This window comes from Lentzea sp. NPDC020367 (assembly GCF_044387305.1).
Lineage (GTDB): Bacteria > Actinomycetota > Actinomycetes > Mycobacteriales > Pseudonocardiaceae > Lentzea.
The window spans coordinates 231,581-282,089 of the sequence record NZ_JBIRVV010000012.1 but is presented as its reverse complement, the minus strand read 5'-3'; the positions used below and the strand labels follow the sequence as shown (position 1 = coordinate 282,089).

Below are 50,509 nucleotides of genomic sequence, written 5' to 3'. Positions count from 1 at the left end.
GCGTTGGGGAAACACCCGGTCCCATTCCGAACCCGGTAGTTAAGCCCTTCTGCGCCGATGGTACTGCACTGGTTACGGTGTGGGAGAGTAGGTCGTCGCCGAACATTATTTCCAGAAGACCCCTGAGGGTCGAGCACTCAAGTGCTCCCCTCAGGGGTTTTTTGCGTGCTGATTTTCGCTTGCGCACTCTGGTCTGATGGACGCATGGACGCGGTCGTGCACGCCACCCTGGAATCGTTCGACGCCGCCACCCACGATCGGCTGGCAGCCGATCCGGTGCGGAACACGGTGGCGCTAACCTCGCTCGACCGCATCCGCCGCTCGCCGGCCACCGACCTCCTGCCGACCCTGATCACCTTCCACGACAACGGCGAAGTGATCGGCTCCCTGATCCGCACCCCGCCGTGGCCGTTCCAGGCAGCCGACCTCCCACTCTCCGCGGCGGAACTGGCAGCCGACCTCGCCGCGAGAATCGACCCGGAAGCCCCAGGAGTGACGGGCCCGCGAACCAGATCCGAGGCCTTCGCCACAGCGACCGGCAAGGACTACGCGGAAACCCTAGCCACCAGGCAATACCGCCTAGGCACCCTGACCCCGCCCACGACCGCAGGCGCCGGCCGCCTGGCCACCGAAGACGACGTCGAACTCCTGGGCACCTGGCGAGACGCGTTCCTCAGCGAAGCCGTCCCAGAAGCACCGAACGAACCAGCGACCGAAGCCATGCGAGGCTCCCTGCGCCTGGGCAACGGCCACGCCCTCTGGGTGATCAACGGCACACCGGTCGCCTGGGCAGTCGCGAGCCGCCCGCAAGCCGGCATGACGAGAGTCGGCCCGGTCTACACCCCACCCGAGCACCGCAAGCACGGCTACGGCGCCGCGGTCAGCGCCTTCGTGAGCCAATGGGCACTCGACCAGGGCGCCACCGACGTCCTGCTCTTCGCGGACCTGACCAACCCGGTCTCAAACTCGATCTACCAACGCATCGGCTACCAACCACTCGACGACTGGGCGGAACTCTGGTGGAAGCACTGAGCCACAACGACATCAGGGACTTCCCCGCGGCCGCAGGCAACTTCCTCGACGCCGATCCCGCGAACACAGCCAGCGCCTGAAGATCGCGGCCACACCCGGTGGACGAGCGGCACCCGGCCATCCGCATCTCGTTGCGCGACAGAGGGTCTTCGCAGGCGCACACCGGCTCAAGTGGACGGTCGCCCCGAGCATCGCCCCGAGCATCGCCGCGCCACCGCCAACCGCGCCACCGCCAACCGCGCCACCGCCAACCGCGTTCCGCGATCGTCGATGCCCCTAGGCGACGGGTGAACCCCGCGAGATCACCGGCCCGAGCGAAAGGGCTGAGGCGCTTCCACACGCTGAGGTGTCACGCCGAACCGAGTTCTGGTCCCAGGACTGAGCCGGCTGGAAGAGTCGGCGGCTCCCGACGTGCCGGAAAAGTCGTGCCCGTCAGGAGCGGCGGGCGGCCAACTGATCATCGGCTGATGGACCGACCTCGTGGAGGAGCCGGCCGCGTCCGCGCACCAACGCCGGGAAGCCCGCGATCGACGCCCGACGGGTCCCGCCGGGCGCTGCTCTCGCTGGCTGGCGAGAGTCCGTGCGCCCCAAGCTTCGGTGCGCCCCAAGCTCCGTGCGTCGCGACCACCGTGGCGTCGCGACCACCGTGCACACCCCGGTCAGCAGAGTCTCAAGACGACTGACGCCGCCGCAGTTCCCTGTCGCATCCCCCCGCGCTTCCGCATATGCGGGAGAAAGAAAACGCTGTTTCAGGACAATCGCCACCCGATCAGGTTGTGGACAACTCGTGGGCCCTCGTCCTGCCCACTGAACGAGACGAAGCAGCGGCTGGATCAGGACCGTCACCACCCGATCTGACGACTCGCCCGCCGACTGTTCGAAGAGCCCTGCGGACTGTCGAAGAGCCCAGCGGACCAGCCGAAGAGCCCAGCGGAACTAGTCGAAGAGCTCGGGAGACAGCGGGCGGTTGCGGACGTGGGAGGAGAACACGAGCGACGTCGTCGTGTCGCCGTAGCGCTGCATCACCTCGACGAGCTCCTCCAGCTCCACCATCGACCGGCAGACAACCCGCAGCAGCCAGCAGTCGTCGCCGGTCACGTGGTCGGCGTCGAGGATCTGCGGCAGCACCAGCACCTGCGTGCGGAACCGCGGCGTGTCCAGCGATCGCACCCGCACGCGCACGATCGACTCGATCGGCAGGCCGAGCCGGGCGGGGGAGACGACCGCGGTGAAGCCCGTGATCACGCCGAGAGACTCCAGGCGCCGGACCCGTTCGGTCACCGCCGGCGCGGACAGCGACACCTCGCGGCCCAGCGAGGTGAACGACATTCGCCCGTCCTGCTGCAGCAACGACAGGATCTTCCAGTCCACCGCGTCGAGTTCCACCTGGAAATCATAAGGAGATCGCGCTGAACGCCTGGACTTCCGCATGTTCGTGGGTCGGCGAAGCCAAGCAGGATCGAAGGCATGACGAACGCACTGCGCTTCCCCGCCGCCGACCCGCAGGCCGCGGCCGCCCACTTCGCCGCCGAGCTCGCGTTCGAGGCCGACCCCGACGACGTGTACCGCGACCTCCAGGAAGGCAACATCCAGAAAGGCAGCATCCAAGAAGGCGACCTCCAGGAAGGCAACACCCAGGAAGGCAACACCCGCGGCTACGTCCTCGTGGAGACGCGCGCTCCGGAGGCGTTCGCGCAGGCCCGCATCCCCGGCGCGATCAACCTGCCCTACCGCGACCTCCCCGAGCAGCTCGACCTCGATCCGGGCCTCGTCTACATCTGCTACTGCGAGAGCTTCCAGTGCAACGCCGCCACCAAGGGAGCCCTCGCGCTCGCGCAAAGGGGCTATCGGGTGAAGCGGCTGTCCGGCGGCATCACGGCCTGGCGGGAGGCGGGCTATCCGGTCGAGTCGGATCAGCTCGTCGGAGCAGGTGTATCCAAGGTCGCGTGTCACTGCTGACCTGGGCCCACCTAGGCTCAGATGCGTGAACGCACCGCGCCTGCTCGTTCTGCAGCCCTCGCAGTCGGACCCGTTGGCCAAGCTCGGGGACTGGCTGGAGGCCGAGGGCATCGAGCTCGACCTCGTGCCGCTCAAGGAGATGCCCGCGCCGACGAACCTCGACGGCTACCAGGGCGTCGTCTGCCTCGGCGGTGAGATGGGCGCGCTCGACGACCTTGAGTACCCGTGGCTCGCCGACGCGAGGAAGCTGCTGTCCAGCGCCGTGTCGAAGCGGCTGCCCACCCTGGCGATCTGTCTCGGTGCGCAGCTGCTCGCGGCCGCCACGGGTGGCCAGGTGCGCAAGGGTCCGCAGGGGCCGGAGGTCGGTGTGCTGCTGGTGGCGAAGCGCGACGCGGCGGCCAGCGACCCGTTGTTCGCCGACCTGCCGTTCACGCCCGACGTGCTGCAGTTCCACAACGACGAGGTGCACCTGCTGCCGCCCGGCGCGGAACACCTCGCGGCGTCCCCGAAATATCCGAATCAGGCGTTTCGGGTGGGGGAGAGCGCTTACGGCCTTCAGTTCCACATCGAGACGACCCCGGAAATCGTCTTGAACTGGGCGTCGAAGGATCCCGATTCGGCGTCGTGTGCGCGAGCTCACCACTTCGACCAGGAGTTCCTCGAAGAGGCCCACCGCGACTTCGAAGAGGTGTGGCAGCCGTTCGTCGGCAGATTCGCGAAACTCGTTCGGGGAGAACTGTTGCCCGCACTGGGTTCGGGCACACAACTTCCGTTGGTGTGACGTTACTTTCGTAGGTTTTAAGACATCCTCCGTTGGCGGTACCGTAATCTCCTGGACAGCTTGTTCGATCCAGCCGGAGGATCAGTGTGGATCCCGCACTTGTAGTGATCATCGTCGTTGTCACTGCTCTCATCTTCGACTTCACCAACGGGTTCCACGACACGGCCAACGCCATGGCCACCTCCATCGCCACGGGTGCCCTGAAGCCCCGCACGGCGGTCGCGCTGTCGGCGGTTCTCAACCTCGTGGGCGCGTTCCTGTCCGTTGAGGTGGCCAAGACCATCTCCGGCGGCATCGTCGACGACGCCCAGATCACCCCCGCCGTCATCTTCGGCGGCCTGGTCGGGGCGATCATGTGGAACCTCGTCACCTGGTACGTCGGCCTGCCGTCGAGTTCGTCGCACGCCTTGTTCGGCGGCCTGATCGGCGCGGCCTGGGTCGCGTCCGGTGTGGACGCCATCCACTTCGCCAAGGTCGTCGACAAGGTCCTGGTGCCCGCGATCGTCGCGCCGCTGGTCGCCGGCCTGGTCGCGGCCATCGCCACGATCGTCGTCTACCGGCTCAAGAAGGCGGCGGACCCGCGCGTCGCGCACACCGGCTTCAAGGTCGGTCAGGTCGCGTCCGCCTCGCTGGTCTCCCTCGCGCACGGCACGAACGACGCGCAGAAGACCATGGGCATCATCACGCTCGCGCTGATCACGTCCGGTTCGCTCGCCCCCGGTTCCGGCCCGCCCACCTGGGTGATCATCAGCGCCGGCCTCGCGATCGCGGCGGGCACGTACCTCGGCGGCTGGCGCATCACGCACACGCTGGGCCGCGGCCTGACGACCATCGAGCCCGCGCAGGGCTTCGCGGCGCAGACCTCGACCGCCACGGCGATCCTCGCGTCGTCGCACCTCGGCTTCGCCCTGTCCACCACGCACGTCGCGTCCGGCGGCATCATGGGCTCCGGCCTGGGCCGCGACCGCCGCGGCGTCAACTGGGGCACCATGGGCAAGATGGCCGCCGGCTGGCTGTTCACCCTTCCCGCCGCCGGCATCGTTGGCGCCCTAGCGGGCAAGTGGGCCTCGACCGGCACGGTCGGGATCATCGGTGTCGCCGTCATCGGTCTCGCCGTCTCGATCTTCATCTGGATCCTGGCGCGGCGTGAGCCGGTCAAGCCGGAGCACATCGTCGACGAGGTCGCCGCTCAGGCCGAACTGCACAAGGTGGCGGCATGAAGGTCGACTGGACGGCGCTGCTCCAGGTCTTCGGTGCCACGCTGCTGGCCACGATTCTGGTCGTGACGCTCTTCGTGCTCGGCATCCGCGCTCTGTCGGGTGACAAGAAGGTTCCCGCGTACGCGAGCTTCGCCGGTTGCGTGGCTGTCGTGCTCTACGGACTCTCACTGATCGTCTTCTGACGCTGTGAGGGGATTAGGGTTGGCTCACGATGAGCGAACCAGTCCGCCACGCGTCCCCAGCAAGATTCGGGCTCACCGAGCCGCGCAGCGAGGAAGTGCTGCGCGGTCTGGGCCTGTGGGCTGATCGCAGGCCCACCGACGGCTCCGAGCCGGTCCTGGCGGCGCTCTCCCGTTCACCTGATCCAGACCTCGCGTTGCGCGGCTTGGAGCGTCTCCAAGCGGTCGCCGACTGGGACGCCCTGTCGGCCGCGCTGCACAAGGACGTCGTCGTGCGCGGGCGTCTGCTCGCCGCGCTCGGGTCCTCCACCGCGCTGTCGGACTTCCTCGTCGTGAACCCCGACCGGTGGCGTTCGCTGACCGAGGAGGTCGACGTGTCGCTGGACCTCGCGGACGACGACGTGCTGCGCACCGAGTACCGGGCGAAGCTGCTGCTCGTCGCCGCGAACGACCTGGCGCACGTCGTCGAGCCCGATCTGCCGTTCGTCCCATACGACACCGTGGCCGCGCAACTGTCCGATCTGGCCGTGTCGGCTCTTCGGGCGTCGTTGAAGCTTGCCTCGGAGAAGGTGAACGGCGCCGCCGACCGCTGCCGGCTCGCGGTGATCGCGATGGGCAAGTGCGGTGCGAACGAGCTGAACTACGTGAGCGACGTCGACGTCGTGTTCGTCGCCGAGGGCGATCTGGGCGTGGCGACCCGGCTGGCCAGCACGATGATGCAGATCGCGGGCCAGTCGTGCTTCGAGGTCGACGCGGCGCTGCGGCCGGAGGGCAAGGCGGGTGCGCTGGTCCGCACCCTGGACGGGCACGCGTCGTACTACAAGAAGTGGGCGCGGACCTGGGAGTTCCAGGCGCTTCTGAAAGCGCGGCCGGTCGCTGGAGACGCCGAACTGGGACAGGCGTACCTCGACGTCGTGCGCCCGTACGTGTGGACGGCGGCGGAGCGCGAGAACTTCGTCGAGGACGTGCAGGCGATGCGGCGTCGGGTCGAGGACCACGTGCCTTCGGGGCTGGCCGACCGCGAGCTGAAGCTCGGCCGCGGTGGTCTGCGCGACGTCGAGTTCGCGGTGCAGCTGCTGCAACTCGTGCACGGGCGTTCTGACGAGGACCTCCGCATCCAGGCGACGACGGCCGCGTTGGCCGCGTTGGGCCAGGGCGGGTACGTCGGGCGTGAGGACGCGGCGGAGTTCGGGCGCTCGTACCGGTTCCTGCGCACGTTGGAGCACCGGCTGCAGCTGCAGCGTTTGCTGCGTACGCACCTCTTCCCGGCCGACGACGACGTGACGGCGTTGCGGTGGCTGGCGCGCTCGGCGGGGCTGGCGGCGGACGGGCGGAAGTCCGAGGGGCAGGTGCTGCTCGCGGAGTTCCGCAAGCACGCCAACCAGGTCCGGCGGCTGCACGAGAAGCTGTTCTACCGGCCGCTGCTGCAGTCCGTGGCGGGAGTGCCGACCGAGGCGTTGCGGCTCACCACCAAGGAGGCCGTGGCCCGGCTGGCGGCGTTGGGCTACACGTCGCCGGACGGCGCGTTGCGGCACATTCAGGCTTTGACGCACGGGATGTCCCGGCGGGCTCGCATCCAGGGTGCCCTGCTGCCGGTGCTGCTCGACCTCTTCGCTGGCACGCCCGATCCGGACGGTGGCCTGCTCGCGTACCGGAAGGTGTCCGAGGCGCTCGCGGAAACCCCCTGGTACCTGAGGCTTCTGCGCGACGAGGGCGCCGTGGTCGAACGGCTCGCGGTGCTGCTGGGCACCTCGCGCTTCGTGCCGGACCTGCTCGTGCGGGCGCCGGAGGTGATGCGGCTGCTCGCCGACACCGAGGCGTTGGTCGGCGGTGATCCGCACTCGATCGGGAAACCCTTGCGCAGCGCCGTTTCCCGGTACGGCGAGGCGGCGCGGGCGATCGCGGCCGCACGATCGTTGCGGCGCCACGAGTTGCTGCGGATCGCCGCCGCGGACCTGCTGGGGTTCATGCCGCTGGAAACGGTGTGCATCTCGTTGTCCGAGGTGTGGGGATCGGTGCTGCGCAGCGCGCTGGACGCGGCGGTGCGCTCGTCCGGTGAAGCCGTGGCCGCGATCTCGGTGATCGGCATGGGCCGGCTCGGCGGGTACGAGCTCGGGTACAGCTCGGACGCCGACGTGCTGTTCGTGTGCCGGCCGTTCGAGGGTGTGACCGACGCCGAGGCGGTGAAGTGGGCGAGCGGGGTCGTGGAGAAGATCCGGCGGCTGCTCGGCGCCCCGTCGCAGGACCCGCCGTTGCTGGTCGACGCAGACCTGCGGCCGGAGGGCCGGCAGGGACCGCTGGTGCGGACGCTGGACTCCTACCGCGCGTACTACCGGCAGTGGGCGGAGCTGTGGGAGAAGCAGGCGCTGCTGCGGGCCAGGTTCATCGCGGGCGACGCTGATCTGGGAGCCGAGTTCGAGGCGTTGATCGAGCCGCTGCGCTATCCGCCGGACGGCCTGGACGCGGCGTCCGTGCGGGAGATCCGGCGGATCAAGGCCAGGGTCGACGCGGAACGGCTGCCGCGGGGCGCCGACCCGAGCACGCACACCAAGCTCGGCCGGGGCGGGCTCGCGGACGTCGAGTGGACCGTGCAGTTGTTGCAGCTGCAGCATTCCGGCGCGGTACCCGGTCTGCGCACACCGTCCACAATGGCCGCGATGGAGGCCGCCGTGGGCGCGGGCCTGCTGGCCGCGGAGGACGCTGCCGCGCTGACCACCGCGTGGAACCTCGCGACGCAGGCGCGCAACGCCCTGATGCTGGTGCGCGGCAAGGCATCTGATCAGCTGCCGACGTCGGGGCGCGATCTCGTGGCGGTCGCGTCCGTCATGGGATACGAGCCAGGGGGCGATCCGGGGGAGTTCCTGGAGGAATATCGCAGGACCACTCGTCGTGCACGTGCGGTGGCGGAGCGTGTCTTCTACGGTGAGGGACTGTGAAAGCCATCGCGTTTACCCGGTTCGGCGACGCCGACGTCATGTCGCTGCAGGAGCTGCCCGACCCGCTGCTGGGGCCTGACCAGGTCCTGGTGGAGGTGCGCGCGGCCGGCGTGAACCCGGTGGACTACAAGATCAGAGCCGGGTACCTGCAGGGGCTGATGCCGCACCACCTGCCGTTGATCCCCGGCTGGGACGTGTCGGGTGTCGTGCGGGCCGTCGGCATCGGCGTGCAGGACTGGAAGCCGGGCGACGAGGTGCTCGCCTACGCCCGCAAGGACCACGTCCAGTTCGGTTCCTACGCCGAGTTGATCTCGCTGCCGGACCGGATGGTCGCGCGCAAACCGTCCACCGTGGACTTCGTGACCGCGGCCGCGTTGCCGCTGGCAGGGCTGACGGCGTTGCAGGCCTTGAAGGCAGTTGGTACCGGTTCCGGCGACGTCGTCCTGGTGCACGCCGCCGCCGGTGGTGTCGGACATCTTCAGGTGCAGATCGCGCGGGAACTGGGTGCGTCGCGGGTGATCGGCACCGCGTCGCCGCGCAACCACGAGTTCGTGCGATCGCTGGGGGCCGAACCGGTCGCTTACGGTGACGCGCTGGTCGACGCGGTGGCGGAGCTGGTCGGCGGCGACGGCCTGGTCGACGTGGTGGTCGACAACGCGGGCGGACTGGCGTTCGACCAGTCGTTGCAGCTGGTGCGCGACCGGGCACGGATGACGTCCATTGTGGACGGACCGCGGGCGCTGGAGAACGGCGTCGTCAACACCTGGGCGCGGCCGAACGCGGAGCAGACGCAGTGGCTCGTGGATCTGGTCGCTGACGGAAAGCTGCGCGTCGAGGTGCAGCAGACTTTTCCGTTGGAGGAGGCCGTGAAGGCGCACCGGCTGCTCGAAGGTGGCCATGTACGAGGAAAAGTTGTACTGACGGCCTGAAACCTTCATATATTTCTTCAGGTTCGGGGGCACGCCTCGCGGAGTGCCCCCACTTCTGGAACTGCTCAGTCCTCGTCGGAATCCGGGTCCACCGCCGGGGCGCTGGTGTAAATTTCGACGACCCACTCCTCCTCCAACGCTTCCGCGTCGTCGGCGTCGGGCACGAGCCGGTTGTAGACCCGGACACCGAGGTCGAGCACGTCAGCGGCCTGAACCGCTTCGAGGGCATCGGGTGCCGAGTCGAAGATGTGGGTGGTGAGCAGCTGCGGAGCCGTGAATTCGGCGACATCTTGAGACACGGGCGGACCCTAGCGCATTGACGTTTCACCCAATCGAGATGAGACTAGGCGCGCTCAGTGGGGGAGCTGTGGTTCGTCACGGGGGTCTAGCAGAGGAAGTCATGCAGCATCGCAGGGTCACGCGCCGAGGAAAGACCGTGATCGCCATCGCGGGCGTGGCGGCTGGTGTGCTGGCACTACTCGGTGTGATCGAATATGCACTGAACGGCAGCAACTCCGCCGCGCAGCCCAACGTCACCGCCACGACGACTACGTCGAACGTCGTCGAAACGCCTGATGGCGCACTGGAAACCACCGAGCCGTCCGCGGACGTGAAGGTGCAGACGGGTTCGTTCAAGCAGCAACGCGGCATGCTGACGATAGAGGTCACTCGCGTCGAAGCGGCGAACAACCGCGTGAAGCTGTTCGTGACGGCCACCAACGCCTCCCAGGCCAGAATGACCCTCCCCGTGGTCGGCATCGCCGTCCTGGACGATCTGAACCGCACCTACGCGGCGTCGAGCAGCAAGTGGGACGGCCCCGTCACGCAGGGCACCACCGCCTCGGGCACCGTCATCCTCGACGAGAAGCTCGGCACCGGTGTGAACTCGCTCACCCTGACGTTCTCGTCGATCTCCGGCCAGTTCGCGCCGACCGGCGCCGCGATCACCGTCACCGGGATCCCGCTGCCGAAATGACCGTGAAGTACCTGTTCTTCTGGGGCCATCAGCCCGAACGTGACGGCAGTGTCGGCAAAGGCTGTCTCTCGCAGTGGTGGCCGTGCACGTTCTCCGTCGAGGGCCAGGACTTCTCGTCCGCCGAGCACTACATGATGTGGCGCAAGGCGTTGCTGTTCGGCGACGACTCCGTGGCTTCGCGCGTGCTCGCCGCCCGCACACCGGGCGAGGCCAAGGCACTGGGCCGTGAGGTGTCGGGTTTTTCCGACGCCACGTGGGAATCCGCGCGTCTGGAGATCGTCGTCGAGGGAAACCTGGCGAAGTTCGGCCAGGACCCCGCACTGCGTTCCTACTTGCTGGGCACGAACTCCCGCGTCCTGGTCGAGGCCAGCCCGCAGGACCGCGTGTGGGGCATCGGTCTCGTGGCGTCCGACCCGCGCGCTCAGGACCCGTCCTCGTGGCTTGGCCTGAATCTCCTCGGCGAGGCCTTGATGGAGGTCAGGGCGAGGCTTTCAGCGTGAGGTAGGTGGTGAGTGCCGCCAGCGTGATCCCGCACGGAACGAGTCCTTTTCGGATCAACGCGGGAATCTCGTTGAGCGGTACCCACTCCACCCGCGCGGCCTCGGCGGGATCGTGCTCGCCGACCTTGACCGCGCCGGTGCCGACGAAGACGTGCGTGGTGTGAGAACTGAGGCCGTTCAACGGGTTGATCGTCACCAACGGCTCGACACCGACCCGGTACCCGGTCTCTTCCTCTGTCTCCCGCACCGCGGCGGTCTCGGCCGTCTCACCCGCCTCGAGCCGGCCCGCGGGAATCTCCCAGCCCCACACGTCAGTCGTGAACCGATGACGCCACATCAGCAACACGTGCTCATCCCGCACCACGACCACCGCCGTGGAGGCGAACGGCAACCGCAACACGTGATGCTCGAACCGCTCGCCTTCAGGGATCTCGACGTCGTCGAGGTCGACGCTCATCCACTCCGACTCGTAGATCCTGCGGGTGCCGTGCACCGTCCACTGCGTCACGCCGCAACCTCTATCACGCGGCCGTCGCTTCCTGCTCGATGAACCCCGCCGCCTCCCCGCCCGTGTGTCAGGGAGTCGGGGAGACCTCGAAGAGGAGAAGTGATGTTCAGCTACTCAGGACCGGCCCGGCTCGTCTACGCGGACGGCAACGCGGTCGAGCTGGACCGGGTGGACCTGATCGAGACGGTGAACGACGGCGGGCTCTGGCAGCTGTCCGGCGCCGGCACCGCCATGGAGGAGCTGACCGGTGGTGAGGCCCGGATCAAGCTGCCGACCGGCGGCGAGGCCGAGGTCCTGGTCTCCAACGTCCGGGTCAGCGAGGGGATGAACGGGGTGTCGTCCACCGTGACGCTGCTCGGCACCTAGAAAGGCCGAAGGCCCGGCGGGAGTTCCCGCCGGGCCTTCAACGCAAAGCTCAACCGATCACACGTCGTAGTAGAGCGCGAACTCGTAGGGGTTCGGGCGCAGACGCAGCGGGTCGATCTCCTGCTCACGCTTGAACGAGATCCAGGTGTCGATCACGTCCGGGGTGAACACGCCGCCCTCGAGCAGGAACTCGTGGTCGGCCTCCAGGTTGTCCAGCACCGCGTCGAGGGTGGCCGGGACCTGCTTGACGTCGCGGGCCTCCTCGGGCGGGAGCTCGTAGAGGTCCTTGTCGATCGGGGCCGGCGGCTCGATCTTGTTCTTCACGCCGTCGAGGCCCGCCATGACCATCGCCGAGAAGGCGAGGTACGGGTTGCCCGAGGAGTCGGGGCAGCGGAACTCGATGCGCTTGGCCTTCGGGTTGTTGCCCGTGATCGGGATGCGGACGCACGCCGAGCGGTTGCGCTGGGAGTAGACCAGGCTGACCGGGGCCTCGTAGCCGGGGACCAGGCGGTGGTAGGAGTTCACCGTCGGGTTGGTGAAGGCCAGCAGCGACGGCGCGTGGTGCAGGATGCCGCCGATGTAGTGGCGGGCGGTGTCGGACAGGCCCGCGTAGCCGCTCTCGTCGTGGAACAGCGGCGAGCCGTCCTTCCACAGCGACTGGTGGGTGTGCATGCCCGAGCCGTTGTCGCCGAACAGCGGCTTCGGCATGAAGGTGACGGTCTTGCCGGCCTGCCAGGCGGTGTTCTTGATGATGTACTTGAACAGCATCAGGTCGTCCGCGGCGTGCAGCAGCGTGTTGAACTTGTAGTTGATCTCGGCCTGGCCGCCGGTGCCGACCTCGTGGTGGGCGCGCTCGACGGTGAAGCCCTGGGCCTCCATGTTGAGGACCATCTGGTCGCGCAGGTCGGCGTAGTGGTCGTTCGGGGTGACGGGGAAGTAGCCACCCTTGTACTTGACCTTGTAGCCGAGGTTGCCGCCCTCTTCCTCACGGCCGGTGTTCCACCAGCCGGAGACCGCGTCGACCTTGTGGAAGGAGCCGTTCGCGGTGGTGTCGAACTGGACCGAGTCGAAGATGTAGAACTCGGCCTCGGCGCCGAAGTACGCGGTGTCCGCGATGCCCGAGTCGGTGATGTACTGCTCGGCCTTGCGCGCGATGTTGCGCGGGTCGCGGCTGTACGCCTCACGCGTGAACGGGTCGTGCACGAAGAAGTTGACGATCAGCGTCTTCTCGATGCGGAACGGGTCGAGACGCGCGGTGTACAGGTCGGGCAGCAGCAGCATGTCCGACTCGTGGATGGACTGGAAGCCGCGCACGGAGGAGCCGTCGAAGGCGAGTCCCTCTTCGATCGCGTCGGCGTCGAACGCCTTGGCGGGCAGCGTGAAGTGCTGCATCACGCCCGGCAGGTCGCTGAACCGCACGTCGACGAACTTGACGCCCTCGTCGGTGATGAACTTCAGCACCTCGTCGGAATTCTTGAACACCCTCGTCGACTCCTTGGCTATGGAATACGGCTGGCCATCGCGTGCGACCGTATGCGGGCGGTGTTGCCCGTCCGTCACTCCGATGTTTCGCCAGTGTTAACGGGACCGCTCAACCAGGCAAGGCGACCTGCCCGTGCTCACCCGTTGAGCACGGCTTTACTCTGGTGGGGTGAGCAGGTGGACCGGTTCGTGGCTGTCTGGACCCAATTCGGTGCTGTCGCCGGGTGACGACTCGAACGACGGCACGCAACAACGCTGGCGAGGCGAGCGGCACGGCTTCCCCGAGAAGGGGCCGGGCTCCATCGCCTCGATCGGGCGGCGCACGGCCGCCATCTTCGTCGACTTCCTGCTGGCCGCCGGCGTCGCGGCCGTGTTCACCCAGCCCGACCTGCCGAAGAACTGGAGCCTGCTGGCCTGGTTCGTGATCACCGTGGTCGCGGTGGCGTTCTTCGGGTTCACGCCGGGGCACGCGCTGCTCGGGCTGCGGGTGGCGCGGATCGACGGCAAGACGTTCGTGCACCTGCCGCGCGCACTGCTGCGCACCGTGCTCATCTTCCCGCTGATCCCGGCGCTGGTCTGGGACGCGGACGGCCGCTGCCTGCACGACAAGGCCGCGGGCACCGTCGTCATCAAGGTCCGCTAGCTTCCCGAGAACGTGAAGAGGCCCGCCGCACTTGATGTGCGGCGGGCCTCTTCGTGCTGGTGGGAGCGGGTTCGGTCAGCCCCGGCGGCGCATGGCGCGCTGGACGTTGCGCATCTTGGCGCCGGCCGGCATCGGGCCCTTGGGCAGTGCGGCGCCACGGCTGGCCAGCGCGGCGAGGCGGGTCTCCAGCGTGTCGACCTGGGCCGCCGTGATGTTGCGCGGCAGCTTCATCAGCTTCGACTGGAGCTTCTTCAGCGGGACCTGGCCCTCTTCGGTGCCGATGATGAAGTCGTAGATCGGGGTCTCGCCGACGACGCGGGAGATGCGCTTCTTCTCCTGCGCGAGCAGCGGCTTCACCCGCTGCGGGGCGCCCTCGGCGACCAGGACGACGCCCGGCCGGCCCAGCACGCGGTGCACGGCGTCGAGCTGCGTGGTGCCCGCGACGGCGGGGGTGACGCGCCAACGGCCGCGCAGGTTCTCCAGGGCCCAGGCGCCCGCGCCCGGCTGGCCGTCCGCCTTGCGGAAGACGTTGCTCTGCACGCGGCGGCCGAAGATGATCACGGCCAGCAGCGCGCCGATCGCGACGCCCAGCGGCACGAACATCCAGACCGCGTTGAAGACGATGCCCAGGACCACGGCGATCGCGGTGACGCCCAGCAGGGCGCCCAGCATCATCGGAATGAGCGCCTTGTCCTCGCGGCGCTGCATCTTGAACGCCTCGAAGATCTGCTTGCGCCGTTCGCGTGAGGCCGCGCGGCGAACCTTCGCCGCTTCCTTTGCCGCCGCCTTGTCCTGCTTACCAGCCATGTGGACAGGATACGGCGCGGTGGTATCAGTCTCGCATCGGCCGTCTGCGAGACTGCCGGGATGGACGCGTTGCTGGAGGGTCTTGATCCTGAACAGCGCGCCGCGGTCGAGGCCCCACGCGGCCCCGTGTGCGTGCTCGCGGGTGCCGGTACCGGCAAAACGCGCACCATCACGCACCGCATCGCCTACCTGTGCCAACGCGGCCACGTCGCTCCGTCGCAGGTCCTGGCGGTCACGTTCACCAAGCGCGCCGCGGGGGAGATGCGCACACGTTTGCGCTCTCTGGACGTGAACGGCGCACAGGCCGTGACGTTCCACGCCGCCGCTTCACGCCAGCTCCGCTACTTCTGGCCGCGCGTCATCGGCGGTCCGCGCTGGGAACTGGTCGACCAGAAGATCCGCGTCGTCGCCCGCGCCGCGACCAGGCTGGGACTGCCGACGGAGCCGGACGCGCTGCGCGACCTCACCAGTGAGATCGAGTGGGCGAAGGCGTCGCTGCTGACGCCGGAGGACTACCCGGTCGCCGCCGCTCGCGCCGCGCGGGACATCCCGGCGCCCGCCGAGCAGATCATGAAGCTCTACACGACCTACGAGCAGCTCAAGAACGAGGCGCAGCTGCTCGACTTCGACGACCTGCTGCTCTACACGGCCGGTGCGCTGGAGGACAACGCGGAGGTCGCGCAGGAGTTCCGCGACCGCTACCGCTGCTTCGTCGTGGACGAGTACCAGGACGTGACGCCGCTGCAGCAGCGCGTGCTCGACTCGTGGCTGGGCAACCGCGACGACGTGACCGTGGTCGGCGACGCGAACCAGACCATCTACTCGTTCGCGGGTGCCTCGCCGCAGCCGCTGCTCAACTTCGGGCGGAGGTTCCCCGAGGCGGTCGTCGTGCGGCTGGAGCGGGACTACCGGTCGACGCCGCAGGTCGTGGAACTGGCCAACGACGTGATCAAGTGGGCGCGCGGACGTCCCGCCGGCTCGCGGCTGCAGCTGATCGGGCAGCGGCCGGAGGGGCCGAAGCCGCGGTTCCACGAGTTCGACGACGAGCCGAGTGAGGCCGACGCCGTCGCCGGTCGCATCAAGACGCTGCTCGACGAGGGCGTCGCGGCGTCCGAGATCGCGATCCTCTACCGCGTCAACGCGCAGTCCGAGGCGTACGAGCAGGCGCTCGCCGGGCTCGGCATCCCGTACCTGGTGCGCGGCGGCGAACGCTTCTTCGAGCGCGCCGAGATCCGCCAGGCGATGATCACGCTGCGCTCGTCGGGCGAGGTCTCGGGGAGCCTGCCCGAGGTCGTCCGCTCGGTGCTGCACCGCGTCGGGCTGACCGACGAGCCGCCGACCGGTGGCACCGCCCGCGAACGCTGGGAGTCGTTGCTCGCGCTGGTCGAACTCGCCGAGGAGTTCGCCGTCACCACGCCCGACGCCGACCTGCCGCGGTTCTGCGTGGAACTGGACGTGCGGGCCGAGGCTCAGCACCCGCCGACGGTCGAAGGCGTGACGCTGGCGTCGCTGCACGCGTCGAAGGGCCTCGAATGGGACGCCGTGTTCCTCGTCGGACTGGTCGAGGGCACGATGCCGATCCAGTACGCCGACGGCGACGACGCGAAGATCGAGGAAGAACGCCGCCTTCTGTATGTAGGTGTCACGCGCGCGCGTGAGCACATCTGGCTGTCGTGGGCCTTGGCGCGCGCGGCCGGTGGGCGCAAGTACCGCCGCCGGTCGCGGTTCCTCTACAACCTCGTTCCCGAGAACCACCCCGCCGCACGCGTATCCGGTGGCGCGCAGCGTCCTCCTCTCATGAAGAAGGAGAAGCCGACCTGCCGGGTGTGCGCGTCGACGCTGGTCGAGGCGCAGGCCGTCAAGCTCGGCCGATGCAGGTCCTGCCCGTCCGATGTGGACGAAGAGCTGCTCGAGTCGCTGCGCCGATGGCGTGCGGGACGGGCGCGGGAGCTCAAGGTGCCCGCGTACGTCGTCTTCACCGACGCGACCCTGGTGGCGATCGCGGAGCAGCGACCCACGGATTCGGCCGGACTCGTCGCGATCTCGGGCATCGGCGCCTCCAAGCTTGATAAGTTCGGTGACGACGTGTTGGGCCTGGTCCGAGCCGGTGTCGGGTACTCCGCCACCTGATCGGGACAAGTTTCGTTAAATAGGTTGCGAGCCCCAGGTACGGGGTCATAACCTGCTCATGCCGGGTCCGGAGGACCCGTCTGGGGAAGAAGAACTACTACTAGCTCTCGATGCAGAGCTCTCTCGTTCGGAGGAGGTGGCCCGTTGTGAAGATCTTCAGCATCTCTCGCGCGCTCGGCCTCCCGTTGACCGAGGGCATCTGCACGTCCGCATCCGCTCAGGCCATGTGGCACACCTCTGCCCACAAGCCAGTGGCACTGCTGGGCCGTGAGCGGGGCACCGCTCTGCGCGGCACCGCTCTGACTGTCTCGGAACTGGGCAGCGAGCAGCCGATCGCGCTGCCGGTCATCGATGACGTCGACAACTACACGAATGCGCTGTCCGCGCATCAAGTGAGAAGGCTCCTGCCGACCCCATAGAGGGTCGAAGGACCACCAGGCTCACGAAAGCCGCGGACTCGCCAAGAGTCCGCGGCTTTCGTGTTTTTTGCTGTACCCCACACAAGGAGAAAACCCTGATGTTGACCGCGACTGTCCCGCTCACGGGCGAGACACTTCCGGACCTCGCGGAGGGGCTGGACATCCCCTGCCGCACCCACAACCCCGACCTCTGGTTCGCCGACGCGCCTGCTGACCTCGAGAAGGCGAAGTCCTTCTGCGGGACCTGCCCGGTTCTCGCGGAGTGCCTCGCCGGCGCGATCGCACGTCACGAGCCTTGGGGCGTCTGGGGTGGAGAGATCTTCGAGCGCGGTGTCGTCATCGCGCGGAAGCGCCCTCGTGGCCGTCCGCGCAAGGACGCGACCGTTGTCACTGCCAGCAAGACGGAGGCGGCGGCGTGAACACCGACCAGCTCAGCAACAGCGCGTTCCCCACCTACCTGAACGAGGGCCTGACACCCATGTCTCTGAATGAAGAACTCGTGCGAATACGAATACAAGAAGCCCAGAGGTTCGCGGAAGAGCAACGCCTGGCGAACCGCCTCGCGTCAGCGCAACGTTGGCGCAGGTTGTCGCGATGGGCGGGACGCAGAGCGGCTCGCTTCGACCTCTGACAGTCTCGAGCTGAGGCCGTCATCCACGAGAAGGTGGATGGCGGCCTCGGCCGTTCCTCCGTACCGTTCCCTTTGTGCCGCACCACACTCACGACGGAATCGACTGGTCCGCCCGCCTCCACGCGATGAGGCGCTACGGCTCGCTGCAGGCGGAGGCCTTGTCCTCGGTCGCGCGCAGGCTCGTCGCCCCACTGCCGGACTCGCCGGTGGTGATGGACGTCGGCTGCGGCGCCGGTTCGATGAGCGTGCCGCTCGTTTCGGCCCTGCGCGAGCACGGCGGAGGCGTTCTCGTGCTGGTCGACGCCACGCCCGAACTGCTGGACGCCGCCTGCGCCGCGGCCCGCACCGAAGGCGACGGCGTCGTCACGGTGAAGCCCGTGCTGGCAGACCTCGCCGCGGAAGACCCGCTGTCGTTCGCCGGCCCGGTCGAGCTCATCTGGGGATCGCGGGTGATCCACCACCTCCCTGATCAGTTGCGCGGGGTGAAACGCCTGGTAGAAGCCTTGGCTCCCGGCGGCTGGCTGGCACTCGCGGAAGGCGGCCTCGAAACCCGCTTCCTCCCGTGGGACCTCGGCGTCGGCGCACCCGGCCTCCAGGACCGCATGGCCGCGGCCCGCGCGTCGTGGTTCACGGCGATGCGCGAGAACATGAAGGGCTCCGTCCGCCTCCCGGTCGGCTGGAACGTGGCCCTGGCCGACGCGGGCCTCGGCGAGATCAGCGCCTTCAGCTTCGTCGTCGACCACCCGGCCCCGGCCAAGCAACTCGTCCGCGACTGGGCGGTCGACCGCCTGACCTGGCTGTCCGAGATCACCGGCCCGCACCTGCACCCGGCAGACCGCGACGCACTGCGCCGCCTGCTCAACCCCTCCGACTCGGAGTACGCGGGCGCCCGCGAGGACGTGTTCCTGCTGGAGACCGACACCGTGCACGTGGGACGGCGCCGGTGACCGCCTGCCACAGATGCGGGCGGCTGCGTTCCTCCGTTTCCGACCTGGAGTTCCTGGCCTGGTCGTCCGAGCGGACCGGTGGCTCGATCCGGTGGTTGTGTCAGGTGTGCTCGAAGACCCACGTGCGGGACATCGAGGGCAAGCTGCCGGACGAGTACTGGCGCTGACTCACCTGGTCCGCGGGTCGCGCGGCGGGTGAGGTGACGCGGGCCCGTGGGTGTGGGCCGCGTTGGTGAACGTCGTCCGCTGGGTGTGGGGCTGAGGCCTGCCTCCGTTGTCTGAAGGTGGCGCTGGCGCGGCGCTCGGCATGTGGCGCCGGTGGTCAGGGCCGTGCTGGCTGACCTGCGGTGTCTTGGGTGTGGTGGGGGTCGGCGGCCCGCTGAGGTGGGGTTGGCGAGCGGGGTCGCGCGGCGCCCGGCGTGTCTCCGGTGGCCAGGAATGTGCTGACCTGCGACGTCCCGGATGTGGTGGCGGTCCGCTCGGGTGGGGTTGATGAGCGGGGTCGTGCGACGCCTGGCATGCCTTCGGTGGTCAGGACCGCGTTGGTGGACCTGTGTTGTCTCGGATGTGGTGAAGGTCGGCGGTCTGCTCGGGTGGGTCGACGAGAGGAATCGCGCGGCGCTAGGCATGCTGCCGGTGGTCAGGACCGTGGTGGCTGACCTGTGGTGTCTTGGGTGTGGTGGAGGTCGGCGGTCCGCTTGGGTGGGTCGACGAGAGGAATCGCGCGGCGCTAGGCATGCTGCCGGTGGTCAGGACCGTGGTGGCTGACCTGTGGTGTCTCGGGTGTGGTGAGGGTCGGCGGTCCGATCGGGTGGAGTTGACGAGCGGGATCGCGCGGCGCTCGGCACGCTGCCGGTGATCAGGACCGTGGCAGCTGACCTGCGGTGTCTCGGATGTGATGAGGGTCGGCGGTCCGATCGGGTGGAGTCGGCGAGCGGGATCGCGCGTCGGTTGAAGCGACGCGAAGCCCGTCGGTGTGGGCTGTCTCCCGAACGAGGGGCCGCCTCCGAGGCCGGGCGGCAGTGCCCGCGCGACGCTGAACATGACCACACCGATCTGCGGCGGCGCCTACCGCAGGCGTTGGGTCGTCAGGTCGGGTAGAGGTGGCTTAAGGCCTGCCTGACCAGCGCCGTTCCCCTCCGGCTGCTCACCCGCAACTCCTCCGCGAGATCCGCCGGCGAGCACAGCCGCGCCCCCACCACGGCGTCGAGGATCTCCACGACGGCCCGCGGGTTCAGCTCTCGCCGAGCGAGGTCCAGAGCAGCCCGCGCGGGACCGGCCAGCCGCAGCCCGTGCCGCTCCACCACGTCCGGCGGACGGCTGGTGCGTTCGAGCAGAATCCACGGGTGTGCTCTTCGCGCATTGCTTCCCGCGAGCACGTGAATGTGCCGTGGAAGGGGAAGTGCTGCGCCTTGGCGAACCAGTGCGTCGGCTCCCGTGATCACCGAGGAAGGGCCGGCAAAGGAAAGGACGGCGCGCAGCCGATCAAGCCTGGTCGCCGGTGACGGCTTGGTCAGAACTACGCCGGGCAGCAGCTGCTGCCACGACCCGGCGGGGGTGCAGTGACGCAGGATCTCCCGCGAGGAGATACCGGATTTGCGCAGCTCAGCGGTGGTCGCGATGTGTGTCATGCGTTCATCGTGGCGCAGGGGAAGGCAGGTAAACCCGGGCTGAAGCCAACCTGTGGACAACTTCGGCCAGGTTCACTCGGACGAGTTAGTCGTCGAATCCCGGCTGCCAGCGCGCGACGATTTCGCGTGCGGTCACATGGGCGTCCAACTGGCAGAGAATGCCCGTCGCTCCCATTGTCACGCGGTGAATCAGCAGGTATTGCGGCGGCAGGTTCAACGAACGGCCCGTCTGCGAGTCCGGGCTGCGCAGATCACCCACCCGTTCGGCCTGCGACTGCAGCCAGCGGCGGGTGAAGTGGAACGACTCGGCGCGCAGCGGCTCCACGAACGGTGCCAGGTAGCCGAGCACGTCCTCGCCGTGCAGTTCCATGCCCTCGCGGATGAAGTTCTCGGTGCGCAGCAGCTCGACCAGGTCGGCGGAGCGGCCGTCCAGCGCCAGCCTGGTCATCAGGCCGAGCGTCTTCGGCAGGCCGTCCGGGAGGCGGGCGACGGCGCCGAAGTCGAGCACGCGCAGGCGGCCGTCGTCGCCCAGCATGAAGTTGCCGGGGTGCGGGTCGGCGTGCAGCAGGCCAGAGCGCGACGGGGCCGAGAAGTGGAACTCGGCGAGCAGCTGGCCCGCCAGGTCGCGGTCCTCCGCGGTGCCCTCGCGGATGATGTGGGCCAGGCCCACACCCGACGTCCACTCGGTCACCATGACCTTGGGCGACGAGGCGATGACGCGGGGGACCAGGACGTGCGGGTCGTTCTCGAAGGCCTTCGCGAACGTGCGCTGGTTCGCGGCCTCGTCGCGGTAGTCGAGCTCCTCCAGGTACCGGTCGCGCAGCTCCTCCAGCAGGGGGCGCACGTCGGTGCCGGGCATGATCGCCTGCAGCAGCCGGCTGAACCGCAGCAGCTGCTTCAGGTCGGCGCGCAGGGCCTCGTCCGCGCCGGGGTACTGGACCTTCACCGCCACGTCGCGGCCGTCGTGCCACACGGCGCGGTGCACCTGGCCGATGGACGCCGACGCGGCCGGGTTGTCGTCGAACTCCTGGAAGCGCTTCGCCCAGGACGCGCCGAGCTGTTCGGCGAGCACGCGGTGCGTGGTGCGGGCGGGCATCGGCGGGGCGGCGGTCTGCAGCTTCGTCAGCGCCTCGCGGTACGGCGCCGCCAACTCGTCAGGAACCGCGGCCTCGAACACGCTCAGGGCCTGGCCGAACTTCATCGCGCCGCCCTTGAGCTGGCCCAGCACCGCGAAGACCTGTTCCGCCGTCTTGGCCGTCACCTCGGCGTTGACCTCGTCGGCCGCGCGTCCGGTCAGTCGCTTTCCCCAGCCGCCGACAACCCGGCCGGCCACCCCGAGCGGGAGGCTCGCCAGCTTGGCGGTGCGCTGCACGGCCTTGCGCGGAATCTCGGTCACTCGGCCATGTTATGTGCGGAGCACTGACAGTCAGGGTGCGGATACCAGCTTCGCCTCTCAGCGACGCCCGCCGCGAGGTCGAGTTCGAGAGTGGCGTTCAGCACGGGCGGCGGAGCCAGGTCGCGGCCGCGGACGTAGATCAACGACTCCAGGATCTGCGCCACCGCCAGCGCCGCCGTTCCCGACGCGAACAGCACGTCGGTGGAGGCCGGTCGGTTCGCGAGCTGGGCGGCGATGACGGGCCACGCCGGATCCTGGTCGGCGCGGTGCAGGTCCGCGCAGTTCAGGCAGGAAGAACGGCCAGGCAGCACCAGCGGTCCGACGATGCCCACGCCCTCACGCACGCGCACGGCCAGATGCGGCGTCCGGAACGCCATCAGCGTGCTCACGAGGTTCGGATCGGGGACCTGCGTCGCCGCCAGCACCGTCAGATCGGCGTTGTGCGCGAGCTGAACGCTGGATTCAGCCAGAAGCGAAGTGATGGAGAGGGCGAGGTGCCCGGACCCGTGGACCGCGGCCGTCCCGCCCCTAGAAGGCGGGCCGTCGTCGAGCAGGCCGGCTTCTTCGAGTGAGACGAGAACTTCACTCAGCTGGGTGGGGTCCTCGCCCCGGGATTTCAGCCTCTCACCCAGTTCAGCGACGGTGTGGCGGCCGTCGAGGGTGATCAGTTCGTCGACCACCGCCTCGGGCAGCGAGTCGATGACGACGGCGTGTTTCGGGTCGGTGCCGACCTGGACGACGCCGGGGGCTCTGCGCACCACGGCCAGTCCTGCACGCACACGGGGTCTTGTGTCCACGAGGGTAGAGACTGGCAGGGGGCGGGGCCCCCTGCCAGCGCAAACGTCAGACCTTGGCCTTGCCGAGGATCCGCGTCATCTTCGTACCGCAGACAGGGCAGGTGCCCTTCGCCATGCGCCGCCCATTGGTCTCCTCGACGTTTCCGTCGAAGTCGCGCTTCTCGCGACACTTGACGCAGTAGCCGTTGTAGGTGTCGGCCACAGCCCCTCCCTTGCAGTTGTGAGTGCGGACACACTCGGGGACCTTGGCGCGACGGTACCTCCGCAGGCGTGCGAAACCGCGCATGTCGATCCCGCGCGTGTCCAGCCGCCGTTCGGTGGAACTTCACCCGCCGGGTGCGCGCCTGCCGCCGGTTGGGGGCCGAAAATTGTCGGTGACGACGTTTACGGTGACTGCATGGCCGAACCGCGGGTGGAAGTGCGGCGGAGCCCCCGGCGCCGCCGCATGGTCAGCGCGTACCGGGAGGGCGACACCGTCGTCGTCCTTCTGCCGGCACGGATGACCAAGGGGGAAGAGAAGCACTGGGTGGCGGAGATGTTGAGCCGCCTCCAGCGCAGTGAGACGCGCAGGAAGTCCCCTGCGCGCACATCGGACGAGGCGCTCATGGCGCGTTGCGCCGAACTGTCGGCGCGTTATCTCGACGCGCTGGCCGAACCGGTGAGCGTGCGCTGGGTGCCGCCCATGCGCACGCGTTGGGCGTCGTGCACGCCGACGGAGGGCACGATCCGCGTGTCCGAACGGCTGCGCGACGTGCCGCCGTGGGTGCTCGACTACGTGCTGGTGCACGAACTCGCGCACCTGCTGGTGCCAGGGCACGGCAAGGACTTCTGGGAGTGGGTCCACCGCTACCAGAAGACCGAGCGGGCCATGGGCTATCTGGAGGGCCTCTCGGCCGCCGCAGGCTGGGGGATCTCGGAAGACTGACGATCGACCACGGAAACCCTCGGCGACGGTGTGCGCCGAGGCCTCGAACGCGAAGCGCCCGGTGAGGGAACTCCTCACCGGGCGCGGCGTTCAGAACTCAGGTCAGGCCTCTTCGGGCTTGCCGCCCTTCTCGCCGTCCTCGCGCATGGTGCGCTCCAGCTCGGCGATCGGGTCCTCAAGAGCCTTGCGGGTGTTGGTCAGGCGCTCGGCGAACTCCAGCGGGTCGTCGAGGTCCTCGGCGGTCGGGACGAGCTCGGCGTGCTCCCACACGCTGTCGCGCACCTCGACGCCGTGCTGGTCGCCGATGAGCTTCCACAGCGCGGAGGCGGCCCGCAGCTTGCGCGGGCGCAGTTCCAGGCCCACGAGCGTCGCGAACGTCTGCTCGGCCGGGCCACCGGAGGCACGGCGGCGGCGCAGCGTCTCGCGCAGGGCGGGAGCACCGGGCAGCCGGTCGGCGACGGCGGCGTCGACCACGACGTCCACCCAGCCCTCGACGAGCGCGAGGAGCGTCTCGAGGCGGTTGAGCGCGGCCTTCTGCTCCGGCGTGGTCTGCGGCTCGAGCAGGCCCGAACTCATGGCCTCCTCGATGGAGGCCGGGTTCGACGGGTCGATCTGGCCCGCGAGCTGCTCCAGCGCCGAGGTGTCGACCTTGATGCCCTTGGCGAACTCCTCGACGGTGTCGAGCAGGCGCTGCCGCAGCCACGGCACGTGCGTGAAGAGCCGCTGGTGGGCTGCCTCGCGGGCGGCCAGGAACACCATCACCTCGGACGCGGGACGCTCGAGGCCCTCGGTGAACTTCTCGATGTTCGCCGGCAGCAGGGCCGACGTGCCCTCGGGCCCGAGCGGCAGGCCGACGTCGGTCGAGGTGAGCACCTCGGAACCGAGCTGCGCGAGCGCGTTGCCCAGCTGCGAGCCGAACGCCATGCCGCCCATCTGCCCGAGCATCGCGAGCAGCGGACCGGCCGCCTGCTTCGCCTCGGCGGGCATCGCCTCGACCCACGCGCCGGACATGCGCTGCGCGACCGGGTCGCACAGGCGCTGCCAGGTGGGGATGGTGCGCTCGATCCAGTCGCGCGCCGTCCACGCCTGCGTCGTGCGGGTGCCCGCGGGCAGTGACGTGACCGGGTCCAGCCACATCTCGGCCAGGTGCACGGCGTCGGTGACCGCGCTCGACTGGTCGGAGGCGAACCCGATGGTGGTCGTCGTCGAGGACAGCTGCTGGAACGCGATCTGCTTCGCGAGGTCGTAGTTGACCGGCCCGCTCGACGACCCCGCGTTGCTCAGCATGGAGCCCAGCTGACTGAGCATGTTGCCCAGCTGGCTGAAGTCGAACGGGTTGTCTCCAGGCTTCCCGCTCTTGTCGTCGGGGTCGTGCGGGCTGAACCCGAACGGCACGTCACTCATGCCTCTACCGTACGCGGATAGACATGGTCGTACGCTGTTCAGCCGTGAGTGAAACCGTCACGACCGCACCCCCACCAGCGCTCCCGCCGAGAGAACGCGGACTGACCCGCCGGACGTGGACGCTGATCGTCAGCTTCCTAGTGGTGGCGGCGCTCGGACTGCTCGGCGGTTTCGCCAGAGTCCCGTACGTCGCGCTGGGCCCCGGCCCCACCTACGACGTGCTCGGCAAGGTCAAGGACACCGACGTCGTCTCGGTGGACGGCCAGGACACGTTCCCCACCAAGGGAACCCTGCGCATGACGACGGTCTCGCTCACCGACGACGTCTCGCTGTTCGGCGCACTGGGCCTGTGGCTGTCGGGCCGCTACGCCCTGGCGCCGCGCGAGGAGTTCTTCAAGCCCGGCGAGTCGGAGGAGGAGGTGCAGAAGAACAACGAGCTCGCGTTCAGCGAGTCGCAGACCTCCGCCGAGGTCGCCGCGCTGCACTACCTCAAGTATCCGGGCATGGTGATCGCGAACCAGGTCACCAAGGGCAGCCCCGCGGAGAACATCATCCCGCTCGGCGCCCGCATCATCTCGGTCAACGGCAAGCAGGTGCAGAGCGCCGCCGACGTCAGCAGCGCCCTGGAGAACACCAAGCCGGGCGACCGCATCGAGGTGGCGTTCGAGAAGGACGGCACCTCCCAGTCGACCCAGCTCACCCTCGGCACGCGTGACGACGGCCGTCCCGCCGGCTTCATCGGCATCTCGCCGGTCGACCGCGCCGACGTGCCGTTCAAAATCAAGATCAGCCTCTCCGACGTCGGCGGCCCCTCGGCCGGCCTGATCTTCGCGCTGGCGATCGTCGACAAGCTGACGCCGGGCGAGCTCAACGGCGGCAAGGCCATCGCGGGCACCGGCGAGATCGCGGGCGACGGCACGGTGAAGCCCATCGGCGGCATCGCGTTCAAGATGGTCGCCGCGAAGGAGGCGGGCGCGCAGGCGTTCCTCGTGCCCGCCGCCAACTGCACGGACGCGAAGCAGCAGGCGCCGGCGGACCTCAAGCTGATCAAGGTCGAGAACCTGTCGGACGCCGTGTCGTCGCTGGAGGCGCTCAACTCCGGCAAGGACACGCCGAGCTGCTGACCTGATCAGGTCAGCACGGCCGGAGGCCACCCGTCCAGGCCGGCGAACTGGCGCAGGTACCGCTCGCACCGCGGCCCGAAGTCGGGGCCGCGGTCGGGCAGCCTCGTCAGCTCGACCACCCGCTGCGGTGAGGGCTCCGGCGGCTCCAGCATGAAGATGGTGATGTCGACGAACTCACCGCCGCCCCGCTCGGCGGCGGTGAGGGCGAGCGCGGTCGCGACCACGACGCCGGCACAGGTTCGCTCAGGACCGAAGGACGGTTCGACGTGGTCGAACGCGACCGCCACCGCACTGCCTCCCGCCGAGGTGGTGAAGCGGAACCAGCGGCGGCTCGACCGGTCGGCGGGCGCGTCCCGGTCGTGCTCCGCGACCACCAGGGAGCGCTGTTCGGCCGAGTCGAGGCGACGGCCGGCGTACACGAGTCCGGCATCGCCCCACTGCGGGTCCGCGAAGACGTGGACGGCGGGCGGGTCGTCGATTCCCAGAAGCCGACCCGTGGTGTCGCGCGCACCCGTGACGAGCTCCTCGAGGGAGATCGGCGTGTGCATCGTTGCCCAGAGGTCGACGGTCATACCGGGACCGTAGGCAGCCGTCTCGTGCCGTCGCCACCGAGAAATCGCTGTCCGCTTGCCGCGAACACCGGGCGACGAGATCAACCCCGGCGCGAGCACGCGCCGGGGTTGTGCCAGCCTGGGGACGTGACGACTAGGGCCGCAGCGTGGCGAGCAGGGCGTCGGTGAGGTTGGGCGCCAGCTCGGGGTGCTCGACGACCTCCTCTGGCACCTCGACCGTGCCGCGCAGCCGCAGCAGGCACGAGACCGAGCCGTCGCGCAGCACCACCGCCACCAGGCGGGCCTCGCGCCGTGCCGGGTGTGCGGCCGCGAACTGGCGGGCCGCCTCGTCGTCCAGGTCGCCGTGGCTCAGTTCCGTCTCCGCCTCCGGGGGCAGCACGACGATCTCCTGGGCCAGGGCGCAGCCGGTGACGGCCGGGGGCCATTCGATGCCCGCGAGCGCGTCGGCCAGGTCGCCGTCCAGGGCGTCCTGGGCGATCGGGGTCAGCGGGCTCGACTCCGGGTCGAGCTGGCTGCGCAGCTCCGGCTGCTGGTCGATCAGGTCTGAGGTGGCCACGAGGGCGAAGAGTTGCGGAGGCTGCTCCCAGCCGCCTGCCGCTACGAACTCCTCAACCTCGCGGGCGACCGTCGGGAGGATGACCGCTGGCGTTTCACTTGCTGACACGCGTGTCATCGTAAGACTGCGGGCTTCACGGGAACCCAGGGCGTCGTCCGTAGAGTTGGACTAAACGTACGTAACGAAATACCGCGATCCAGGAGCGTGCCTCGTGGCCACACGGCCTCCGGTCGGACTGCCGAAACTGTCCCGGCGCAGCCGAATACTGCTCATCGTAGGTGTTGTGCTCCTGTTCGGTCTCATCACGGGATCGCGGCTGCTCGACACCTACGTGAACTGGCTGTGGTTCGGCGAGGTGAAATTCCGCGACGTCTACAGCACAGTGCTCCTCACCCGGCTGGCGCTCTTCGTGGCCGCCGGCGCCGTCGTCGGCGGCATCGTCGCGCTCAACCTCTACCTCGCCTACCGGGCCCGGCCGGTGTTCGTGCCGGTGTCCGGACCGGACGACCCGGTGGCGCGCTACCGGACCGTCGTGATGCGGCGGATGCGTCTGTTCGCGATCGGCATCCCGGTGTTCGTCGGGCTGATCGCGGGCGCGTCGGCGCAGGACGACTGGCAGCAGATCCAGCTGTTCCTGAACTCCCAGCCGTTCGGCGTGACCGACCCCCAGTTCGGGCACGACATCGGCTTCTACGCGTTCCAGCTGCCGTTCTACGAGTGGCTGCTGTCGTGGCTGTTCATCACGGTCGCGGTGTCGTTCATCGGCGCGGTGATCGCGCACTACCTGTTCGGCGGCATCCGGCTGGCCGGTCGCGGCGGTCAGCTCTCCGGCCCCGCGCGGCTGCACCTGGCGCTCGTCGCCGGCACGTTCGTGCTGCTGAAGGCGGTCGCGTACTTCTTCGACCGGTACACGCTGCTGCTGCACGAGAACGAGAAGTTCGTCGGTGCGAGCTACACCGACCTCAACGCGGTGCTGCCCGCCAAGCTGATCCTGCTGTGCATCGCGGTGTTCTGCGCCGTCGCGTTCTTCGCGGGCGCGTTCATGCGCAACGTGCAGCTGCCCGCCATCGCGACCGTCCTGCTGGTGCTGTCGAGCGTGCTCGTCGGTGCGGCGTGGCCCGCGGTGCTGGAGCAGTTCTCGGTCAAGCCGAACGCCATCCAGAAGGAAGCCGAGTCGATCACCCGCAACATCGCGGCGACACGGCAGTCGTTCGGGCTGACCGACGACAAGGTCGAGACGAAGCCCTACGAGGGCAAGCAGAACGTCAGCAACGACCAGGTCAAGACCAACGACGCGGCGACGCTCGGCAACATCCGCCTGCTCGACCCGGCGGTGCTGTCGCGCACCTTCACGCAGTTCCAGCAGCTGCGGCCGTTCTACGGCTTCCCGAACAAGCTCGACGTCGACCGGTACACAGTGGACGGGAAGCTGCGCGACTACATCGTCGCGGTGCGCGAGCTGAAGCTCGACAGCCTGCCGCAGGGCCAGCGCGACTGGATCAACCAGCACCTCATCTACACGCACGGCAACGGCTTCGTCTACGCCGAGGCGAACAAGGTGAACGCGGTCGCCGACGAGTCCAACGGCGGCTACCCGGACTTCAAGACCGGTGAGGTCAAGTCCAACGGCGACGTCGGCAACGTGCAGAACGGCATCAAGGTCGACCAGCCGCGCACCTACTACGGCGAGCTGTTCGGCCAGAACGACTACTCGATCGTCGGCGGCCGCCCGGCCGGTTCGGCGGCGGAGTACGACACGGACGCCAAGTCCTACACCTACACCGGCACCGGTGGCGTCCCGATCGGCGGCCTGTTCGACAAGCTCGCCTTCGCGGCCTACTACGGCGAGCGCAACATCCTCTTCAACCAGTCGATCGCGGACGACTCGAAGATCCTCTTCAAGCGCACCCCGCGCGACCGCGTGCAGGCCGTCGCCCCGTGGCTCACGGTGGACAGCGACCCGTACCCGGCCGTCGTCAACGGCCGCATCACGTGGATCGTCGACGGATACACCACGCTGGAGAACTACCCGTACGCGCAGCGCACCCAGCTCGGTGACGCGACGAACGACTCGCTCACCGCGGACGGCGTCGTCATCTCGCAGGTCAACAAGCCCGTCAACTACATCCGCAACTCGGTCAAGGCCACTGTGGACGCCTACGACGGCTCGGTGAACCTGTACCAGATCGACGACAAGGACCCGGTCCTCAAGGCGTGGATGGGCGTCTTCCCGAACACGGTGAAGCCCGGCAGCGAGATCTCGAACGAGCTGCGCCAGCACTTCCGCTACCCCGAGGACCTGTTCAAGGTGCAGCGGCAGATCCTGTCGAAGTACCACGTCTCGTCGCCGTCGGACTTCTACTCCGGTGTCGCCTACTGGGCACCGCCGCAGGACCCGACGATCGACAACGTGACGACGGCCGACGCCCAGCGCGACGCGGCGAGCAAGCGCAGGGACGCCCAGCCGCCGTTCTACGTCCTCGCCGGTGACCCGAGCGACCCGAGCAAGGTCCGCTTCCAGCTGACCAGCCCGCTCGTGCGGGAGAACCGCGAGTTCATGGCGGCCCACGTCTCGGTCGGATCCGACCCGGACAACTACGGCAAGATCAGCGTGTTGCAGCTCAGTCAGGACGCCAAGGGTCCGCAACAGATCCAGACGCAGTTCCTCACGTCGGACAACGTCAGCCGCGAGCTCAACCTGCTGACCCAGCAGAAGACGACCGTCGTCTACGGCAACCTGCTCACGCTTCCCGTGGGCGGAGCGCTGCTCTACGTCGAACCCGTCTACATCGAGCGCGCGTCCAACAACACGTCGTACCCGCAGCTGTCCAAGGTGCTCGTCTGGTACGGCGACCGGGTCGGCTACGCGTCCACGTTGAACGAGGCGCTGGACCAGGTCCTCAGCGGTGCCGGCGCGGTCGTGCCGCCGCCGAGCGACAACACCGGCAACGGCCAGACCTCCACGCCGCCGTCGACCACGCCGCCGACCAACGGGGCGCTGAGCCCTGAGCTGCAGAAGGCGGTCAACGACATCGACGCGGCGCTGGCCGACATCAAGAGGGCCCAGCAGAACAGCAACTTCACCGAGCTCGGCCAGGCGTACGCGAAGCTGGACGACGCCACGAAGAGGTTCAAGCAGTACAACACCGGTGCAGCGACACCGCCGACGGGCCAGTCGTCGGTTGTGCCGAGCCCCACACCGTCCGGCTGACCTACCGATTTGCTTTTCCTGCTCCGCTCCGCGTAAGGTTCTATTCATACCGACGCGGGGTGGAGCAGCTCGGTAGCTCGCTGGGCTCATAACCCAGAGGTCGCAGGTTCAAATCCTGTCCCCGCTACAAAGGAAGAAGCCCGGAGCCATCAGGTTCCGGGCTTCTTGCTTTAGCGCAACTACCTCGACAACTACATCCACGATCTCGGCCAGCCGCAGGTTTCCTCGACGCAACTGGCACGCACGGCGCCCACACTGCCCCTGAACTGCGAAAACCTCGTTTAGAGGGGGGTGGTAAAAACGGGTTTCCAGAGGGTGTATAGTTCTACTTACAACAGCAAGACAAGCAAGAAGCGGCGCGGGGTGGAGCAGCTCGGTAGCTCGCTGGGCTCATAACCCAGAGGTCGCAGGTTCAAATCCTGTCCCCGCTACAAAGTAGGAAAAGTCCTGTTCGCGGAGATCGCGAACAGGACTTTTTCGCATTTACATTGGGGGCGGAGCCCCCAAACCCCACCCTGGGGGCAAGCCCCCAGACCCCCGTAGGTGGCCAGTCGGGCAAGGCCCCAGGACTCCGTGGGTGGGGTGGGTGGGGTCGTTCAGGTCATGTTCTCCGCCCAGTACTGGGCGCACAGCATGCTGGAGCAGATGCGGCCTTCACCGTTGACGGTGCGGTGCTTGCGGATCTGTTTGCCGCACACCATGCACTCGTCCTTGCCGGCCTGCTCCGGGATGCCCCCCGTCACCCACGCCCTCGTGTGCGCCGCCACCTTCTTGTGGTCCAGCCACTTCAAGTTCAGGTTCTTCATGGGTCCCCGACCTCCGTCGTCTCGCACCGCTGCCTGGCAATGATCATTTTCCCGCAACGGCGGGCGTGGGAAAGGGGTCTGCGCCGACATCACCGGGTCGTGCGACGTTGCACCCCGACCGTCCATTCGGGTGGCTTCGGCCGGTGAGCTCGTACCGCCGATCGAGTGAGAGCGGGGGACTTTCGTTTCTGCGAAAGGACTTTTCCATCCGGGATGGACACGGACGGTCAAGCGGCCAAACGCGTGAGGTCTGAAAACTGCCGCTTACTCAGCGAGACTTTTCGTTGCTCCGCATGGCCCATCAGACTAGCCCGGTGATCAGCCACTGTGGACAGAACGGCTGACCATTGTGGACAGCTTCCCCCAGACGTGGGAACGTTGTCGTTGTGTCAGACCTGAATGCGACCGCAGCCGCCCTGCTCGGGCTGCTGCACGACGGACCCAAGACCGGTGGCCAGTTGGTGGCGGAGGCAGGAGACCGCTTCGGCGCGTTCTTCAGCGTGACCCGCTCCCAGGTGTACCGCGAGCTGCCCGCGCTGGCTGACCAAGGCCTGCTGCGCCTCGGCAAGCAGGGACCGCGGTCCAGTCAGCAGTACGTGCTGACGGCCGCGGGCAAGAAGGCCTTCAAGAACTGGCTGCTGTCCGAGCCTGGCCCGGACCACCTGCGCAGCCCGCTCATCCTTCGTCTGGTGCACGCCGGTTCGCTGACCGCGAAGCAGCGTGAATCCCTGATCACGACCGCGCGTTCGACGTACGGTCAGGAACAGGAGAGCGCGAAGAGCGCCGCCAAGACGGCGGAGGACCCCTACGCCAAGGCGGTGGCCGAGTTCGGTCTCGCTCACGCCAAGGCCGTTCTCAAGCTGCTCGACGCGATCCCCACCGCGTAACAAGAGAGCGCCAGTGAGCACCGGTCGCGTACGGCGGCCGGTGCTGGCGTAATCTTTTTGCGTGAACCCGGACGTCGAAGCAGACATCAAGGACCTCTCCGCCACTCTTTCGAGCATCGAGGCGGTGCTGGACCTCGATGCGTTGCGCGCCGCTGTCGCGGACCTGGAGGCGCAGGCGACCCGCCCCGACCTCTGGGACGACCAGGAGAAGGCGCAGAAGGTCACCAGCGCGCTCTCGCACAAGCAGGGTGAGCTGCGGCGCGTGACCGGCCTGCGTTCGCGTCTCGACGACCTGCCGCTGCTCTACGAACTCGCCGAAGAGGCAGAGGACGCGGACGCGGCGGCCGACGCGGACAACGACCGGGCCAAGCTCCGCGAAGAGATCGCGAGCCTGGAAGTGCGCACGCTGCTGTCCGGCGAGTACGACGAGCGCAACGCGCTGATCACCATCCGCGCCGAGGCCGGTGGCGTCGACGCCGCGGACTTCGCCGAGATGCTGTTGCGCATGTACTCCCGCTGGGCTGAGCGGCACAACTACGGCGTCGACGTGTTCGACACGTCCTACGCCGAAGAAGCGGGCATCAAGTCCGCCACCTTCCGCATCAGCGCCCCGTACGCCTACGGCACGCTGAGCGTCGAGCAGGGCACGCACCGTCTCGTGCGCATTTCGCCGTTCGACAACCAGGGCCGCCGCCAGACGTCGTTCGCCGGCGTCGAGGTCGTGCCCGTCGTCGAGCAGACCGACCACGTCGAGATCGACGAGAAGGACCTGCGCGTCGACGTCTACCGCTCGTCCGGCCCCGGTGGTCAGGGCGTCAACACGACGGACTCGGCGGTGCGCCTCACGCACATCCCGACCGGCATCGTGGTGTCCTGCCAGAACGAGCGCTCGCAGCTGCAGAACAAGGCCACGGCCATGAACGTCCTGCAGGCCAAGCTCCTCGAACGCCGCAGGCAGGAGGAGCAGGCCAAGATGGACGCGCTGAAGGACTCCGGCTCCAGCTGGGGCAACCAGATGCGCTCCTACGTGCTGCACCCGTACCAGATGGTCAAGGACCTGCGGAACAACCACGAGGTCGGCAACCCGTCCGCCGTGCTCGACGGTGAGATCGACGACTTCCTCGAGGCCGGCATCCGGTGGCGCAAGCAGTCCCAGCAGGCGTAAGCGAGTTCAAGAGCCTGGTCCACGAAGCCGCCCGCCGAACCGGTGGGCGGCTGTCGGCGTTCACGCCCGCCGAAGACGTGACTCCGAACTTCCACCAGGCCCTCATCACCTACCGCGACCGCACGGTCGCGATGCTCTGTTCGCGTGACGACGGCTCGGTCGTGGTGACCGAGTCCTTCAGCGTGGGCTCCGACTGGTCGCTGGTCTTCGTCGACGAGCCGGAACTAGCTGCGGTGGTCAGGCGGTTCGAGGGCTTCACCGTGCTGTCCAAGGACGACGCGGAGCGACCGTTCAGTCACCCGGATCACCCGCACGTGTCGGTACGCGATCTGGCCTACTGGAAGCCTGAAAACACCGGTCAGGCCCTGTTCCACTGGTGGGACTGACCGGCCGTTCCGGTGCGGAAGTTAACCGGAACGGGGGCTTTACCCCGGCCATGAGTAGACTCGCGCCTCGTGATTCGTCTCGAACACGTTTCCAAGGTCTACAAGACCTCCACGCGTCCTGCGCTCGACGACGTGTCCGTCGAGATGGAGAAGGGCGAGTTCGTCTTCCTGATCGGGCCTTCCGGGTCCGGCAAGTCGACGTTCCTGCGTCTGCTGCTGCGCGAAGAGGTGCCGACCAGGGGACGCGTCTACGTCTCCAACTTCGACGTCGCCAAGATGTCGCGGCGCAGGGTCCCCCGCCTGCGTCAGTCCATCGGCTGCGTGTTCCAGGACTTCCGCCTTCTGCCCACGAAGACGGTCGCCGAGAACGTCGCGTTCGCGCTCGAGGTCATCGGCAAGCCCCGCAACACCATCGTCAAGGTGGTGCCGGAGGTGCTGCAGCTGGTGGGTCTCGACGGCAAGGAGGACAGGTTCCCGACCGAGCTGTCCGGTGGTGAGCAGCAGCGCGTCGCGATCGCCCGTGCGTTCGTGAACCGCCCGCTGGTGCTGATCGCCGACGAGCCGACCGGAAACCTGGACCCCGACACGAGCCAGGACATCATGTTGCTGCTGGAGCGGATCAACCGCACCGGCACGACCGTCATCATGGCGACCCACGACCACGGCATCGTCGACTCGATGCGCCGCCGAGTGGTGGAGCTCGCGTACGGCAAGGTCGTCCGTGATGACGCGCGCGGCGTTTACGGCGTTGGCCGTTAAGCGTCCCTAAGCCCCCGAACCCCAAGGAACCCCGCCCCCGATGCGTACCAGCTTCGTGTTCAGCGAGGTCATCACCGGACTTCGCCGGAACGTCACGATGACGATCGCGATGATCCTCACGACCGCCATCTCGCTCGGGCTGCTCGGCGGTGGTCTGCTCGTCGTCCGCATGGTCGACAAGATGCAGGCCAACTACGCGGGCAAGCTCGAGGTCTCCGTGCTGCTGACGAACGACGTCAGCGCCAACGACAAGGACTGCACCCAGCAGCCGTGCGCGGGCCTGCGTTCCGCCCTGGACCAGACCTCGGGTGTCGAGTCCGTCGTGTACCAGAACCGCGACGAGGGCTTCGAGCGCTTCAAGAAGATCTTCGAGGCGCAGCCGGAGCTGCTCAAGCTCGCGCGGCCGGAAGCCATCCCGGCGACGTTCCGCGTGAAGCTCGAGGACCCGGAGCGCACCGACGTCATCAAGCAGGCCTTCGAGGGCAAGCCCGGTGTGAAGGGCGTCGACGACCAGGGCAAGTTCCTGGAGCGGTTCTTCGAGGGCCTCAACGGCATGCGCGACGTCGCCCTGATCCTCGCGCTCATCCAGGCGTTCGCCGCGCTGCTGCTGATCTCGAACACCATCCAGGTGTCGGCGTTCACGCGCCGCGTCGAGGTCGGCATCATGCGCCTGGTGGGCGCGACGCGGTGGTACACGCAGCTGCCGTTCCTCATCGAGGCGGTCGTCGCGGGCATCATCGGCTCGGTCACCGCGGTCGGCGGCCTGGTGCTGTTCAAGGCGTTCTTCCTCGACCGGATCACCAGGAACCTCACCGAGTCGGGCATCATCCCGCCGATCGGGTACCTGGACATCCTGATCGTGTCGCCCTGGCTGTTCCTCGTCGCGGTCGTCATCTCGGCGACCACCGGCTACGTGACACTCCGCCTCTACGTGCGGCTTTAAGAATTTTGCCGAGCACCTAAACTGGTCGTCATGGTCAAGGAACGCGGGCAGAAGGTCATCGCGTCGAACCGCAAGGCTCGGCACGACTGGTCCATTCTGGACACCTACGAGGCGGGCATTCAGCTCGTCGGCACCGAGGTGAAGAGCCTGCGCATGGGACGGGCGTCCCTGGTGGACGCCTTCGCCCAGGTCGACGACGGCGAGATCTGGCTGCACGCGCTGCACATCCCGGAGTACGTCGCGGGCACCTGGACGAACCACGAGGTCCGGCGCAAGCGCAAGCTCCTGCTGCACAAGAGCGAGATCGAGCGGCTGATCGGCAAGACCAAGGAGTCCGGTCTGTCGCTCGTGCCGCTGCAGATGTACTTCAAGGACGGCTACGTCAAGGTCGAGATCGCGCTGGCGAAGGGCAAGAAGTCCTACGACAAGCGCCAGGACCTGGCGAAGCGCGACGCGAACCGCGAGATCGCGAAGGCGCACGGACGGGCGTTGAAGGGCCGGTACTGATGGCGTTGGTGGACGTCCACGTCCACTTCATGCCGCAGAACGTCCTCGACAAGGTCTGGGCGTACTTCGACCGCGTCCGCGAGTCCGGTGTCGACTGGAGCATCCGGTACCGCACTGACGAGAACGCCCGGCTCACCGCACTGCGGGAGCTGGGCGTCGTCGCGTTCGCACCCCTGCTCTACCCGCACAAGCCGGGGATGGCGCAGTGGCTGAACGAGTGGGTCGCCGACTTCGCGGCACGGGTTCCCGAGGCGGTGCCGACGGGCACGTTCTACGCGGAACCGGGCGCGGAGGCGTACGTGCGCAAAGCCCTGGAAGCCGGCGCACGGTGCTTCAAGTCGCACGTCCAGGTCGGCGGCTACGACCCGCGTGACGCGCTGCTGGACGGCGTCTGGGGTCAGCTCGCGGAGGCCCGAGTACCGGTCGTGGTGCACTGCGGCGACGGGCCGATGCCGGGCGAGTTCACCGGGCTCGGCGTGTTCGAGGAAGTGCTGAAGAAGCACCCGCGGCTGACGGCGGTCGTCGCGCACGCGGGGATGCCGGACTACTCAGGCGCGTTGGACCTGGTCGAGCGCTATCCGAACGTGCACGTCGACACCACGATGGTGGGCGTTCCGTTCACCGAGCAGATGACGCCGTTGCCGGCCGACTGGCGTTCCCGGATCGCGGGGCTCGTGGACCGGGTGGTGCTGGGCACCGACTTCCCGAACATCCCGTACCCCTACGAGGTGCAGATCGACGCCATCAGGTCGTGGGGCTTGGACGCCGCCGCCGAGCAGGCGATCCTGCACGACAACGGCGCCCGTCTGCTTCAGCTGTCGAGATAGGCGAGCACGGCCCGCACGCGGCGGTGCTCGGAGTTCGACGGCTCCAGGCCGAGCTTCGCGAAGATGTTGCCGACGTGCTTCTCGACGGCGCCGTCGGACACCACGAGCGTGTTGGCGATGGCCGTGTTGGACAGTCCCTGCGCCATCAGCCCGAGCACCTCGCGTTCGCGGGGCGTCAACGAGTCGACGGGGCTCTTCTTGCTGCGCACCATGAGCTGCGTGATCACCTCGTGGTCGATGCTCGTGCCGCCGTCGGCGACCCTCCGCACCGCGTCGACGAACTCCTTCACGTCCGCCACCCGTTCCTTGAGCAGGTATCCGACACCACTGGCACCGCCCGCGAGGAGTTCCACGGCGTAGCGCTCCTCGACGTACTGCGACAGCACCAGCACCGGCAGCCCGGGATAGCGGCGGCGGCACTCGATGGCGGCCCGCAGACCCTCGTCGGTGAACGTCGGCGGCATCCGCACGTCCACCACGCACAGGTCGGGCCTGTGCTCGGTCACGGCGTCGAGCAGCATGTCGCCGTTCTCCACCGCCGCGACGGTCTCGATGCCCTCGTCGGCGAGCAGGCGTTGCACGCCCTCCCTCAGCAGCACCGAGTCCTCGGCGATCACCACGCGCACGGCAACTCCGCTCGAATAACGGTCGGCCCACCAACGGGGCTGACGACGACAACCACACCGTCGATCGTGGCGGCACGGTCCGCGAGCCCGGCGAGTCCGCCGCCCGGCTTCAGCTCCGCGCCACCCTGACCGTTGTCGGTGACCTCGACCAGCACCCCGGTGTCCACCCTGTTGACCCGCACGGTCGCCCTGGTGCCGTTGGAGTGCTTGGTGATGTTCGTGAGCGCCTCGCCGACGGTGAAGTACGCGGCGCTCTCCACCGACGTCGGCGGCCGCGGCTCCACGTCGACCTGCAACTCGACCTCGATCGGCACACGGGCGGCGAGCGCGGACAACGCGGCGTCGAGCCCCCGGTCGCCCAGGACCGACGGGTAGATGCCCCGCGCCAGGTCCCGCAGTTCCTTGATGGCGAGCTTCGCGTCCGCGTGCGCCTCCGCGATGAGCTCCGCGGCACCCTCCGGATCGGAGTCCATTTTGGACTTCGCCCGGCCCAGCCCCATCGCCACGGCCACGAGGCGCTGCTGCGCGCCGTCGTGCAGATCGCGTTCGATGCGCCGGCGCTCCGCCTCGGCCGCCTCCACCCCGCGGGCCCGGCTCGACGACAACCGCTCCGCCTCGATCGCCAGCGCGTCGGCCCGCGTCGGACCGAGCATGCCCCGCGCGAACTTGCCGTGCACCGTGCCGAGCGCCCTGGTGCCGAGAACGGCGAACGGGATCAACGCCAGCCCGATCAGCGAGACCGGCAACGCCGACACGAACGAGTCGATCGTCCAGAACTCGCCGACGATCACCGCGAACGGCGCCTCGCCGATCCAGAACGGCACCGCCAGGAACGCCGCCACCGCGACCCACATCGCGAGCACGGTCGCGAACTCCACGATGCCGATCGGCAGGAGGAGCAACAGGTAGCCGTAGTCGCGCCAGGTCGCCGGATCGGTGAACTGCGCCTTCCAGCGCTGCCACAATGTGCCCGTCGCCGGCTCGCGGTACGGGCTGGGGATGTCAGTGCGCAGCGCCGCCCTGACCCACGACCGCTCCAACGTCGCGCCACCCCGCACGACGTTCATCGCGAGCCACAGCAGCGGGATGCCCACCCAGACGATCGCTGTGGCGAACCCGACCACCGTCAGCACGACCAGGAGGGTGAACCAGAAGATGCCGGTCACCAGGTTGGTCAGCAGGTAGAACCCGGCTGCGAGCGCGTTCGGTTTCCTCATGACGTCCATGGTGTCGTTCCCGCTGGTCAGAGACCATCTGGCTAGCTATCCGGTCGGAGGTGGGGACAGCCCTACCTGCCTCGGGAAGAACTCGTTGGCCCCAGTCGTTATGCTAGGTGCAACCACTACCAGGGGGTGAACGGTTTCGACTGTGGACGTTGATTCAGGGGAAGCGTGTCGGTGCAGGCGAGAGACCACCGTTAAGCGTCATCGCAAACCAATAAGCGCCACGTCTAACGACAAGCGCACCGCGTACGCTCTCGCTGCCTGACAGCGGAGCTAGCGGTTGTCGGCCTAGGAGTGCCTTCGGCCTAGTTCCCGGCATCAGCTAGAGGGCTTACCTGCAGTCTCGGTCGCGGAGACTGTTCGGGAAACTCACAGCGACTGGGCCCGTCACACCTGCTCGTTCGCGTGACAGGTGGGGTCAAGCAGAGACACAGCGGACTGCACACGGAGAAGCCCTGATGAACCGGCACAGGACCCGGGTTCGATTCCCGGCACCTCCACTCGATCGGTGAGTGCTGTTCGTGGACAGCACTCACCGTTTCTCGTTCTCGGGCGTCTTCTGGGGGCCGAGCCCCCAGACCCCCACGCCGGGGGCAAGCCCCCGGACCCCCGGCCGCCTCGTCGCTTCGCGACTTGGCGGCCCATCATGGGGCCGTCGGGTGTTGGTTATGGGCAGTAGGGCTCGTAGTAGTAGCAGTCGACTGTGCGGACGATTTGGTGGTCGATGTCGCGGACTGTGATTCGGACGAACTCGATTCCGCCCGGAGTGGTCGTGGTCAGGGAGAACGTGCCCATTTGTACGACCGCGGAGCTCTTGTTCCGGCGGTCTCCCTGAGCCCACTTCGGCTTGGTGACCGTCTTGTTGCCCTGGTGCCCTGTCAGTTCCACGTCTGCCCACTCGCCGGCTGAGATGCCCAGGGACGGGGTGGTCACGGTCACCGTTCGGCGGGACGTGGACCAGGCCAGGTTGCCGTTGCCGCTGGCGGCCAGCACGCCCGAGCTGTGGAAGACGTTCACCGCGTAGCCGGTGGGCGCCGCCGAGGCCACGCCTGCTGTGGTCGTCGCTAGAGCTGCCATGGCCAGCAGGGTCACGCCTAGCCGGGTGAAGATCCGCATGTGAAGTCGCTCCGTGTTTTCGTTGTCCGAGGGCGGGTGCGTCGTTGGCGTGGGTTTACTGGTTGCCGTCTACGTAGTAGATGTTGGCCACCGTGAAATCGGTGGTGGCTGAGGCCACGCTCGCCGTCGTCGTTGCCAGTGCCGCGATGGCCAGCAGGGCGATGCCCAGCCGGGTGAAGATCCGCATCCGAGGTTCCCTCCGTGCTTTCGTGTACGTGGGGACGCTACGTGGCCGGGCTTGCAGGAGTTCTGGAATCCGCAGGTCAGGGCGTTGGGAGGGGTGGTGGGGCGGGACGTTGTCTTCGTCGTTTTCGACGGGATGAAGATGCTCGACGTCACCGGGCCCGCCGAGGTGTTCGCCGAGGCCAATCTGGCCGGTGCCGACTACTCGATTCGCTACGTGTCGCCGTCCGGGGAGGCGGTCACGACGTCTGTCGGGATTCGGCTGCCGGTGGACGGGGTGGCGGGTGACGTTGCCGAGGCTGACACCGTCATCGTGTCCGGGGGCGAGGCCTTGGGACGGCTTCCCGTGCCCGTTGAGTTGGTTGCCGCGATTCGTGAGTTGGCGCCTCGGGCTCGGCGGCTTGTCTCGATCTGCACCGGGTCGTTCGCGCTGGCTGCGGCCGGGGTGCTGAGCGGGCGGCGGGCCACCACGCACTGGAAGCAGGCTGGGCGGCTGGCTCGCGGGTATCCGGACGTCGAGGTGCTGGCCGACGCGATCTTCGTGGAGGACGGCGGGGTCTTCACGTCTGCCGGGGTGTCCGCGGGGATGGATCTGGCGTTGGCGTTGGTCGAGCGGGATTACGGGGCTGACCTGGCTCGGACGGTCGCTCGCAGCTTGGTGATGTTCATGCAGCGGCCTGGCGGGCAGTCGCAGTTCTCGGCGCCGTTGGAGGTTCGGCGGCCCAGCACACCGGTGTTGCGGGAGGTGGTGGACCTCGTGTCGGCTCAGCCTGCGTTGGACCACAGCGCCGGGAATCTGGCGGCACGGGTCGGTGTGAGTGCCCGGCACCTGGCGCGGATGTTCGTCAGCGAGTTGGACACGACGCCTGCGCGGTTTGTCGAGCAGGTTCGGCTGGATCACGCGAAGGCGCTGTTGGACGCTGGTCTTGGGGTGGCGCAGGCCGCTCGGCAGGCCGGGTTCGGGAGTTCCGAGACGATGCGGCGGGTGTTCGTGGCCAGGCTTGGGGTGTCGCCCAGCGAGTACCGGGCGCGCATGTCCACATCTGTGGGGTGGCGGTCCTGATTGACAGTGGGCGAGTGGGGGCGCCGAGTTGACGATTGGGGCATGTCAGAAGTTGTTGCTGGGGTTGTTGTTCCTGATACGGAACTGGTTCGGGCGGCCACGTCGTTGGTGCGCGAGGCCGCTGACGACACGTTGTTCCACCACTCGCGGCGGGTGTTCCTGTGGGGAGCGTTGAAGGCTGCCGCGCGCGGGTTGGACGTCGATTTGGAGCTGGCCTACGTGGGTGGGCTGTTCCACGATCTTGGGTTGATCCAGAAGTACGCGTCTGAGGATCGGCGCTTTGAGATCGACGGTGCTGAGGTTGCGCGGAGGTTCCTGTTGGAGCACGGGCGGTCTGAGGCGGACGCGCGCAACGTGTGGCTGGCGATTGCGCTGCACACGACTCCCGAGGTGCCGGAGCACCTGTCGCCTGAGGTCTTCGCGGTGGCGCTGGGGGTGAAGACCGACGTGCTCGGGCTTGGGCTCGACGAGTTGAGTGAGGAGCAGCGGGCAGAGGTGGTTGCCTTGCACCCTCGGCCTGACTTCAAGAATCGGATTCTGCGGGCGTTCTACGACGGGATGGCCCATCGGCCCGACACGACGTACGGGACGATGAACGACGACGTGCTCGCGCACTTCGATCCCTCGTTCCGGCGCACGGACTTCGTGGACGTCATCAAGAACAGTCCCTGGTCTGAATGAACTCGGTGAGGGACGCCAGGAAGTCCGGGGCGTTGAACATCGCGCCTGCTGAGGCGACGCCGGTGATGTTGTAGCGGTTGGTCAGCAGGCGTTCTGTTGCTTCTACTGCCAGAGGGGCGCTCACGGCGTAGATGTCCTTGCCGGATGCGGTCAGGCGGCGTTCCTCACCCGATCGATTTACGCGGACGTCCACCTCGAAGGTTTCTGGGGTCTGTCGGGCTTCTGCTGCTTGGAGGCCGGTGGTCGCTTCCGTCGACATGTAGCTGGTCACCGACTGGATTTTCAGGTGGCTGGGGACCGTGACGACGTCGGCCATCGAGAACTCGGCGATGACCTCGCGCTCGCCGTCCGAGAACTGCCAGTTCTGGGGTGGGCGCGGGGCGTCCTGGTGGTACTGGAGTTCGCCGTCGCGGAACCGGACTCGGTGGCCTTCACGTCGGTCTCTGGAGACCTGACCTGCGGTGATGGTGCCTGCGGTGGGCTGCCAGCCGCTCAGGCCGTAGGCGATGTGCGCCTCGTCCGCCGTGGTCCAGCCGGCCATCGCGGTGGTGATCAGGAGGTCGGCCAGGCCGCCGAAGAAGGCCATCGCGGGGACCGCCGGGATCGAGGCGCCTCGGGCGAACGTGTCGGCGTTCGCCTCGATCTCCGCCGCCACGTCGACGTACGGGATGCCGGCGCGTTCCGCCGCGGCGAGCAGGGGGAGGGCGGTCGTCGCGAACGGGCCCGCCGTGTTGATCACGGCGTCGGCACCGGACAGGGCGCGGTCGAGAGCTTCGGGGTTGTCCGCCGTGGCCTGGGCGCGGCCGAACGGGAGTGGGGTGTGGCCGCGCTTTTCCAGTTCTGCCAGGACGAATCGTCCCGTGTGGCCCGACGCGCCGTAGACCGCGATCTTGTGTCCCATGTGGACCATTCAAGTCCTGGGGGTGGGCGGGGGCTAGTGTCTGGAACGACACGATGCGTACAGTTTCGGACATGCTGGCGTTTGCTGTGACGGGCGGGATGCTGCACTTCGAGCTGACCGCCACGTACGAGATCTTCACCGCCCCGCAGCTCGGCTACGAGGTGCGGATCTGCGCGGACGGGCCGGTGCGTCTCGGCAAGTTCACGGTGGAGCCCGACCTGCCGCTCGACCGGTTGCGGAGTGCGGACACGGTGGTCGTGCCTGCGATCGAGGACGTGGATGAGCCGCTGGACGTGGCGCTGGTTCAGGCTGTGAGAGCGGCTCACGACGAAGGGGCGCGGATCGTCTCGTTGTGCACCGGTGCGTTCGTGCTGGCGGAGGCCGGGTTGCTCGACGGGCTTCGGGCCACGACGCACTGGGGGCACACCGACGAGCTGGCCAGGCGGTATCCACGGGTCGAGGTCGATCCGGACGTGCTGTACGTCGACAACGGGCAGGTGCTGACGAGTGCGGGCAAGGCGGCGGCGATCGACCTGAGCCTGCACGTGATCCGCAACGACCACGGCGCCGCGACGGCCAACACGGCGGCGCGCCGGCTGGTCGTGCCGCCGCATCGGGACGGTGGGCAGGCGCAGTTCGTGCTCGCGCCGGTGCCGTCGGGGGAAGGGCATCCGCTCACCGAGTTGTTCGACTGGGTGTCGGCGCGGTTCGACCAGATGATCACCGTCGAGGACATGGCGCGGCAGGCCAGCATGAGTTCGCGGCACCTCGCTCGGCTCTTCCGGGCCGTGACGGGCACCACGCCGTTGCAGTGGCTGCACACCCAGCGGATCCGGCGCGCGCAGGAGTTGCTGGAGATGACGGACGACAGCGTGGACCAGATCGCGGAGGCGTCCGGGATGGGCACCGCCGCGACGTTGCGGCGGCACTTCCACCGGACCGTCGGTGTGCCACCGGACACATATCGCCGCACGTTCCGCCCTGTTGGGGGCCGATAGCCACCTGGCTGGGCGTTACGGTGGCCTGATGAGCAACGAACAGCGCATCGGGGCGCGGGTGTTGCGGCGCAAGCCGATCGACCAGCTGACTCATCCTGGCAGCGAGCTCAAGCGCACCATGGGCGTCGGGCACCTCACGATGATCAGCATCGGGGCCACGCTCGGCACCGGCATCTTCGTCGTGCTGGGAGAGGCGGTGCCGCTCGCCGGGCCCGCCATCGTGTTGTCGTTCGTGCTGGCCGGCATCACCGCGTTGTTCTCCGCGCTGTCGTACGCCGAGCTCGCGGGCCTGATCCCCGCGTCCGGCTCGTCGTACTCCTACACCTACGCGACGCTCGGCGAGATCGTCGCCTGGGTCTGCGGCTGGTGTCTGGTGCTGGAGTACGGGGTCTCGGTCGCGGCGGTCGCGGTCGGGTGGGGGCAGTACGTCAACGAGTTGCTGCACCTCGTGACGGGACTGCGGATTCCGGACGTGCTGAGCCAGCCGCCGGGTGCGGGCGGGGTCGTCAACATCCCGGCCGTGGCGATCGTGGTCATCGCGATGCTGGTGCTGCTCGGTGGCTCCAAGGGCAGTGCGCGCACGAACACGATCCTGGTGTGGGTGAAGATCGGCGCGCTGCTGATGTTCTGCGCCGTCGCGTTCACCGCGTTGAAGGCCGGCAACCTGCAGCCGCTGTTCCCGTTGGGGCTGGCCGGGATGAGCGCCGGCGCGGCCACGTTGTTCTTCTCCTACATCGGGTTCGACGCCGCGTCGACCGCCGGTGAGGAGGCCAAGAACCCGCAGCGCGACCTGCCGCGCGCGATCATCATCTCGCTGGTCGTGATCACCGCGCTGTACTGCGCGGTCGCCCTGGCCGCCGTGGGTGCCATGCCGTGGCAGACGTTCGAGGGCACGGAGGCGGCGCTGAGCCGGGTGCTGACCGACAACGTCGACGGCGCGATCTGGCCGATCCTGCTGTCGATCGGTGCTGTCGTGGCGACCACGTCGGTGGTGCTGACCGTTCTTTATGGACAGACGCGCATCCTGTACGCCATGTCGCGGGACGGGCTGGTGCCGTCGATCTTCGCGAGGCTGAGTCCGAAGACCGGGGTGCCGTTCGTGAACACGGTCGTCGTCGGCCTGTTCATCGGTGTGCTGGCCGCGCTGGTGCCGCTGGGGTCGCTGGCCGACGCGACGAGCATCGGCACGCTGTTCGCGTTCGCGCTGGTCAACATCGCGGTGATCATCCTGCGGCGCACCGAACCGGACCGCAAGCGCACCTTCCGGGTGCCGTTCTCGCCCGTGACGCCGTTGGTGGGCCTGGGGTTCTGCGTCTACATGATGTTCAGCCTCGGGCTGGACACGTGGATCGCGTTCCTCGGCTGGATGGTCCTCGGGTTCGTCATCTACTTCGGGTACAGCGTCAGGAAGGCTCGCCTTGCGGTTCCAGGTGATCAGTGACGTCGCCGGCATCGCCCGCGCCGCCAGGTACTACGCCGAGGTCTGGGACACCACCGAGGACGTGCTGTCCTCGGAGACGCTGCACTGCGTCCGGCACGCGGGCGGCGCGACGATCGGGGCGTTCGACGGTGACGAGCTGATCGGCGCCACGACGGGCCTCTTCTGCCCGGACGGCTCGGTGTACTCGATGATCGCGGCCGCGCGGACCGGCGTCGGGCATCCGTTGAAGCTCGCGCAGAAGGACTGGGCGGTCGGGCTCGGCGCGAAGTCGATGCGCTGGACCTACGACCCGCTGGTGTCGCGCAACGCCCGGTTCAACCTGGTCAAGCTCGGGGCGATCGTCACCGAGTACACAGTGGACTTCTACGGGCCGATGCGCGACGGCGTGAACGACGGCGACGAGACCGATCGGCTGACCGTGCGCTGGGACCTCACCGAGTCCCGCGAGCCGCACGAGTCGGTGCCCGCCGGTGAGGTCGTCGAGACCGCACCCGACGGGGAACCGTTGGCGCGCACGGACGGCGAACGGATCTGGTGCCGGGTGCCGCGCGATGTGGTGCAGGTGCGCAAGGAGTCCGCGGCGTTGGCGCGGCAGTGGCGGGAGGCGGTGCGCGGGGTGTTCGTCGACGCCTTCGAGCAGGGTTACGTCGCCACGTCGATGTCCCGCGAGGGCTGGTACGAGCTGGAGCGCCGATGAAGATCGAACGGATCGAGCTGCTGCACGTCGCGATTCCACTGGTGTCGCCGTTCCGCACGTCGTTCGGGACGATGACGACCAAGGACACGTTCCTGCTGCGGGTCGTCACGGACGCGGCGGAGGGCTGGTCGGAGTTCGCCGCCGACCCGGAACCGCTGTACTGCTCGGAGTTCGTCGGCGCCGCGGAACTGGTGCTGGAGCACCACCTCGTGCCGCGGGTGACACCTGAGATCACGGCCGCGGAGGTCGCGCCCAGGACCGAGGCGATCAAGGGTCACAAGCTCGCCAAAGCCGCGCTGGAGACCGCGATCCTGGACGCCGAGCTCCGGTCGTTCGGGATGTCCATCGGCACCTTCCTCGGTGCCACGGCCACGAAGGTGCCCGCCGGGGTGTCGGTCGGGATCAAGAACTCGATCCCCGAGCTGATCGCCGACGTCGAGGGCTACCTGGCCGAGGGCTACGCGCGGATCAAGCTCAAGATCGAGCCGGGCTGGGACGTCGAACCGGTGCGGGCCGTGCGCGAGCGGTTCGGCGACATCCTGCTGCAGGTCGACGCCAACACCGCGTACGCGCTGGCTGACGCCGAACACCTGCGAAAGCTGGACGCGTTCGGCCTGCTGCTGATGGAACAACCGCTCGACGAGGACGACATCCGCGGGCATTCGCTGCTCGCGCAACGGATCCGCACGCCGATCTGCCTGGACGAGTCGATCACCTCCGCCAGGGACGCGGCGACGGCCATCGCGCTCGACGCGTGCCGGGTGATCAACGTCAAGCCCGCACGGGTCGGCGGCTACCTGGAGGCACGCCGGATCCACGACGTCGCGGTGGCGCACGGGATTCCGGTGTGGTGCGGCGGAATGCTCGAGACCGGCATCGGGCGCGGGCCGAACCTGGCGCTGGCCGCGTTGCCCGGGTTCGTGCTGCCCGGCGACGTGTCCGCGTCCCGCCGGTACTTCGCCGAGGACCTCACCGAACCGTTCGAGCTCCAGGACGGCTTCATGCACGTACCGGCCGGGCCGGGCATCGGCGTCGAACCGATCCCGGAGACGGTGAAGCGCTTCACGACCGCGACGAAGGTCCTCTACCCCAGGGACTGAAGCTCGCGCGCCAGGTTGGTCCGCGCGGCGGCGTCCCAGAGCTGCCGCGCGGGCTCGGTCACGAACAGCACCTCGCGGTCGAGCAACGTCTTCACCACGCGGCTGCGACCGGCGCGCCAGGTCGGTTCGTCGTACTGCGAGTACTCCTGGCGCACGGCCTGGCTGTAGCGCTCGTAGTGCTCCGGTTCCGAGCCGAGGATGGCCAGGTCGGCGTCGAGCAGCACGTGCGCCAGCGGGTCGCTGGACGAGTGCGTGATCGTGGCCAGCACCAACGACTCCACGCGCGCGATGTGCTCTTCCTCCACACCGGCCAGGCGTTCCCGTGCCCAGGCGGCCGACGCGCGTTCGTCCTCGCCGGGCTTGCCGTCGTAGATCACGTCGTGCGCGCAGGCCGCCAGCGCGAGGATCGAGCGCTCCTCCACGGTGAACGCGAACGCGTCGGCCAGCGCCGACGAGTCGCGGACGACGGACATCACGTGGAAGGTGTTGTGGTAGGTCCGATGCGGCTCGGCGTAGCGCTCCATCAGATCGCCCACGTCCGGTGCGCCACCGAGCGTGCGGACCGCGTCGTCCCAGATCCGTCTCACCGCGCCAGTTCCTCCTCGACGACGTCCGCGGCAGCCGCGCTGCCGCCCGCCTGGTGAATCATGCGCCGCATGTCCTTCACCCGCGCGGAGATCGCGGAATCCGACGTCAGTTGACTCACCAACGAGCGCACCCCCTCCACGGTCACCGTGTCGAGCAGCACACCGAGCCCGAGCTCCTCGACGCGCTGGCCGTGCAGCCGCTGGTCGGTCATGTGCGGCACGACGATCATCGGGACGCCGTGGTGCAGCGCCTCCATCACGCCGCCCATGCCGCCACGCGTGATGAACACGTCGGCGTGTTCCAGGACGGCCAGTTGCGGCACTTCCTCGTGCGTTTCGACGTTCATCGCGGGACTGAGAACCTTGCCTTTCGTGACCAGGTGCCACGGCATTCCGCGGGCCGCGTCCGCGCAGATCTGCGTACCGGTCGTCGCGAGCACGACCGGCCTGTCGGGCGGCGGTGTCCACGTGCCCTGGAAAGCGCGTTCGGTCAGGCACGGGCCGGTGAAGGCGAAGCGCTCGTCGAACGTGTGGCCCTGCGGCTGGAACTCCCTCGGGAACAACGCGATCCGCCGGCGCGCGCCCGAGACGAACTCCGGCAGCGAGCTGCCGACGAAGCCGTGCACCCTGGTGAAGAACCTGATCGCGGCCGGGTCGAACCGGCGCGGCGGCACCACCGAGGTGCCGAGCGACCAGTGCTCGTTGCTGGTCAGGAGGACTTCCAGCAGCACGTTCGGCACGTCCAGGCGGTGCGCGATGACCCCGCCGGACCACGCCGCGATGTCCCAGGCGAGGACGTCCGGCCGGTCGTCGCGGAACCTGTCCTCCAGCTGTGGCAACGCCGACTCGGCCTCGGTGAGCGCGAGCTGCGCGGCGTCGTAGAGCGACTCCGGCAGCTCGCCGGGAAGCGTCGACTCGTAGTCGATCGCGGTCGCGCCGCACTCCGCGATGGCGGGGGCGAACCGCGCGGTGACCGGGCAGCTCACCCGATGGCCTCGGCGCACCAGCTCGGCGATCAGCCCGAGCGCGGGCAGGACATGTCCGCGTTCAGGCATGAGGAAGACCGCGATGTGCGCCATAGCCCAGAATAACGTTGTTCGATTCCTAATGGTTCAACGAGATTGTGGTGACTCGGTTCAGCTCTTGTTGTTATTACCTTTGTCGTAAGGGCGTTCCGGCCAGTGGTGCTTGGGATAGCGGCCCTTGAGCTCGCTGCGCACCCGCAGGTAGCCGTTGCGCCAGAACGACCTGAGATCGCTGGTCACGGCGGTGGGACGGCCGGCGGGGGAGAGCAGGTGCACCACCACCGGAACTCCGGCGATGAGCGGCGTGTCGGCCCACTTCATGGCGTCCTGGAGCCGGACGTGCAGGGCGGGCTGGTCCTGCGTGTAGTCGACTTTGCCCTGGCCGATGCGTTCCGGGGCGAGTTTGTCGAACTCCGCCGCCTCCGGCCACGGCAGCAGACTCCGCAGCAACGCCACCGTGTCGATCTTGGCCAGGTCGGAGCGCTTCTTCGCCTTGCCGAGATCGATCGCGCGGATCACGTGCTCGTCGTCGACGCTCGGCCAGTCGCGGGTCCGGTGCAGGAACGCCATGCGTTCGCGCAGGCGTTCGGCGGCGTCGGTCCACTTGAGCAGGCCCAGGCCTTCGGCTTCAAGGCCGAGGCGGAGTGCCTGCTGCGACTTGGCGAGGTCGTTGAGCTTGCGTTCGCCGAGGCTGATGGCGCCGAGCTTGCGGACCTCGTTGGCGATGACGTCGCCGTTCCAGCGGATGTCGTCGACCGTGTGCACGAGGGCTGCCGCGGCGGTGACGGCGAGTTCCTCGTCGGCCGGCGCGGCGAGGCGGACGCGGCCGTGCTTGCTGCCCGGTTCGCGGTCGGCGATCGCGACCGCCAGCCACTGGAACTGCGAGTCGGTGTGCTCGACGGCCGTGCCGTTCGCCATCAGGTAGACGTTGCTGTTCTTGGAGCGGCGTTTCGCCAGCCGTTCCGGGTAGGCGAGGGCGACGACCAGCGCCGGGTCGCCGTTGCCCGCCGGGTTGGAGCCGAGCTTCTCCAGCTTCCTGACCTCCTGGCGCCACTTGCCGGGGGCCTTCAGCGCGGTCGCGAGGTCGGTCGTGGAGGTGTGCGTGCTGTCGTCGAGCAGCGCCACGACCTCGGCGGCGGTCCGGTTGCCCGCGAGCGCGCTGCCGTCGATGAGGGCGCGGCCGAGCCGCGGGTGCAGGCCGACGCTCGCGATGCGGTCACGGCGATCGGGGGCGAGGGCGCCGATGGCGTCGAGGGTCTCCTGCGCCGCCTTGAGCGCGCCCTCCGGCGGGGCGTCCCACCAGTTCAGGCCGCTGCCGTCCGGAGTGCCCCAGACCGCCAGTTCGAGGGCGAGCCTGGTGAGGTCGGCGGTCTTGATCTCCGGTTCCGGGTAGCGGGGGAGCGTCGAGTGCTCGTGTTCCGGCCAGCAGCGGTAGACGCGGCCGGGGGCCTCACGTCCGGCTCGCCCGGCGCGTTGCTCGGCGACGGCCTGGGAGACGCGGATCGTGGCGAGTCCGGCGAGACCCCGGCGGTGGTCGACCCGCGGTACTCGGGCCAGGCCGGCGTCGACGACCGCGCGGACTCCCGGGACCGTGAGGCTGGACTCGGCGATGCTCGTGGCGAGGACGACCCGTTGGTTCGTGCCGCGTTTGAGGGCGGCGTCCTGGGTCTGGGCGTTGAGCTGGCCGTGCAGGATCACGGTTTCCACGTTGAGCAGGCTCGCCGTGCGGTTGATCTCCCGGACGCCTGGCAGGAACGCGAGCACGTCTCCGTCCACTTCGGACAGTGCCTTCCTGATGGCTCGCGCGACCGTGGTCTCGATGTGCTCGTTGCGCGCAGGCGGGACGTAGGTGATCGGTGTCGGGAACATGCGCGACTCGGTGTGCAGGACCGGTGCGTTGAGCAGGTCCGAGAGTCGTTGCGCGGCAACGGTTGCGGACGTGGCCAGGAGTTTGAGGTCCGGGCGCAGGCCCGCCTTGGCGTCCAGGAGGAGCGCGAGCAGGAGGTCGGCGTCGAGGTGGCGTTCGTGGACCTCGTCGAGCAGGACCGTGCCGACGCCCTTCAGTTCCTGGTCGTGCTGGAGCCTGCGGACGAGAAGACCGCTGGTCACGACCTCGATGCGGGTGTGCCTGCTGGTCTTGCGGTCGCCCCTGACCGAGTAGCCCACGGTGTGGCCGACGGGTTCGCCCAGCAGGCTCGCCATGCGCGCGGCGGCGGCTCTGGCGGCGATCCTCCGTGGTTCGGCGACGATGACCCTGCCTTCGAGCGCGAGCGGGACCAGCGTCGTCTTGCCGGTTCCCGGCGGTGCGACCAGCACGGCGGCCCCGTGCTCCTGGAGTTGCTCCAGGAGTTGGGGGAGAACGGATTTCACCGGGAGATCGGGCAGGTCCACGCCGATGAGTGTGTCAGGGTGGTCGGATGGGGATGATCGGCGTGGCTACTGGGGTCCTGTCGGTGTTGCGGTCCGGACGGACCGTGCGGCAGTGGAGGCACGTGCCGGAGGTGTCGACGTCGTCTGTGGACGCGTC

General features: G+C 68.4%; 54 protein-coding genes, 2 tRNA genes, 1 rRNA gene and 1 other RNA gene (1 of these 58 only partly in view). 37 read left to right on the top strand and 21 right to left on the bottom strand.

The window, feature by feature from the left end:
- Together rrf and ACH413_RS37455 are read left to right on the top strand one after the other, a co-directional pair.
- Positions 1-104: ribosomal RNA gene (gene rrf, locus ACH413_RS37460) — 5S ribosomal RNA — on the top strand; the annotation flags it as partial.
- A gap of 100 nt (positions 105-204) precedes the next feature.
- Positions 205-1,032 carry a GNAT family N-acetyltransferase gene (locus ACH413_RS37455; protein ID WP_360039578.1) on the top strand — a complete coding sequence of 276 codons (828 nt, stop codon included), beginning with the start codon at positions 205-207 and terminating at the stop codon, positions 1,030-1,032.
- A 936-nt stretch (positions 1,033-1,968) separates the two neighbouring features.
- On the opposite strand, the gene ACH413_RS37450 is transcribed toward ACH413_RS37455, so the two are convergent.
- Positions 1,969-2,418 carry an Lrp/AsnC family transcriptional regulator gene (locus tag ACH413_RS37450; RefSeq protein ID WP_360039581.1) on the bottom strand — a complete coding sequence of 150 codons (450 nt, stop codon included), beginning with the start codon at positions 2,416-2,418 and terminating at the stop codon, positions 1,969-1,971.
- An 81-nt stretch (positions 2,419-2,499) separates the two neighbouring features.
- Between ACH413_RS37450 and ACH413_RS37445 the strand changes: the two genes are divergently transcribed.
- The 6 genes from ACH413_RS37445 to ACH413_RS37420 all read left to right on the top strand — a co-directional run bounded on the left by ACH413_RS37445 (position 2,500) and on the right by ACH413_RS37420 (position 9,036).
- Entirely contained in the window at positions 2,500-2,991 is a 492-nt protein-coding gene (locus tag ACH413_RS37445) for a rhodanese-like domain-containing protein (protein WP_360039584.1), read from the top strand.
- Positions 2,992-3,016: 25 nt separating this feature from the next.
- Positions 3,017-3,772 carry a type 1 glutamine amidotransferase gene (locus ACH413_RS37440; protein ID WP_360039587.1) on the top strand — a complete coding sequence of 252 codons (756 nt, stop codon included), beginning with the start codon at positions 3,017-3,019 and terminating at the stop codon, positions 3,770-3,772.
- Between the two features lie 86 nt (positions 3,773-3,858).
- Positions 3,859-4,992 (top strand): inorganic phosphate transporter, encoded by a 1,134-nt coding sequence (locus ACH413_RS37435; protein WP_360039589.1) that lies wholly within the window; start codon positions 3,859-3,861, stop codon positions 4,990-4,992.
- Entirely contained in the window at positions 4,989-5,174 is a 186-nt protein-coding gene (locus ACH413_RS37430; RefSeq protein ID WP_360039592.1) for a hypothetical protein, read from the top strand. The genes ACH413_RS37435 and ACH413_RS37430 overlap by 4 nt, the downstream gene beginning before the upstream one ends.
- Before the next feature lie 29 nt (positions 5,175-5,203).
- Complete coding sequence (locus ACH413_RS37425) at positions 5,204-8,107, top strand: bifunctional [glutamine synthetase] adenylyltransferase/[glutamine synthetase]-adenylyl-L-tyrosine phosphorylase (RefSeq protein WP_360039595.1); 2,904 nt, start codon at positions 5,204-5,206, stop codon at positions 8,105-8,107.
- Positions 8,104-9,036, top strand: coding sequence for an NADP-dependent oxidoreductase (locus tag ACH413_RS37420; RefSeq protein WP_360039598.1), 933 nt, complete (start codon positions 8,104-8,106; stop codon positions 9,034-9,036). The genes ACH413_RS37425 and ACH413_RS37420 overlap by 4 nt, the downstream gene beginning before the upstream one ends.
- 65 nt (positions 9,037-9,101) lie before the next feature.
- Here ACH413_RS37420 and ACH413_RS37415 read toward each other — a convergent pair whose 3' ends face one another.
- Positions 9,102-9,335, bottom strand: a complete 234-nt coding sequence (locus ACH413_RS37415) for a hypothetical protein (RefSeq protein ID WP_360039601.1) — start codon at positions 9,333-9,335, stop codon at positions 9,102-9,104.
- Between the two features lie 137 nt (positions 9,336-9,472).
- Between ACH413_RS37415 and ACH413_RS37410 the strand changes: the two genes are divergently transcribed.
- Complete coding sequence (locus ACH413_RS37410) at positions 9,473-10,012, top strand: hypothetical protein (protein ID WP_360039604.1); 540 nt, start codon at positions 9,473-9,475, stop codon at positions 10,010-10,012.
- Positions 10,009-10,512 carry an NADAR family protein gene (locus ACH413_RS37405; protein ID WP_360039607.1) on the top strand — a complete coding sequence of 168 codons (504 nt, stop codon included), beginning with the start codon at positions 10,009-10,011 and terminating at the stop codon, positions 10,510-10,512. The genes ACH413_RS37410 and ACH413_RS37405 overlap by 4 nt, the downstream gene beginning before the upstream one ends.
- On the opposite strand, the gene ACH413_RS37400 is transcribed toward ACH413_RS37405, so the two are convergent.
- The gene (locus ACH413_RS37400; RefSeq protein WP_360039610.1) at positions 10,490-11,020 is read right to left on the bottom strand and encodes an NUDIX hydrolase; all 531 of its coding nucleotides are present in this window, start codon (positions 11,018-11,020) and stop codon (positions 10,490-10,492) included. The two genes, ACH413_RS37405 and ACH413_RS37400, sit on opposite strands and share 23 nt — an antisense overlap.
- Positions 11,021-11,122: 102 nt before the next feature.
- Between ACH413_RS37400 and ACH413_RS37395 the strand changes: the two genes are divergently transcribed.
- Positions 11,123-11,386 carry a hypothetical protein gene (locus ACH413_RS37395; RefSeq protein ID WP_360039613.1) on the top strand — a complete coding sequence of 88 codons (264 nt, stop codon included), beginning with the start codon at positions 11,123-11,125 and terminating at the stop codon, positions 11,384-11,386.
- Positions 11,387-11,443: 57 nt separating this feature from the next.
- Here ACH413_RS37395 and glnA read toward each other — a convergent pair whose 3' ends face one another.
- Positions 11,444-12,868, bottom strand: coding sequence for a type I glutamate--ammonia ligase (glnA, locus tag ACH413_RS37390; protein ID WP_360039616.1), 1,425 nt, complete (start codon positions 12,866-12,868; stop codon positions 11,444-11,446).
- A gap of 169 nt (positions 12,869-13,037) precedes the next feature.
- Here glnA and ACH413_RS37385 point away from each other — a divergent pair, with 169 nt between their 5' ends.
- Positions 13,038-13,511, top strand: a complete 474-nt coding sequence (locus ACH413_RS37385; protein ID WP_360039619.1) for an RDD family protein — start codon at positions 13,038-13,040, stop codon at positions 13,509-13,511.
- Between the two features lie 75 nt (positions 13,512-13,586).
- Here the strand turns inward: ACH413_RS37385 and ACH413_RS37380 are convergent, their stop codons facing one another.
- Entirely contained in the window at positions 13,587-14,318 is a 732-nt protein-coding gene (locus tag ACH413_RS37380; protein ID WP_360039622.1) for a DUF4191 domain-containing protein, read from the bottom strand.
- Positions 14,319-14,378: 60 nt separating this feature from the next.
- On the opposite strand from ACH413_RS37380, the gene ACH413_RS37375 reads away from it, so the two are divergent.
- From ACH413_RS37375 to ACH413_RS37355, 5 genes are all read left to right on the top strand, one after another.
- Positions 14,379-16,448 carry an ATP-dependent DNA helicase UvrD2 gene (locus ACH413_RS37375; protein WP_360039625.1) on the top strand — a complete coding sequence of 690 codons (2,070 nt, stop codon included), beginning with the start codon at positions 14,379-14,381 and terminating at the stop codon, positions 16,446-16,448.
- 146 nt (positions 16,449-16,594) lie between these two features.
- Positions 16,595-16,867, top strand: coding sequence for a hypothetical protein (locus ACH413_RS37370; protein ID WP_319977888.1), 273 nt, complete (start codon positions 16,595-16,597; stop codon positions 16,865-16,867).
- 98 nt (positions 16,868-16,965) lie between these two features.
- Entirely contained in the window at positions 16,966-17,286 is a 321-nt protein-coding gene (locus ACH413_RS37365) for a WhiB family transcriptional regulator (protein ID WP_093598193.1), read from the top strand.
- A gap of 286 nt (positions 17,287-17,572) precedes the next feature.
- The gene (locus tag ACH413_RS37360; protein WP_360039629.1) at positions 17,573-18,445 is read left to right on the top strand and encodes a methyltransferase; all 873 of its coding nucleotides are present in this window, start codon (positions 17,573-17,575) and stop codon (positions 18,443-18,445) included.
- Positions 18,442-18,612, top strand: coding sequence for a hypothetical protein (locus ACH413_RS37355; protein ID WP_330270783.1), 171 nt, complete (start codon positions 18,442-18,444; stop codon positions 18,610-18,612). Before ACH413_RS37360 ends, ACH413_RS37355 begins: the two co-directional genes overlap by 4 nt.
- Positions 18,613-19,533: 921 nt before the next feature.
- On the opposite strand, the gene ACH413_RS37350 is transcribed toward ACH413_RS37355, so the two are convergent.
- The 4 genes from ACH413_RS37350 to ACH413_RS37335 all read right to left on the bottom strand — a co-directional run bounded on the left by ACH413_RS37350 (position 19,534) and on the right by ACH413_RS37335 (position 22,471).
- Positions 19,534-20,076, bottom strand: coding sequence for a hypothetical protein (locus tag ACH413_RS37350; RefSeq protein WP_360039632.1), 543 nt, complete (start codon positions 20,074-20,076; stop codon positions 19,534-19,536).
- An 85-nt stretch (positions 20,077-20,161) separates the two neighbouring features.
- Entirely contained in the window at positions 20,162-21,472 is a 1,311-nt protein-coding gene (locus ACH413_RS37345; RefSeq protein WP_360039635.1) for an AarF/UbiB family protein, read from the bottom strand.
- Positions 21,469-22,233 (bottom strand): TOMM precursor leader peptide-binding protein, encoded by a 765-nt coding sequence (locus tag ACH413_RS37340; protein WP_360039638.1) that lies wholly within the window; start codon positions 22,231-22,233, stop codon positions 21,469-21,471. Before ACH413_RS37340 ends, ACH413_RS37345 begins: the two co-directional genes overlap by 4 nt.
- A gap of 82 nt (positions 22,234-22,315) precedes the next feature.
- Positions 22,316-22,471, bottom strand: coding sequence for a DUF5679 domain-containing protein (locus tag ACH413_RS37335; RefSeq protein ID WP_169746029.1), 156 nt, complete (start codon positions 22,469-22,471; stop codon positions 22,316-22,318).
- A 195-nt stretch (positions 22,472-22,666) separates the two neighbouring features.
- Here ACH413_RS37335 and ACH413_RS37330 point away from each other — a divergent pair, with 195 nt between their 5' ends.
- The gene (locus ACH413_RS37330) at positions 22,667-23,194 is read left to right on the top strand and encodes a M48 family metallopeptidase (RefSeq protein ID WP_360039641.1); all 528 of its coding nucleotides are present in this window, start codon (positions 22,667-22,669) and stop codon (positions 23,192-23,194) included.
- Between the two features lie 102 nt (positions 23,195-23,296).
- On the opposite strand, the gene ACH413_RS37325 is transcribed toward ACH413_RS37330, so the two are convergent.
- On the bottom strand, positions 23,297-24,598 hold the full coding sequence (locus ACH413_RS37325) for a zinc-dependent metalloprotease (protein WP_360039644.1): 1,302 nt from the start codon (positions 24,596-24,598) through the stop codon (positions 23,297-23,299).
- A gap of 44 nt (positions 24,599-24,642) precedes the next feature.
- Between ACH413_RS37325 and ACH413_RS37320 the strand changes: the two genes are divergently transcribed.
- A complete protein-coding gene (locus tag ACH413_RS37320; protein WP_360039647.1) occupies positions 24,643-25,722 on the top strand; it encodes a PDZ domain-containing protein in 1,080 nt (359 codons plus the stop codon).
- A gap of 5 nt (positions 25,723-25,727) precedes the next feature.
- On the opposite strand, the gene ACH413_RS37315 is transcribed toward ACH413_RS37320, so the two are convergent.
- Entirely contained in the window at positions 25,728-26,294 is a 567-nt protein-coding gene (locus tag ACH413_RS37315) for a hypothetical protein (RefSeq protein WP_360039650.1), read from the bottom strand.
- A gap of 133 nt (positions 26,295-26,427) precedes the next feature.
- Positions 26,428-26,967 (bottom strand): PPA1309 family protein, encoded by a 540-nt coding sequence (locus tag ACH413_RS37310; protein ID WP_093598216.1) that lies wholly within the window; start codon positions 26,965-26,967, stop codon positions 26,428-26,430.
- A 94-nt stretch (positions 26,968-27,061) separates the two neighbouring features.
- Between ACH413_RS37310 and ACH413_RS37305 the strand changes: the two genes are divergently transcribed.
- The 3 genes from ACH413_RS37305 (at position 27,062) to ACH413_RS37295 (ending at position 30,492) form a co-directional block, all read left to right on the top strand.
- Complete coding sequence (locus ACH413_RS37305) at positions 27,062-30,061, top strand: UPF0182 family protein (protein WP_360039653.1); 3,000 nt, start codon at positions 27,062-27,064, stop codon at positions 30,059-30,061.
- Between the two features lie 53 nt (positions 30,062-30,114).
- A tRNA-Met gene (locus ACH413_RS37300) sits at positions 30,115-30,188 on the top strand.
- Positions 30,189-30,418: 230 nt separating this feature from the next.
- Positions 30,419-30,492 (top strand) — tRNA-Met (locus tag ACH413_RS37295).
- A 165-nt stretch (positions 30,493-30,657) separates the two neighbouring features.
- Here ACH413_RS37295 and ACH413_RS37290 read toward each other — a convergent pair.
- Positions 30,658-30,867: a hypothetical protein gene (locus ACH413_RS37290; protein ID WP_089922009.1), complete on the bottom strand. Its 210-nt coding sequence runs from the start codon at positions 30,865-30,867 to the stop codon at positions 30,658-30,660.
- Positions 30,868-31,253: 386 nt separating this feature from the next.
- Between ACH413_RS37290 and ACH413_RS37285 the strand changes: the two genes are divergently transcribed.
- The 7 genes from ACH413_RS37285 to ACH413_RS37255 all read left to right on the top strand — a co-directional run bounded on the left by ACH413_RS37285 (position 31,254) and on the right by ACH413_RS37255 (position 36,341).
- The gene (locus ACH413_RS37285) at positions 31,254-31,754 is read left to right on the top strand and encodes a PadR family transcriptional regulator (RefSeq protein WP_030470382.1); all 501 of its coding nucleotides are present in this window, start codon (positions 31,254-31,256) and stop codon (positions 31,752-31,754) included.
- Between the two features lie 61 nt (positions 31,755-31,815).
- Complete coding sequence (gene prfB / locus ACH413_RS37280; protein ID WP_360039657.1) at positions 31,816-32,919, top strand: peptide chain release factor 2; 1,104 nt, start codon at positions 31,816-31,818, stop codon at positions 32,917-32,919.
- On the top strand, positions 32,892-33,305 hold the full coding sequence (locus tag ACH413_RS37275) for a hypothetical protein (RefSeq protein ID WP_360039660.1): 414 nt from the start codon (positions 32,892-32,894) through the stop codon (positions 33,303-33,305). The genes prfB and ACH413_RS37275 overlap by 28 nt, the downstream gene beginning before the upstream one ends.
- A gap of 69 nt (positions 33,306-33,374) precedes the next feature.
- The gene (ftsE, locus tag ACH413_RS37270; protein ID WP_086666930.1) at positions 33,375-34,064 is read left to right on the top strand and encodes a cell division ATP-binding protein FtsE; all 690 of its coding nucleotides are present in this window, start codon (positions 33,375-33,377) and stop codon (positions 34,062-34,064) included.
- A 40-nt stretch (positions 34,065-34,104) separates the two neighbouring features.
- Complete coding sequence (gene ftsX, locus ACH413_RS37265; protein WP_360039663.1) at positions 34,105-35,007, top strand: permease-like cell division protein FtsX; 903 nt, start codon at positions 34,105-34,107, stop codon at positions 35,005-35,007.
- Between the two features lie 30 nt (positions 35,008-35,037).
- Positions 35,038-35,514: an SsrA-binding protein SmpB gene (gene smpB / locus ACH413_RS37260; RefSeq protein WP_093598230.1), complete on the top strand. Its 477-nt coding sequence runs from the start codon at positions 35,038-35,040 to the stop codon at positions 35,512-35,514.
- Positions 35,514-36,341, top strand: a complete 828-nt coding sequence (locus ACH413_RS37255) for an amidohydrolase family protein (RefSeq protein ID WP_360039665.1) — start codon at positions 35,514-35,516, stop codon at positions 36,339-36,341. Before smpB ends, ACH413_RS37255 begins: the two co-directional genes overlap by 1 nt.
- Here the strand turns inward: ACH413_RS37255 and ACH413_RS37250 are convergent.
- Positions 36,326-36,967: a response regulator transcription factor gene (locus ACH413_RS37250; protein ID WP_360039668.1), complete on the bottom strand. Its 642-nt coding sequence runs from the start codon at positions 36,965-36,967 to the stop codon at positions 36,326-36,328. The genes ACH413_RS37255 and ACH413_RS37250 overlap by 16 nt on opposite strands.
- Positions 36,955-38,193, bottom strand: a complete 1,239-nt coding sequence (locus tag ACH413_RS37245) for a sensor histidine kinase (RefSeq protein ID WP_396425454.1) — start codon at positions 38,191-38,193, stop codon at positions 36,955-36,957. The genes ACH413_RS37250 and ACH413_RS37245 overlap by 13 nt, the downstream gene beginning before the upstream one ends.
- Positions 38,194-38,315: 122 nt before the next feature.
- Between ACH413_RS37245 and ssrA the strand changes: the two genes are divergently transcribed.
- Positions 38,316-38,693: a transfer-messenger RNA gene (gene ssrA / locus ACH413_RS37240) on the top strand.
- Positions 38,694-38,856: 163 nt separating this feature from the next.
- Here ssrA and ACH413_RS37235 read toward each other — a convergent pair.
- Positions 38,857-39,306 carry a hypothetical protein gene (locus tag ACH413_RS37235; protein WP_360039673.1) on the bottom strand — a complete coding sequence of 150 codons (450 nt, stop codon included), beginning with the start codon at positions 39,304-39,306 and terminating at the stop codon, positions 38,857-38,859.
- Between the two features lie 55 nt (positions 39,307-39,361).
- Positions 39,362-39,493: a hypothetical protein gene (locus ACH413_RS37230; protein WP_360039676.1), complete on the bottom strand. Its 132-nt coding sequence runs from the start codon at positions 39,491-39,493 to the stop codon at positions 39,362-39,364.
- 96 nt (positions 39,494-39,589) lie between these two features.
- Here ACH413_RS37230 and ACH413_RS37225 point away from each other — a divergent pair, with 96 nt between their 5' ends.
- On the top strand, positions 39,590-40,552 hold the full coding sequence (locus ACH413_RS37225; protein ID WP_360039678.1) for a GlxA family transcriptional regulator: 963 nt from the start codon (positions 39,590-39,592) through the stop codon (positions 40,550-40,552).
- A 6-nt stretch (positions 40,553-40,558) separates the two neighbouring features.
- Positions 40,559-41,233 carry an HD domain-containing protein gene (locus ACH413_RS37220; protein ID WP_360040297.1) on the top strand — a complete coding sequence of 225 codons (675 nt, stop codon included), beginning with the start codon at positions 40,559-40,561 and terminating at the stop codon, positions 41,231-41,233.
- Here the strand turns inward: ACH413_RS37220 and ACH413_RS37215 are convergent.
- Positions 41,208-42,134 carry a saccharopine dehydrogenase NADP-binding domain-containing protein gene (locus tag ACH413_RS37215; protein WP_360039681.1) on the bottom strand — a complete coding sequence of 309 codons (927 nt, stop codon included), beginning with the start codon at positions 42,132-42,134 and terminating at the stop codon, positions 41,208-41,210. The genes ACH413_RS37220 and ACH413_RS37215 overlap by 26 nt on opposite strands.
- Positions 42,135-42,205: 71 nt before the next feature.
- Between ACH413_RS37215 and ACH413_RS37210 the strand changes: the two genes are divergently transcribed.
- Genes ACH413_RS37210 through menC form a run of 4 tightly spaced genes read left to right on the top strand, consistent with a single transcriptional unit; the run spans position 42,206 to position 46,370 of the window.
- Complete coding sequence (locus ACH413_RS37210; protein ID WP_396425450.1) at positions 42,206-43,132, top strand: helix-turn-helix domain-containing protein; 927 nt, start codon at positions 42,206-42,208, stop codon at positions 43,130-43,132.
- 28 nt (positions 43,133-43,160) lie between these two features.
- Positions 43,161-44,573, top strand: a complete 1,413-nt coding sequence (locus ACH413_RS37205) for an amino acid permease (RefSeq protein ID WP_360039687.1) — start codon at positions 43,161-43,163, stop codon at positions 44,571-44,573.
- A complete protein-coding gene (locus ACH413_RS37200; RefSeq protein WP_360039689.1) occupies positions 44,551-45,270 on the top strand; it encodes a hypothetical protein in 720 nt (239 codons plus the stop codon). Before ACH413_RS37205 ends, ACH413_RS37200 begins: the two co-directional genes overlap by 23 nt.
- Complete coding sequence (gene menC, locus ACH413_RS37195; RefSeq protein WP_360039692.1) at positions 45,267-46,370, top strand: o-succinylbenzoate synthase; 1,104 nt, start codon at positions 45,267-45,269, stop codon at positions 46,368-46,370. Before ACH413_RS37200 ends, menC begins: the two co-directional genes overlap by 4 nt.
- Here the strand turns inward: menC and ACH413_RS37190 are convergent.
- The 3 genes from ACH413_RS37190 to hrpB are packed head-to-tail and all read right to left on the bottom strand — an operon-like array spanning position 46,355 to position 50,373.
- Positions 46,355-46,957 carry a hypothetical protein gene (locus tag ACH413_RS37190; RefSeq protein ID WP_360039695.1) on the bottom strand — a complete coding sequence of 201 codons (603 nt, stop codon included), beginning with the start codon at positions 46,955-46,957 and terminating at the stop codon, positions 46,355-46,357. The two genes, menC and ACH413_RS37190, sit on opposite strands and share 16 nt — an antisense overlap.
- Positions 46,954-48,036 carry a macrolide family glycosyltransferase gene (locus tag ACH413_RS37185; protein WP_360039698.1) on the bottom strand — a complete coding sequence of 361 codons (1,083 nt, stop codon included), beginning with the start codon at positions 48,034-48,036 and terminating at the stop codon, positions 46,954-46,956. Before ACH413_RS37185 ends, ACH413_RS37190 begins: the two co-directional genes overlap by 4 nt.
- Before the next feature lie 57 nt (positions 48,037-48,093).
- Complete coding sequence (gene hrpB, locus ACH413_RS37180) at positions 48,094-50,373, bottom strand: ATP-dependent helicase HrpB (protein WP_360039701.1); 2,280 nt, start codon at positions 50,371-50,373, stop codon at positions 48,094-48,096.
- A gap of 26 nt (positions 50,374-50,399) precedes the next feature.
- On the opposite strand from hrpB, the gene ACH413_RS37175 reads away from it, so the two are divergent.
- Positions 50,400-50,509, top strand: the beginning of a protein-coding gene (locus tag ACH413_RS37175) for a glycosyltransferase family 2 protein (RefSeq protein ID WP_360039704.1). The gene runs 940 nt beyond the window's last position; the window shows 110 of its 1,050 coding nt (coding positions 1-110); the start codon lies at positions 50,400-50,402; its stop codon lies beyond the right edge, outside the window.

Coding starts and splice junctions, on each gene's coding strand:
- ACH413_RS37315 (WP_360039650.1), bottom strand. CDS start 26,294: ATGACCGTCGACCTCTGGGCAACGATGCACACGCCGATCTCCCTCGAG.
- ACH413_RS37455 (WP_360039578.1), top strand. CDS start 205: ATGGACGCGGTCGTGCACGCCACCCTGGAATCGTTCGACGCCGCCACC.
- ACH413_RS37405 (WP_360039607.1), top strand. CDS start 10,009: ATGACCGTGAAGTACCTGTTCTTCTGGGGCCATCAGCCCGAACGTGAC.
- ACH413_RS37245 (WP_396425454.1), bottom strand. CDS start 38,193: ATGGACGTCATGAGGAAACCGAACGCGCTCGCAGCCGGGTTCTACCTG.
- ACH413_RS37235 (WP_360039673.1), bottom strand. CDS start 39,306: ATGCGGATCTTCACCCGGCTAGGCGTGACCCTGCTGGCCATGGCAGCT.
- ACH413_RS37290 (WP_089922009.1), bottom strand. CDS start 30,867: ATGAAGAACCTGAACTTGAAGTGGCTGGACCACAAGAAGGTGGCGGCG.
- ACH413_RS37310 (WP_093598216.1), bottom strand. CDS start 26,967: ATGACACGCGTGTCAGCAAGTGAAACGCCAGCGGTCATCCTCCCGACG.
- ACH413_RS37380 (WP_360039622.1), bottom strand. CDS start 14,318: ATGGCTGGTAAGCAGGACAAGGCGGCGGCAAAGGAAGCGGCGAAGGTT.
- ACH413_RS37205 (WP_360039687.1), top strand. CDS start 43,161: ATGAGCAACGAACAGCGCATCGGGGCGCGGGTGTTGCGGCGCAAGCCG.
- ACH413_RS37365 (WP_093598193.1), top strand. CDS start 16,966: ATGTTGACCGCGACTGTCCCGCTCACGGGCGAGACACTTCCGGACCTC.
- ACH413_RS37215 (WP_360039681.1), bottom strand. CDS start 42,134: ATGGGACACAAGATCGCGGTCTACGGCGCGTCGGGCCACACGGGACGA.
- ACH413_RS37350 (WP_360039632.1), bottom strand. CDS start 20,076: ATGACACACATCGCGACCACCGCTGAGCTGCGCAAATCCGGTATCTCC.
- ACH413_RS37430 (WP_360039592.1), top strand. CDS start 4,989: ATGAAGGTCGACTGGACGGCGCTGCTCCAGGTCTTCGGTGCCACGCTG.
- ACH413_RS37325 (WP_360039644.1), bottom strand. CDS start 24,598: ATGAGTGACGTGCCGTTCGGGTTCAGCCCGCACGACCCCGACGACAAG.
- ACH413_RS37425 (WP_360039595.1), top strand. CDS start 5,204: ATGAGCGAACCAGTCCGCCACGCGTCCCCAGCAAGATTCGGGCTCACC.
- ACH413_RS37445 (WP_360039584.1), top strand. CDS start 2,500: ATGACGAACGCACTGCGCTTCCCCGCCGCCGACCCGCAGGCCGCGGCC.
- ACH413_RS37375 (WP_360039625.1), top strand. CDS start 14,379: ATGGACGCGTTGCTGGAGGGTCTTGATCCTGAACAGCGCGCCGCGGTC.
- ACH413_RS37185 (WP_360039698.1), bottom strand. CDS start 48,036: ATGGCGCACATCGCGGTCTTCCTCATGCCTGAACGCGGACATGTCCTG.
- smpB (WP_093598230.1), top strand. CDS start 35,038: ATGGTCAAGGAACGCGGGCAGAAGGTCATCGCGTCGAACCGCAAGGCT.
- ftsX (WP_360039663.1), top strand. CDS start 34,105: ATGCGTACCAGCTTCGTGTTCAGCGAGGTCATCACCGGACTTCGCCGG.
- ACH413_RS37255 (WP_360039665.1), top strand. CDS start 35,514: ATGGCGTTGGTGGACGTCCACGTCCACTTCATGCCGCAGAACGTCCTC.
- ACH413_RS37210 (WP_396425450.1), top strand. CDS start 42,206: ATGCTGGCGTTTGCTGTGACGGGCGGGATGCTGCACTTCGAGCTGACC.
- ACH413_RS37395 (WP_360039613.1), top strand. CDS start 11,123: ATGTTCAGCTACTCAGGACCGGCCCGGCTCGTCTACGCGGACGGCAAC.
- ACH413_RS37230 (WP_360039676.1), bottom strand. CDS start 39,493: ATGCGGATCTTCACCCGGCTGGGCATCGCCCTGCTGGCCATCGCGGCA.
- ACH413_RS37330 (WP_360039641.1), top strand. CDS start 22,667: ATGGCCGAACCGCGGGTGGAAGTGCGGCGGAGCCCCCGGCGCCGCCGC.
- menC (WP_360039692.1), top strand. CDS start 45,267: ATGAAGATCGAACGGATCGAGCTGCTGCACGTCGCGATTCCACTGGTG.